The sequence below is a fragment of the Streptomyces sp. NPDC059897 genome, assembly GCF_042730865.1.
Lineage (GTDB): Bacteria > Actinomycetota > Actinomycetes > Streptomycetales > Streptomycetaceae > Streptomyces.
The window spans coordinates 1-55,763 of the sequence record NZ_JBHWKQ010000031.1 but is presented as its reverse complement, the minus strand read 5'-3'; the positions used below and the strand labels follow the sequence as shown (position 1 = coordinate 55,763).

Genomic DNA, 55,763 nt, shown 5'->3' with positions numbered 1-55,763 from the left:
ATTCATCGGTCGTCTCCCCGTGGGTGATGGTGCCGTGCTCGCCCCCATGGTCACGCCGGGCCCGCGGTCCCGTCATGAGTATCCGTACCTGGTTCGGGCCTGTTCCAGACGAGTACGCGCATGTCCTGCGTACCGGGTTCGAGCCCGCCCAGCAGGCGCGGCGACTCCAGGCGGTCGGCCATCTCCTCCAGGTAGTCCGTCACGGACTCGTAGCGGGGTCCGCGGTCGCCGTACTTCGACCAGAAGCAGACCCGGCCCGTCTCCAGGTCCACGTACAGCAGGGGATGGACCTCGTGGCGGTCGGCGGCGCAGAAGGGGACCCACGACGCCCGCCAGTACGGCACGGCGCCCTCGTCGATGCCGGGGCCGCGGGCCACGCTCATGTGGAACTCGTACACCTTGGCGACCCGGTCCAGGGGCAGCAGCGCCATCCCGTCGAGCATGAATGCCGCCCAGGGCAACTCCTCGTACGCGCCGGGGCGCAGCGACCAGAGGGCGGTCAGGCTCGGTGAGAGGCGGACGCCGATACGCCGGGCCAGGTCCTGGACCTCGTCGGCCCGCGGGCTCGGCCGCAGCGCCGCGAGGGAGCCGGGGGCGTGCTCGCCGAGCCAGGTCTCGACCCGGCCCCACGCGGCCTGCACCTGGCGCTGCTCCGCCGTGGTCCGCTGCACCTCCATCAGCTGGCGCATCGTCTCTTCGTCGATCGGTTCTCTGCCGTTGTCCACCGGGGGAAGCTACCGGCAAGAATTCTCGCCGGGGAGGCATAGCGGCCCCCGCCCGCGCTCGTCATCACGGGTGACAGCGGGCCGGCCGGGGGAGCCCCGGGGGGAAGAGAAGGTGGCGATGGATGCGGTCGGGAAAGAGCGCGGTGCGGGGGCGGAGAGGTTCAGGGAGTTCGTGGCCGAGCGGTCGTCCGTGCTGTTGAGGACGGCGGTGCTGCTCAGCGGCGGGGACCGGCACGCGGGCGAGGATCTGCTGCAGAGCGTGCTGATCAAGGTGGCCGGGCGGTGGGACCGGATCGAGGACCCGGAGGCGTATGTGCGCCAGGCCCTCTACCGGCAGCAGATCAGCCGGTGGCGGCTGAAGTGGCCGAAGCGGGAGGTCAGTTACGGGAGGGTACCGGACGGTGCCGCGACGGGGGACGGGACGGCGGACGCGGAACTGCGCGTCGTGCTGCGTGCCGCGCTCGCCCGGCTCACCGCGCGGCAGCGCACCGTCCTCGTACTGCGGTACTTCGAGGATCTGACGGAGGGGGACGTCGCCAGGGAGCTCGGCGTCTCCGTTGGCACCGTGCGCTCCACCACCCACCGCGCGCTCGCCAAGCTGCGCGGGCTCGCTCCCGAACTCGTACAGGACGGCGACGAACGGCCGCCGTCCTCCCGTGACTACGCGCCGGCGGAGGTGCGCCCGTGAACGTCGACGCCATGCTGAAGGAGGCGCTGCGCGAGCAGGCCGACGCCGTCGGGCCCGCGCCCGCCGACCTCGCCGACCGGGTCCTGGCGGCGCGGCGCAGGCGGCGCGCCGGCACGGCCGTCGGCGCGTTCGTGGCCGGCGCGGCGGTGGTCGCCGCGGCCGTACTGGTGCCGCGGACCGACGACGGCGAGGACGCCCCGCCCGCGGAGGTGACCGGCTCCGCCGACGTCATCGCGCACCCGGACCAGTCGCCGCCCAAGGACGCCATCGCGGCGGGGCGCACGGTCCTCGCGGCCTTCGTCACGCACAAGCCGGTCAAGTACGCCGACGGGGACGGGAAGCTGACCCGGACGTACGGGGTGCTCGACCCGACGACCAAGACCTACCGGAAGACCACGGACTGGTCCTGGCTGACCGTCGCCCCGGGGGCGCGCACCGCCGCCGTCCTGGAGAAGAAGCTGCCCGCGAAGCGGGTCGGCATCCTCGACCTGGCCACGAACAAGGTGACGCGCTGGATCCCGGTGAAGCAGGGGGCGGCCGGGGTCGAGTACTCCGCGGACGGCCGCAAGCTCGTCGTGACGACGTACAAGACCGACCCGGACCACCTCTACAAGGACCGGCCCATGAGCGACGGCAGCGGTCCGGAGGAGCCGAGCCAGGGACATCCGTCCAGGACCGGGTTCTCCGTCGTCGACGTGGCGAGCGGGAAGGGGACGTGGGCGGCGGTGCCGCTCAAGGGCGGGGAGATGGAGCACAACGCCCGGGAGGACTTCCTGTTCGCGCCCGACGGCGACCACGTGGTCACGACGTCGATGACGGACGGCAGCCCCCAGACCTACGCCCTGGACGGGAGGCGGGTGCCGACGCCCGAGAAGCTGCGGCACTGGCTGATGTACGCCGAGGCGGGACTCTCGCCCGACGGGAAGCTCGCCGCCGGGGACTTCGCGGGTGGGAAGAACACGATCGCCGTCGCCGTGAACGACGCGCGGACCGGCGCACTCGTCGACAAGCTGCCCGCGCAGCAGCTGCTCGCCTGGGCCGACGACAAGCGGCTCATCGCCTGGGGCTGCGACCCCAAGAGGTGCGACGGCAAGGGCGAGTTCCGCAACCAGCTGCTGCTGGTGACGGTCGGCAGCGACAAGGTCGTCCAGCTCAGCGACTTCCGCAAGGCGTCCGCGGATTACCCGGGGCGCTGGTCGCCCCAGTTCACGACGCGCTGAGCAGCTTCTCCAGCGCCGCCCGCAGCCCGTCGGCCGCCTCCTGGCCGGCGGGCCGCAGCGGTGCGCGGACCGGGCCGCCGATGAGGGCCTTCGCGGTGACGGTGCCCGGCAGCCCCGCGTTCATCATCAACTGGGTGAGCGGGACGGTGAGTCGCTGGCGGCGGGCGGCCTCCGCCGTGTCGCCCGCGTCGTAGGCGTCGACGATGGCGCGGAAGGCGGCGGGCGCCACGTTCGCCACCGTCGAGACGTAGCCCGCGCCGCCCAGCGCGTACAGCGCCAGGACGTACTCGTCGCAGCCCGTGTAGTACGCCAAGTCCGTCTCGGCCATGACCCGTTGCGTGCCGAGGAGGTCGTACGCGCAGTCCTTCACGGCGACGATCCGGGGGTGGTCCGCGAGCCGGATCATCGTCTCCGGCTCGATGCGGGTGCCGGTGCGGCCCGGGATGTCGTAGAGCATCACGGGGAGGTCCGTGGCGTCGGCGACCGTCCGGAAGTGCGCCTCGATCGCGTCCTGCGGCGGGCGGCTGTAGTACGGGGTGACGACCAACAGGCCGTCTGCGCCCGCCTGTTGGGCCTGGCGGGCGAGGTCGACGGTGTGGCGGGTGTCGTACGTGCCGACGCCGGCGACGACCTTCGCGCGGCCGTCGACCGCCTCGCGCACCGCCCGTACGAGGTCCGCCTTCTCCGCGTCCGTCGTGGTCGGCGACTCCCCGGTCGTGCCGGACAGGACGAGGCCCTCGCAGCCCTCGGTGACGAGCCGGTCGGCCAGCTTCTGGGCGGAGGGCGCGTCGAGGGCCCCCGTCCGTGTGAAGGGCGTGACCATGGCGCACAGGGCGCGGTTGAAGGGGGAGGGGCGTGGGGTTGCGTCGGTCATGACGGGAGTGTCGGTCCGGGCGTGGCGTAGCTCCACTTAATTCTGCTACGAGGTGGTGCGAAGCACTGCTGAAGAGTCGAGGTCGAAGCGGAACGCGGGGCTTGATTTCTCCCCCGTATCATCCGATTTGGCCGAGATGGGCGCTTCAGGCGGCGCGGCGGAAACCCGATGAACCGCAGAGAAGATGCTGGTCCGTTCGCGAGGTGCGTGTGGTGCGAGACGTGGTGATGGCGCTTGCCGCGCCCGCGGTGATGTGTGCGAGTGGCCTCTACGCGGCGTGCGCCGTGTGGTGGCGGCGCCGGCACCCGGCACCCGAGCCCTGGTCGCAGGCCGGGCTGCGGCTCGCCGGGGAGCGCGCGGTGGCCGTGGCCGAGGCGCTGGTGGCCGACGAGCACGCCCTGCTCATGCAGGACGCCGAACGCACTGGTGCCAAATCGGGGCGGGTGCGCCACCATGAGAGGCCGGTGACCGGCAACCGGATCGCCGAAGGCCGTTCAGGGGAGGCACCATGAGGCTCGGCAAAGCACTCGCCACCGGAATCGCCGAAGAAGCTCCGCAGGACACCGAGCGGCCCGAAGTGGCCGAGCGGGAACCGGAGTCGACGCCCGAGGCCGTCGTGCGCGAGGCCGCGCCGGAACCCGCCGAGGTACCGGCCGCGCGATGAGGCCGCGGCTTCCTCAGGAGCGCCCGGCCCGGCCACCCACCGGTTACAAGATCGCCCACCCCGTGCTCGACGCGGACGGTGCGGGCGCCGGGTTCCTGGGCGTATCGCTCGGCGCCGCCGCGCCCTACAAGGTGCTCGACGAGGCCCGCTGCGTGTACGGGCGGCGGCACCGCGCCCCGCACCGGCGCTGCGACTGCGGATTCCACTGCGTGCACGAACGCCGGTGCGCGGAAGGGCTGTTGGTCGAGGCAGGACACCGCAGGGCGGTGCTGCTCGAGGTCTCCGTCCTCGGGCCCTACATCCGGTTCGAGCGCGGTTACCGCTACGGGCGCCAGCGGGTGCGCACCGCCACCGTCGGGCCGTGCCCGTGCGGCGCCGAGGCCGCCGTGCTCGCCGACGCCGGGTGGGGGCGGGCCGGCCGGCTGGCCCTGGAGGCGGCGTGTGCCGGGTGCGTGGGGGCGAGGCCGCGCTGGACCCTGGAGGCGTTCGCCCGCCTCGCGGGAGACGGCCTCAAGGTGTGCGCCGCACCGGCCGCGGGGCCGCGTGGGCCGGCCCCAGGAATGCCCGAACTGGCGGCGGAGGCGGCCCTCCTCCAGGCCCGACTCGACTGGTTCCAGGGGCAGTTGGCACGCCTGGGGCGGACGATGGGAGGGGAGAGGTAGCCGCGCGGGCGGCGAGCGGTTGACCTCAAGCTTGGTTGAGGGTGGAGCGTGGGGTGCGTCGACCAGCCCCGATGTGCCGCCGGAGGAACCCATGACCGTGCGCAGCTCCGTCCACCCCGACCCCGCCCGCCCCGACGCCGGGCTCGCCTTCCTGTCGACCTGGGACGTCGGCGGCCCCGACGGGCAGCGGGACGTGCTCGACGCCGTCGGGCGGGCCTGGGAGAGCCGGCCGTGGCCGCACCCCGGGCTGCTCGCGTACAGCGTGTACGCGGGCGACGACGGCGCCACGCTGCTGCACCACACGCAGTGGCGCGGCCTCGACGACTACGACGAGTTCTTCCGCGGCGCGGGCGACAGCGCGGGCAACGGGCGCGACGACCGCAACGCCGAGATCGACGCCGCCGTTCCCGGCATCCGGCGCCTCGGCCTGCACAAGACCCGGCGGCTGCGGGGCATCTGGGGGCCGGCACACGGCCGCGGGCCCGCCTTCGTGGCCGTACAGGTCAGCGCGGACGAGCCCGTTCCCACCCGCCCCTCCGGCCTGGTCTCCGCCCACCTGCACCGCACCCTCGACGGATCGGCGTACGTCACCTACGTCGAGTGGGAGAGCGAGCGCGACCACGAAGAGGCGGGTGGGGCGGGAGAGCGGTTCCGGTTCGCGTACCGGCTCGTACCGGGGGCGGGGGAGGGCGACTGAGGCCGTTCGTCTGGACGGGGAGCGGCTTCCGGGGGACCGTGGAGCCATGCGACGAAGCGGGCGGTCATGAGCGGGTCCCGTGACGGCGGAAAGCCGTTCGAGGTCCGGCGCGAGTTCGAGGTCGGCGCAGCCCCCCAGCGGGTGTGGGACGCCGTCACCCAAGGGTCCGGCGGCTGGCTGTGGCCCATGGAGTACGAGCCCAAGGAGGGCGGCGAGGGCCCCTTCCGCTCCGTGCTGACCGCGTGGGACCCGCCCCGCCGGCTCACCGTCCGCTCCGAGGACCCGGCCGCCCTGCCGCCCGGGCAGCCGCTGAATCAGGTCGACTGGGTCGTCGAGCCGCGCGACGGCGGCAGCCGCGCCCGCGTCCGGTACACCCACAGCGGCATCTTCAGCGAGCACTGGGACGAGCAGTACGACGCCTGCGACCAGCACACCGACTTCTACCTGCACACACTGCGCCAGTACGTGACGTACTTCGCGGGCCGCCCGGTCGCCTTCGCCACGCTAGACGGGCCTCCCGCCTCCGCGAACCGCGAGGCGCTCACCGCCGTGGCTCGCGCGCTCGACCTGCCCGCCGACGCGACGGAGGGCGCCCGGTTCCGCGTCCAGGGCCCGGCGGGACAGACCCTGGACGCCGTGCTCGACTACCGCGACGCCCGGTTCCTCGGCCTGCGCACCGAGGACGCCCTGTACCGCTTCTTCGGGCGCGGTCACTGGGGCGCCCCCGTGGGCGTCAGCGTCCATGACTTCGCGCCGGACGCCGACGCCGTGCAGAACGAGGTCGAGTGGGGCGACTGGCTGGCGCGGATCTTCGACTAGCCCCCCTGTGCGTGCGGTAGCCCGCCGTCAGGGGCGGAAGCGCAGCACCTGCGGGTCGTGATCGCTGATCTGGTCGTGGAACTCGCTGTTGATGTGCACGCTGTCGTACGCGAACGCGTCCTTCGCCCTGATCGACGGGCTGATCAGGATCTGGTCCAGGACCTGGCTGTTGCCCTGGTAGTCATACGTGTAACGCTCCTGCTTCGGCAGCGACTTGATCGCCGACCAGAGCGCACCGCCGTCCTCCAGGCGCTGCGTCGTGCCGGAGAACTCGAAGTCGTTGATGTCGCCGAGCGTGATCACGTCCGCGTCCGGCTGCGCCTTCAGGATGTCCTTCGTGAAGGCGTTCACCGCCGTCGCCTGCGCGTGCCGCTGCGTCTCCGAGGAGCGGGCCGGCGGCTGGTACTGGGAGGTCAGGCCCTGGTCGCCGCCCTTGGACGCGAAGTGGTTGGCGATCACGAAGACCGGCTTGCCGCGGAACGTGAACTCGCCGGCCAGCGGCTTGCGGCTGTTCGCCCAGGCGGCGTCGGCGGGCGCCACGCGGCCGGGGGAGGCGGTGAGCGCGGCCCTGCCGTTCTCGCGGGTCACGCCCACCGGAGTGGTGGCGTCGCCGCCGGGGCGGTCGGTGAAGGAGACACGGTCCGGGTTGAACAGGAAGACCTGGCGGATGTTACCGCCCGGCTCGCCGCCGTCCTTGTTGTTCTGGGGGTCGATCGAACGCCAGTCGTAGCGCGGGCCGCCCGCGGCGGCTATCGCGTCGATCAGCTTGCCCATCGTCGCGTCGGCGGCGACCGTGCCGTCGTTCTTCGCGCCGTTGTTGTCCTGGATCTCCTCCAGGGACACGATGTCGGGCGAGCGCAGATTGCCGACGATCGCGGCCGCGTGCGCGTCGAAGGTGGCGTCGGACGGGTCGAGGTTCTCGACGTTGTACGTCGCCACGGCCAGCTCGCCCGACTTCTGCGCGCGCGTCGTCTCGCGCTCCGGGCCGGACTGCTTCAGGTCCCCCAACTCCCTTGCCACCAGCGTGTATCCGCCGTACTGGTTGAAGTCGAGCGGGCCCTCTGTGGCGCCGGTCAGGGCGTCGCCGACGTCGGCCGCGGGGAAGTCCGCGAGTGCGCCGAGCGACTGGATCTGGAGCCGGCCGCTGTTCTGGTCCTCGTACGAGGCGTAACGGGTGCCGCCGCGCTTGGTGCGGTTCTCGTGCGGCTTCACCGTCACCCACAGCTCGCCGTACTCGTCGGACGCCGTGACGACCCGCGAGGAGCCGACGCGCACGTTCTGGCCCTCCAGGGACTCGTAGTAGTCGAGGGCGTACGCGCGCGGGCGCAGCGGCAGCTTGTTGACGGAGCCGTTCGCCGCCGGGTCGCCCTGCGGCGTGTACGCGGAGGGGACCGACTTGTCGCTGATGGTGGTGACCGGCACCGGGTTGCCCGACGAGTTCACGGTCACGGTCGGCTTCGTCAGCTCGGTGAGCGACTGGTTGCCGGACGAGGCGCCGCCGGGGACGTACTCGGTGACCGTGCCGGAGACGGTGACGGCGTCGCCGGTCTTCACGGTGGGCGTGGAACTCGTGAAGACGAAGACGCCCTCACTGGTGGCCGGGTCGGCGTCGGGCCGGGTGTCCTGGAACCAGAAGCCGCGGGACGAGCCGTACGTTCTGACGCCCGTCACCACCCCCGTCACGCCGGTGACCTGCTGTCCGGCGAGCGGAGACGTGCGGGTGGCGCCCTGGATGTCGTGGATGGCGACGTCGGCGGCGACCGCGTCGGACGGGATCGTGGCGAGGGTGCCGGACACCGCCGCGCAGGCGACGGCCAGCGCGGCGAGGCGCGACCGGGACAGCACGTTCTTGCTCGGCTTCATGTTCGACTCCTTGTCGGGAGAGGCGCGCGGCTTGCCGGGAGGGGCGCGCGGCGCCTTCTACGCGCGTCAATTTCCGTCCTGCGCCCGCGAGTTGTCAAGGTTCCGGGGATGTCGGGGACATGAGGGGGAGCCGACCGGTACGTGAACCCGGCAGCATGGGTGTAAATCCGTCAGAGCCTGCCCGGCGGATCAGGCTGGATGCGGGTGGCCGCGCCCGGGCGGTGCAGGCGAGCGGGGTTTGGTGCGTGCGCCTGCAAGGCGGAGGATTGAGGTATCGCGGAGCGATGGTGATTGACGACAACGCCGCAGGGGTGCGTGCCAGACCCCGCGACTCCAGCAGGATCCGCCGGGCAGGCTCTAGGCTGGGCGGTCGCAACGTAGGCCTGATGCACGTCCCTAGGAGAACCAGCCGATGTCAGACAGCTCCCCCCTGCCGCCGGTGCGGCTGCCCGCCGAAGCGGAGCTGGCGCGGGACGCCCTTGCCACCCCCCTCCTGTCCCGCGCGGTGAAGCTCGCCCGCTGGGCCGGCCCCGAGACCCGGGTCGGCGCGGGCGGTGAGCTCGTCGAGGAGCAGCTGCCCGCCGCGGCGGCCGAGCTCGGGCTCACCGGCGCCGTCGACGAGGCCGACGCCGCCGCGTACGCGAGCGAGGCCTGGCGCATCGCCGTCGACACGGGCCTCGTGGAGGTCGTGGACGAGGAGGAGGGCACCGTCACGGTCGGTGAGGAGCTGGGCACGCTCACCTCCGGCGGCCCCGCCGACGTGCTCACGGTGTGGCTGGGCGCGCTCGACACGGTGCTCGCCGACGCGAGCGTGCCCGACCTCGACGACCTGGTCGGTGCCATGGAGGAGGGCGGCGAGATCGACTTCTCGCAGCTCGACTGGGACCCCGAGGCGGAGTCCGAGTTCCTGGAGGGCGTGCTCGGCAACCTGTATCTGCTGACCGTCAGCGACGGCGGCGCCGGCGAGGAGGCCGTGCCGCTGCCCGCGCTCGCCGCGTCGATGATCGTCCCCGACGACATGGGCGAGCCGACCGACGACGTCCTGGAGCAGGTCTCGGACGCGATGATGCGGCTCGACGACCAGTTCCGGCTGCTCGACCCGATCGGCCTGGTGGAGTTCCAGCCGGTCGACGAGGCGCTGATGGCCGACGCCGAGGAGTCCGTCGCCGAGCCCGTCGACGACTCCGACGTGTCCCGCTACGGGATGGTGCGGCTCACGCCGCTGGGCCTGTACGGCGTGCGGGCGCGGATGCTCGACGCGGGCCTGGACGCCCCGGCCGTCGGCGACCTCGCCGACAAGGGCGCCGACGCGCTGCTCGACGGCACGGCCACGTTCCCGCAGGCCGCCGCGCAGGTCGAGATCGAGCAGTGGCTCGCGCGGCGCGAACCGCTCGCCGCGGCACGGGAGTTGCTGGGCGCGGCGCGCGGCGCCGACGAGTGGGCGCCGCTGCGGCGGCTGCGGTGCCAGCAGGCGCTGTCGCTGGTCGGCGCGGAGGCCGAGCCGGCGCTTCGCGAGGTGCTCGACGACGCGGAGCTGGGCGGGCTCGCCCGGGTGTGGCTGGCCGAGCACGGGTTCGGGGACGTACCGGCGCCCTCGCAGGACCTGGTGTTCTGGCTGACCGTCGACACGATCGCCGCGCAGCTGTCCATCGAGGGGAACTCGGAGGAGCTGCAGGCGCTGGTCGAGGGGCTCGCCGCGCAGCACAGTGGGTTCTTCTCGGCGGCGTGGCGGGTGGAGCATCCGGCTACCGCCGATGTGCTGGAGGCGATGGGGCGGTTGCATCCCGACAAGAAGGTGGCCAAGGAGGCGCGCAAGGCGGCGTTCAAGGCGCGGTCCGCCAACGGGAGTTGATGTTGCGCGGCGCCGTGGTTGCGGTCTCGGGGCTCTGCCCCGGACCCCGCTGCTCAAACGCCGCAGGGGCTTGATTTGCTCAATCGCCGCCGAGGGCCCTTGATGGCGCGAGCCCAGGCTTGATGGTGCGCCCGCGTGTTCAGCACGCGGGCGCACCGGTGTGCTGTCAGCAGAGATACCGCGTCGTGTGCTTGAAGGACGACGATGCCCCGTCGAAGCCGTACGTGCCCCGGTACGACGGCGGGTTCTGGAATTCGCCGACCACCGTGATCGTGGAGGCGCACGAACCCTGGCCCGCCCGCTTCGCGTCCAGGCGGATGGTGTCACCGATGAAGCCGCCCGTGATGTCCCACGGGGCGCCGCAGATGCCCGACGTGATCTGGCCGCCGGTCACCACGAAGGGATGCGTGTTCGGGTTGATCTTCGCGGTGATCGCGAAGGTGACCGAGCCGTTGTTCAGCTCCAGCTTGCAGTCGACCGTGAGCGCCTCGGCGGACACCTCGCGCTGCGCGGCGAACGCCTCGTCGCGGGTCTTGACCTCCGCGCCCTGCGGATTGTGGAAGCGGTGTTCCGAGCGGGTCTGGCCCTTGCCCTTGCGTGCCTGAGTGGTCATGGCGTCTCCGTCACCTCCTCCTATGCCAACTGCTCGGAGACCTCGACGCGCAGCAGCGCGCGTACGTTCTCGATGTGGTTCTCGACCGTGACCGTCGAGGAGCCGGCGAACAGCAGGCCGACCGCGACGTTGTCGTAGGACGTCACGAGCGAGCCGGAGTCGCCGCCCGCGGACATGTTCGTGGTGAGGATCTGGTCCTTGAAGCGGGCCGTGCCCGCCGTGCCGTAGTTGACGTCGATCGTGGCGTCGACCGAGACGATCCGGCCGAAGGACACGTTCGTCGTACGGCCCGTCTTCTTCACCAGGTCGCCGACCGCGACGTTCGCCTTGCGGCGCCAGGCGCGCGGCGCCCCGCTGAAGTACTGCTCGCGCGTGGCGTCCTGGAACTGGACCTCGGCGAGCGCGGCGTCGACCACGTTGTTCTGCCGCTCCAGCGGCGTCTGCGGGGCGAACTGGATGGTGATGAAGCGGGACAGCGTGGCGATGCGGTCCGCGGGGTCCGTGCCGCCGTCGAACCGGCCGGGCTGCACGATGGCGCTGCCCAGCTGGGCCCGGTTGGAGTCGGCGAGGACGTGGTTGTTGGAGAGGATGTAGAACTTCGCCGGGGTGCCGAGCCCTGGCCCCGGCGGGTCCACCGTGGCGCCCGGCAGGAAGTCGTAGACGACGCTGCCGAGGGTGCCCGCGGTGATGGACACGTTGCCCACGGAGAAGCCGGAGGGGCACGGCCGCATCCGGCGTACGAGCTGCTGCGGCTCGAACGCGCCGAGCCCGCCGAGCTCCTCGAGGAGCGGCTGGCCGACGCCGGACAGCTGCTGGGAGATGCCGCCGTCGGGGCCGTACGTGACCTCTTCGGAGCGGGCCCCCGAGGGGCGGCTCTGCCGGCGCTGGGCGGAGATGTGGCCGACGGCCACGATGTCGGTCGGGGTGCCGTCGTCCATCTGACGCGGAATCACATCCCGTTCGGGGAGCAGTGATTCGGGCACCTTCTGGGTCACGAAGACGAGGACGGCCTCCTCGCCCGTCGGCTCGCCGTTCGACCATTTCACGCCGTGGCCGAAGCCGACCACATTGGCGAGGGGCGCCTCGCGCCGCAGGAAGTCGCTGGTCGCTTGCTGCCGGGAGCTGTCGCTGAGCTGCCCGCCGGCCGGTCCGCGCATCAATTCGGGCTGGCGCACGCCAGACCACCTCTATTCCCCTGACTTGCCGCTGAAGTGCGGGGGACCCCTCACGACTCGTCGTTCTGGGCGTGCACGTCGCCGATCGCGAGCACACGCACCGGTACCCCGTCGAGCGTTTCGGGGACGACGTCCTCCGCACGGAGCCGGTCGCGGGGCACTTTGCGGGTCACGAAGACGACGATGACGTCCTCGCCCGAGTGCTCGTCCTTCCCGGTCCCGACTCCGGTGACATTGGCCAGCCTCATCAGCCGGCTCTCATGGAGGCCGCGTGCCTGGCGTACGTCCATCGGCTCGCCACCCTCCGACCTTCGAACGGTCTGCTGCCGTCTGTCTATTGCGGCACGGCAGGCCGGTCAAGGAGCTCCGCGCGAAATCATGGGTTTGGGGGTGAGGTGTGCCTGTTGACCTTCTTTACGAAGATTGCGCCGGGCCCGCCGAAGGGACGCGGGCCCGCGCCGCCTCACGTGCGCAGGTACGAGGCGCCGTTCAGGTCGAGGACCGTGCCGGAGGACCACTGCGCGGCCGGCGAGGCGAGCCACAGGACGGCCCCGGCGATCTCCTCGGCCGATGCCACCCGGCCGAACGGGCTCTGTGCGCGCACCTCGTCGGTCAGCCGGTGCGCCACCCGCTCCGTCTCGATGAAGCCGGGCGCGACCGAGGCCACCCCGATCCCGTGCGGCGCGAGCGCCACCGCGAGGGACTGGCCGAGCGCGTGCACGGCCGCCTTCGTCGCCCCGTACGCCGGGTGGTCCGGCTCGCCCTTGAAGGCGCCGCGCGAGCCGATGTTGACGATCCGGCCCGCCGTGCCCTGCCCGATCATCCGGTGGGCGGCGAGGTGGCTGAGGTGCGCGGTGCCGAGCAGGTTCACGCTGACGTGGCTCTGCCACTGCCGCACCCACTCCTCGTACGGGGTGCCGGCAGGGGGATGCGGGGTGTTCACGGCCGCGTTGTTGACCAGCACGTCGAGGCCGCCGAGGCCGTCGGCGGCGCGCTCGACGACGTCCGCGGCGCCGTCGGGCGTGGAGATGTCGCCGCCGACGAGGACGTGTCCCGCACCGTCGAGCGAGTCGAGCGTGGCCCGCGCCTCGTCCTCCCGCGAGCCGTAGTGCACGGCCACCCGGTCGCCGTTCGCCGCGAAGGCGCGGGCCAGCGCCCGGCCGAGGCCGCGCGAGGCCCCGGAGACGAGGACGCGGCGGTCGGACGGTTCCAGGTTCACGGAAGTCATGTAAGCGGGCCCCTCGGCGTTGGACGGTGTTCAACCGCCGTTTATACGCGAGCGAGAACGTATGGCCGAAAACAGGGCCCGTTCACTCTCATCGATCATCACGGGAGACAGCCAGCATGTCGCTCACTCGCAGGGACTTCACCAGACGATCCGCGGCCACCGGCGCCGGCATCGCACTCGCCGGGTCCGTCGGCTCCCTGGCCACCGCGCCGAACGCCCTCGCGGCCACCGACGACGCCTCCGTCGACGTCCTCAAGGGCAAGGACAAGGGCATCGGCTACGGCCCGCTGGTCGACGACCCCGACGGAATCCTCGCGCTGCCCGAGGGCTTCTCGTACGCGATCATCACCTACTGCGGGAAGACCAAGCTGGAGTCCGGCGAGTTCACGCCCTCCAACCACGACGGCACCGCCACCTTCGCGGGCCCGCGCGGCGCCACGCTGCTCGTCAACAACCACGAGCTGGCGGGCGCCCGCGCCGACTGGCCGCACCCGGTGCCGCTGACCGAGGGCCTCGTCTACGACCCGATGGCGGCCGGCGGCTGCACCGTCGTCGAGGTGCGCCGCGGCGGCGAGGTCGCCGAGTGGGTCGGCATCGCCGGTACCGCCACCAACTGCGCGGGTGGCCACACCCCGTGGAACACGTGGCTGACCTGCGAGGAGACCGAGGACAAGGCCGGCAAGAACGGCTTCACCAAGGACCACGGCTACGTCTTCGAGGTCGACCCCGCCGACCGCCGCGCCAACCGTTCGCCGAAGCCGATCAAGGCGTTCGGCCGGTACGCGCACGAGGCCGTCGTCATCGACCCCAAGCGCGGCCACGCCTACCTCACCGAGGACGCCTCCGGCCCCAACGGCCTGTTCTACCGCTGGGTTCCGCCGAAGGGCTTCGAGCACGGCCGCGGCAAGCTGCGCACCCTCGCCGACGACGCGGGCGAGCTCCAGGCCGCCAAGTGCTTCGACTCCGGCGGCCGGTTCGTCGACGACCTGGCGCGCGCCACGAAGATCGGCACGACGTACGGCGTCGACTGGGCGGACGTCCCGGACCGCGACGCCAAGTCGGTGTCCACGCGCAAGCAGTTCAAGGACGGCGAGATCACCCGCGCCCGCAAGCTGGAGGGCATGTGGTGGGGCGACGGCGGCGCCTACCTCGTCTCCTCGTTCGCCCGTGAGGAGAGCCCCTCCGCGCACGACGGCCAGGTCTGGTTCTACGACCCCAAGCGCCGCACCCTCACCCTGAAGGTGCTGCTCGGCGTGAACCCGGACCCGTCGAAGGACGGTGCCCTCGACGGCCCGGACAACATCACCGTCTCCCCGTACGGCGGTCTGGTCATCTCCGAGGACGGCGAGGGCATCCAGCACCTGTTCGGGGCGACCGAGAACGGCCGTACGTACCCGATCGCGCGCAACGACCTCAACATCGGCACCGAGGCGGAGCCGGAGTACAGCGAGATGACGGGCGTGACCTTCTCGCCCGACGGCTCGACCCTCTACGCCAACATCCAGAACCCCGGCATCCTGCTGGCCATCAAGGGCCCCTGGAAGCGCCAGCGCTGAGCGGTGGTCACTGGAGCGGGTCCACCGGCGGCGCCTCGCGCTCCGCGGCGATCCGGTGGACCCGCCCCCGCACCGCGTACCAGCCGATCGTCAGGCACACGGCGATCGGGATCAGCATCAGCACCGTGTTGCGGCCCGCACCGTCCTTGTCGAACCACATCATCACGACCACGGCGAGCAGGAACGCGATCGTCGTCAGCTCGATCCACGGCGAGGCCCACAGCCGGAACGCGGGCCGGTGCACGACGCCCTCCCGCGCGCGCCGCACGAACACCAGATGACAGAGCATGATCATCACCCAGGTGGAGATGACGCCGAGCGAGGAGACGTTCGTGACGATGGCGAACGCGTCCTCCGGCAGCCAGGCGTTGAGCGCGACCCCGAACAGCGCCACCGTCGCCGTCAGCATGATCCCGCCGTACGGGACGTGGCTGCCGCTCATCCGGGCCGTGAACGACGGGGCCGAACCTGCCATCGACATCGAGCGCAGGATGCGGCCCGTGGTGTAGAGCCCGGAGTTGAGCGAGGACATCGCGGCGGTCAGCACCACCAGGTTCATGATGCCGCCGGCCGCCGGCACCCCGATCTTCGACAGGACCGTCACGAAGGGGCTCTCGCCCTCCGAGTACGCCGTCCACGGCAGCAGCAGCGTCAGCATCACGACCGAGCCGACGTAGAAGATGCCGACACGCCACATGATCGAGTTCACGGCCTTCGGCACGACCTTCTCCGGCTCCGCGGTCTCGCCCGCCGTCACACCGACCATCTCGACCGCCGCGTAGGCGAAGACCACGGTCTGCGTGATGAGGACGACGGGCAGCACGCCGAGCGGGAAGAAGCCGCCGTTGTCGCTGATGAGCGAGATGCCCGGGTCGTAATTCCCGTCGACGGGCTTGCCCGTCACCAGGAAGAAGATCCCGATCAGCAGGAACAGCACCAGGGCCGCGACCTTCACGATGGCGAACCAGAACTCCATCTCACCGAAGCTCTTCACGGAGATGAGGTTGATGGTCAGCACGATCGCGAGGGCGACCGCGGCGAGCACCCACTGCGGGATCGTCGTGAACATCGACCAGTAGTGCACGTACAGGGCGACGGCGGTGATGTCGGCCATCCCGGCGGACGACCAGTTCAGTACGTACATCCAGCCGGCCACGAACGCGCCCCGCTCGCCGAGGAACTCGCGCGCGTAGCTCACGAAGGAGCCGGAGGACGGCCGGTGCACGACCAGTTCGCCCAGGGCCCGCACCACGAAGAAGGCGAACACGCCGCAGATCGCGTACGCGAACGCGAGGGCGGGGCCCGCCTTGGCGAGGTTGCCGCCGGCGCCGAGGAACAGCCCCGTGCCGATCGCCCCGCCGATCGCGATCATGCTGATGTGGCGTGGCTGGAGACTCTTGGCGTACCCGAGGTCACCGGCGTCGGTGACCCCCTCGGCGGTGATCGGGTCGTCCAGGTGGGGGTCTTCCCCGGCCGGTCCGGTTTGGTGCCCTTTGTGCATGTTCACGACGGGCACTCTCGCAAATTAAATGCCTGGCGTCGCAGCTACGCGCCGCAGGCGTGCGGGGCGAGAAAAGTCCTCTGCAAAAGTGCCGGGTAAGGGAACGGTAAAGCGGAGTCGCTCGTTACCCCAGGCATGACCGCAATGACTCCCGGCTCGAACATCCCGCTCACCGCGCAGCGCGTGGCGGTGGACGTCACGGCGCCCGTGCGGCTCGACGTATCGGGCCTGCTGCTCACCGCCGACGGCAAGGTGCGCTCGGACGACGACTTCATCTTCTACAACCAGCCCTCGGGGCCCGGCGTGACGTACACGTCGGGCGGCGGCACCTCGCCGGACTCCATCACGGTGGACACGGCCGCAGTGCCGCCGGGCATCGAGAAGATCGTCGTCACCGCGAGTCCGGACGCCGAGGGCCAGTCGTTCCAGGGCGTCGAGCCGACGGCCACGATCCGCAGCGCGGACGACGGCTCGGTGCTCGCCACGTTCACGCCGCCGCAGCTCGGCGCGGAGACGGCGCTGGTGGTCATGGAGGTGTACCTGAGGAACGGCGCGTGGAAGGCCCGCGCGGTGGGCCAGGGGTATGCGAACGGGCTTGCGGGTATCGCCACGGACTTCGGGGTGTCGGTGGAGGAGCCGGCGGCCCCGGCCGCGGCGCCCGCCCCCGCCCCGCAGGCCCCGCCGGCCTCGATGCCCGCTCCGACGACGCCTCCGGTCGACCCGCGGACGGCCCCGCCCGCGCCGACCGCTGCCGCACCCGCCGCCGCCGCACCCGCCCCGGCGCCCGGCTCCGGCAAGATCAACCTCGACAAGGGGCGCGTCTCCCTCCAGAAGAACCAGACGGTGTCCCTGGTCAAGGGCGGCAAGCCGCTGCTCTCGCAGGTCAAGATGGGCCTCGGCTGGGAGCCCGCCTACCGCGGCAAGGACATCGACCTCGACGCGTCGGTCATCGCGTACGGGCCGCAGCGCAACCACGTCGACAGCTGCTACTTCGGCAAGCTCTCGATCGTGGGTGGCGCGATCAAGCACTCCGGCGACAACCTCACGGGCGAGGGCGGCGGTGACGACGAGGTGATCGTCGTGGACCTGGGCCGCATCCCGCAGGAGGTCACGGGCCTGGTCTTCACCGTGAACTCGTTCACGGGCCAGAAGTTCACCGAGGTCGCCAAGGCGTACTGCCGGCTCATCGACGCGGCGACGGGCGAGGAACTGGTCCGCTTCGACCTCACGAACGCGGAGGCGCAGACGGGCGTGATGATGGCCAAGCTCATCAAGCAGTTCTCCGGCGAGTGGGAGATGACGGCGATGGGCGAGTTCGTGAAGTCACGGACGGTGCGCGGAATGGTGAAGCCGGCGGCCAAGGCGCTGTAGGGGCGCGCGGGCAGTTGTAGCCGTCAACCGTTCACCCGGATGGCGGCAATCGGGGTATCCGGCAGAGTCGGGCTCCGCGGCCCTCCATGGAGCCGCGGAGCCCCTCCCACCAGGCATGTCGGCTACGCCCAGTGAAGTTCCTTGTTGCGAACTCCCCGGGACCGGCGCGCGATGGACCCGAGGCACATGGCCCAAGCGGCGGCCACCAGCCGCCTCCATGTCCCGAAGGGAGTGATCACGCATGACGCAGAGCGGGATCAACAACCCCGATGCCCTTGTGGGGCTCACCGCCTATGACCGCACTGGGGAAAAGATCGGCAGCGTCGAGCGGGTCTACCTCGATGACAGGACCGGCAACGCCGACTGGGTGACCGTCAAGACGGGCCTCTTCGGCATGAAGGAGACCTTCGTGCCGCTGGCGGGGGCCACGCACGACAGTGACCGGCTCACCGTGCGGTACACGAAGGAAGCGGTCAAGGACGCGCCGCGGGTCGACGCCGACCAGCACCTCGACGAGTCCGAGAAGAACGAGCTGTACACCCACTACGGCATGACCCGCCCCACGGCGGGCGCCGCCGGCAACCAGCCCCAGCGACCGGGCCAGGCCGACACCGGCCGGATGGGCACGGCGGGCACCGCGGGCACGGCGGGCGCGGCCGGCACAGTGGGCGCCGCGGGTGCCGCCGGTGCCATGGGCGCCGGCGCCAGGGGCGGCGACGCACGGTCGGACGCCGGGCGGCACGCGGGTGCCGGCGCACGCGAACCTGCCATGCGCTCCGGAGCCGGCGCCGACGGCGACCGCAAGGCCGACGAGATGATCCGCTCCGAGGAGCGCCTGCGGGTGGGCGTCGAGGAGCAGGAGGTCGGCCACGCGCACCTGCGCAAGACCGTGGAGACGGAGAACGTCACCACGTCGGTGCCCATCTCCCACGAGGAGGTTCGCGTCGTGCGCGAACCGATCCGCGAGGGCGACGGCGGGAAGGCCACGATCAGCGAGGGCGAGACCGAGGTGACGCTGCACGCGGAGCGTGCGGTCGTCCGCAAGGAGACGGTTCCGGTCGAGCGGGTCCGCCTCGAGACCGAGAAGGTCACGGAGACGCAGGAGGTCTCCGACACCGTCCGCAAGGAGAAGATCGAGTTCGACAACCCGAAGGACGACGGCGGCATGCCCGGCGAGGGCAAGCACGGCCGTCGCGGTCCGCGCCACTGACGCGAGCGGTATCGCGCACCAGGCGTCGTGCGGGCCCGGCTCCCGGCCGGGCCCGCACTGCCGTCTGTCAGGGCACCACGACGATCTTCCGGCCCACGCCGGACGCGAACTGGTCGAGAGCCTGCGGGTAGCTGTCGAGCGGCAGCCGGTCGCTGATGAAGACGGACGGGTCGAGGACGCCGCCCGCGAAGAGCTCCGCCGCCCGCTCGTAGCTGTGCAGGACCGCCATCGAGCCGGTGATGGTGATCTCCTGGTTGTAGATGCGGTACGGGTCGATCTCCACGCGTGTCGCGTAGTCCGCGACGCCGAACTGGAGGAACGTGCCCGCCTTCGCGACGCGGCCGAGGCCGTCCTGGATCGCCGCCGCGTTGCCGGTCGCGTCGATGACGACGTCCCAGCCCGTCGGGCGGTCCAGCTCGTCCGGGTTCGCCGCGGACGCCGAGACGCCGAGGCGCTGGGCGGTCGCAAGGCGGTCCGGGTTGAGGTCGACGACATCGACCGAGGCGGCGCCGGTCTTCTTGGCCAGCTCCAGCATCATCAGGCCCATGGTCCCCGAGCCGTAGATCAGCACGTGCGAGCCGAGCCGTGACTGGAGGACGTCGTAGCCGCGCACCGCGCAGGACAGCGGCTCGATGAGCGCCGCGTCCTGGGTCTGTACGTGGTCGGGCAGCGGCACGCAGTTGGCGACCGGCGCGACGGCGTACTGGGCGGCGCCGCCCGCCGTCGACACCCCGATCGCCGCCCACCGCTCGCACAGATTGCCCCGCCCGACTCGGCAGTAGCGGCACTCGTGACAGTGCAGGGAGGGGTCCACCGCCACGCGGTCACCGACCCGCAACTCCGTGACCTGCGAGCCGACTTCGGCGATCGTGCCCGCGAACTCGTGGCCCGGCACCACCGGCAGGGTGGGGGCGAACTCGCCCTGCAGGATGTGCAGATCGGTGCCGCAGAGCCCGCAGGCGGCGACCTCGACGATCACGTCGCGGGGGCCCGGTGTCGGGTCCGGCACCTCGCCGACGACGACCTTGCCCACCGATTCGACGATCGCGGCCTTCATGGACAACCTCCAAAGCACGTACGGGAGTTGTGGCAGCTGCTCGCTTCGTTCACTTCACCGCGCCGAGGGACAGGCCCTGGACGAGCTTGTCCTGGGCGGCGAACCCTGCCGCGAGCACCGGCAGGGAGATCACGAGGGACGCGGCGCACACCTTCGCCAGGAACAGGCCCTGGCTCGTGATGAAGCCGGTCAGGAAGACGGGTGCGGTCTGGGCGACGACGCCGGTCAGCACCCGTGCGAAGAGGAGTTCGTTCCAGCTGAAGATGAAGCAGATGAGGGCGGTCGCGGCGATCCCCGGCAGGGCGATCGGGGCCACCACCCGGGTCAGGACCGTCGGAAGGCGTGCCCCGTCGATCTGCGCCGCCTCGATCACCGCGACCGGCACCTCGGCCAGGAACGACTGCATCATCCACACCGCGATCGGCAGGTTCATCGACGTGTAGAGGATGACGAGCAGCCAGATGTTGTCGAGGAAGCCGGTGTTCTTCGCGAAGAGGTAGATCGGCAGCAGGCCCGCCACCACCGGCAGCATCTTCGTGGACAGGAAGAAGAACAGGACGTCCGTCCACTTGCGGACCCGGCGGATCGACAGCGCGTACGCCGCCGGGAGCGCGAGCACAAGCACGAACAGCGTCGCGACGAGCGAGGCCACCGTCGAGTTGATGAGCGCGGGCCAGGGGCTCGCGCCGCCGTCCGCGCCGAAGAAGTCGCGGTAGCCGTCGAGGGTGAGCGAGGCGGCGAAGGACGGCGGGTTGGTGGCCGCGTCCGCCTCCGAGTGGAAGGAGGTCAGCGCCATCCAGGCGATGGGCAGGAAGAAGACGATGCCGGCCAGCCACGCGAGCAGCCCGAGTCCCTTGCTGCGCAGGAACGTTGAGAACGTCATCAGCGTGACACCTCCTCGCGGAACAGGGACGACACGACGCGCAGGGCGAAGGTCGCGATGATGATCGAGCCGATGACGACCAGGACACCGGCCGCCGAGGCGAGACCGTTCTCGTGGGCCTGGTAGAAGGACTGGTAGACGGTGTACGGCAGATTCGCGGTGCCGAGGCCGCCGGACGTGATGGTGAAGACGGCGTCGAAGTTCTGCACGATGTAGATCGAGCCGAGCAGCGCGCCCAGCTCCAGATACCTGCGCAGGTGCGGCAGCGTGAGATGGCGGAAGATCTGCCAGGCGCCCGCGCCGTCCACGCGGGCGGCCTCGATCTGTTCGGCGGAGCGCGACTGCAGGCCCGCGAGCAGGATCAGCATCATGAACGGGGTCCACTGCCAGACGAGCGAGAGCTCCACCGCGAGCAGCGGAGTGTTCGAGATCCAGTCGGGCTGGGGCCCGCCCACGTAGTGCAACAGGCCGTTGAACAGCCCGTATTCGGGGTTGTAGAGGACGTGCTTCCACAGCAGTGCCGCGGCGACCGGGACGACGAGGAACGGCGCGATCAGCAGCGTACGGACCAGGCCGCGGCCCTTGAAGCGGCGGTCGAGCAGCAGCGCGAGGGCGAGGCCGAGAACCAGGCTGGCCACGACCACCGACACCGTCAGGACGATCGTGGTCAGGACGGACTTGCTCAGGTCCGGGTCGGTGAGGACCTCGGAGTAGTTGCCGAGCCCGGTGAAGTGCCGGGCGTCCGGGTACAGCGCGTTCCAGTCGAAGAACGAGATGACGAGGGTGGCCACGAACGGGAGCTGGGTGACCACGATCATGAAGACCAGGGCGGGAAGCAGCGGCGCGCGGGTCGCCCAGGCGCGCAGCCTGCTCGGGGTGTTCGGGGCGACCGGCGCGCGGGAGGCAGGGGGCGCCGGAGCGGTCGTCGTGGTCATCGGCCCTCGTACTCCTTCGCGATCTCGGCGGCGAGCTTCTGCGACTTGGCGAGCGCCGTGTCGACTGACTGGCGTCCGGCGACGGCCGCGCTGATCTCCCGCGAGACCTTGGTGCCGAGGTCGGTGAACTCGGGGATGCCGACGAACTGGATGCCGGGCGCGGGCCGCGGCTGCACGCCCGGATCGCCCGGCCGCGCGTTCTCGATGGCGGCCTGCGTCTGCGCCTGGAACGGCGCGGCCTCCTCGCGGTACTGCGGGATGTCGTACGTGGAGGCGCGCTTGCCGGCCGGCACGTTGGCCCAGCCGAACTTCTCGCCGACGAGCTTCTCGTACTCCTTGCCGGACGCCCAGGAGATGAACTTCCAGGCCTTGTCCGGGTTCGGGGAGGCCTTCTGCAGGCCCCACGCCCAGGTGTAGAGCCAGCCGCTCGACTTCGTCCTCTCGACGGGTGCCGATACGTAGCCGATCTTGCCCTTGACGGGGGACTTCGACGCTTCGAGGGAGCCCGCCGCGGAGGTCGCGTCGTACCACATGGCCGTCTTGCCCTGGGTGAGGTTGTTGAGGCACTCGGCGAAGCCGGACTGGGCGGCGCCGGACTGACCGTGCTTGCGGACCAGATCGACGTAGAACTTGGTCGCTTCCTTGAAGCCCGTGTCGTCGAGGCGGGCCTTCCAGTCCTTGTCGAACCAGGTGCCGCCGAAGGTGTTCACGACCGTCGTCAGCGGCGCCATCGACTCGCCCCAGCCGGGCAGGCCGCGCAGGCAGATGCCCTTCATGCCCTGCTCCGCGCCGTCGACCTTCGCCGACAGGTCCGCGACCTGCCGCCAGGTCGGGTGCTCGGGCATCTTCAGGCCCTTCTTGGCGAAGACGTCCTTGCGGTACATCAGGAAGGACGACTCGCCGTAGAACGGTTCGCCGTAGAGCTTGCCGTCGTCGCCGGTCAAGGACTCGCGCATGGGGGCGAGGATGTCCTTCTGGTCGAAGGCCTCGTCCTTGCTGACGTACGGGCCGAGCGAGCGGAGCCAGCCGTTGCGGGCGTAGATCGGGATCTCGTAGTTGGAGAGCGTCGCGACGTCGTACTGGCCCGCCTGGTTGGCGAAGTCCTGGCTGATCTTGTCGCGGACGTCGTTCTCCGGCAGCACCGTGAAGTTCACCTTGATGCCGGTCTCCCGCGTGAAGTGCTTCGCGGTGAGCTTCTGCAGCTCGACCATCTGCGGGTTGTTGACCATCAGGACGTTGAGGGAGTCACCGCCGCTGCCGAGCCCGCCGGCGCCGGCCCAGCAGCCGGACAGGAGGGGGGTGAGCAGCGTCCCTGCGGCGGCCATCACGAGCAGGGGGCCCGGTGGCCTGCGTCGGCTCTGGGTTCGCATCGATGCTCCTGGACGTAAGGGGTGAAAGGGATTTACCTGGATGAAGCGGTACGGCGACGGGTGTGCGGAACCCGCCTCCGTGCCAGGGGAGTGGTGCGTGGGTGGATCAGACGCGGATGACCTGCGGCCCCATCAGCGAGTAGCGGTGGGCCTCGGACGCGGGCAGCTGGGTGCTCGTGACGATCGCCTCCAGGGCGCCCACCGGGGCGAAGCGGCAGAAGCTGACCGCGCCGAACTTGGTGTGCACGCCCGCGAAGACGGTGCGCCGCGACGCCCGGATGGCCTGCGACTTCACCTCGCTGACGGCCGGGTCGGGGGTGGTCAGGCCGTGCTCGCGGGAGATGCCGTTGGCGCCGATGTAGGCGAGGTCGACGACGAAGCCGGCGAGCATCTTCGACGTCCAGTGGTCGACGGTCGCGAGGGTGCCCGCGCGGACCCGGCCGCCGAGCAGGATCACCGTCGTGTCGTCGTTCTCCGCGAGCGCGCCCGCGGTGGCGAGCGACGCGGTGACGACGGTCAACGGCCGATCGCGTGGCAGCGCCTCGGCGATCAGCTGCGGCGTGAACCCCTCGTCGACGAAGACCGTCTCGGCGTCGCCGAGCAGCTCGGCGGCGGCCGAGGCGATCCGCCGCTTCTCCGGTACGTGCATCGTCGTGCGGAACGCCAGTGTCGTCTCGAACCCGGCGCTCTCCACCGGATACGCCCCGCCGTGCGTGCGCCGCACCAGGCCGTGGTCCTCAAGGGCCCGCAGGTCACGGCGCACGGTCTCCTTCGCGACACCGAGCGCGTGCGCGAGCTCGGTGACGTCGACGGACCCGGAGTGCCGCGCCGCCCGCACGATCTCCCGCTGTCGTTCCTCCGCGCTCATGCCCGCCGACCTCCTTCGTACCCGTCCCTGCCCGTTCGGGCCCGGAAGGGCCCGCACCGGAAGTTGTACCGGGGGTACGCCGAGGTGAACAGGCCTGGAGCGGGCCCGATGCCGCCCGTTCCTGTCCGTTTCGCGGGGCGGGCGGTCCGGCGCGGACCTGCGGGGGAGCGTGGGATCATGTGGGTTCGGGCGGGGCGGATGCCCGAACAAGGCGACGGGCGGGCCCGTTCGGTGCCCGCCCGCCTGGAAGTGCCGCCCTCAGTGGGGCCTCGGCAGTGCTCAGTGGGGCCAGATCGGCGGGTCGTTGACGAAGCGGCCGCCCATGTACTGGTGCGCCGGGTTGTCGTCGCTGAGCGGGCCGTGCTCGGCCAGCAGCTTCTCCGCGTACACCTCCGAGTCGTCCTGCGGCTCGTAGCCGAGGGCGCGGGCGCTGGAGAGGTCCCACCAGACGCGGGTGTTGGCGGAGGAGCCGTAGACGACGGTGTGGCCGACCTTCTCGGCGGACAGCGCCGCGTGGAAGAGGCGGGCGCCGTCCGCGGGGCTCATCCACACCGACATCATGCGGACGTCCGTGGGCTCCTTGAAGCACGAGCCGATGCGCACGGAGACGGTCTCGATGCCGTGCTTGTCCCAGGCGAACTGGGCGAGGTCCTCGCCGAACGACTTCGACAGGCCGTAGTGCGTGTCGGGGCGGCGCGGCGTCTCCACCGGGACCAGCGGATCGCCGTCCGCCACGCGCGGGCGCGGCGTGTAGCCGATCGCGTGGTTGGAGGAGGCGAAGACGACGCGGGGCGCGCTGCCGTCCGCGCGGCACGCGGCCTCCTCGCGCACGGCCTCGTACAGGTGGTACGTGCCCCTGATGTTGGAGTCGAGGATCTTGTCGAAGGTCGACTCCAGGGAGATCCCGGCGAGGTGCAGCACGCCGTCGACGCCGCGCACGGCCTCGCGCAGGGCGCCCGTGTCATTGAGGTCGGCGACGATGGCGTCGGGCGCGTCCTCGATCGGGCGCACGTCGAGCAGGCGGAGCTCGTAGCCGTACTGGGGCAGCAGCTCCCGCATCAGGGTGCCGAGTCCGCCGGCCGCGCCGGTGAGCAGGATGGTGCGGGAACGGGAGGGGACTGGCATGCGTGTGATCTCCGGTTGCGTGAGCGGCATTCACATTCATGGACACGCTATGAAGCGCTCCCACGGCCAGTCAAGGGGCGTGCGTGCACAGTGAGTTCGCGTGTTTTGGGTGCTTGACCGGCCACTGAAGGCCGTCCTACCGTGGCATTGTTCAGAAATGTAAACGCGAATCACAAACGTGCACACCGTGCGGTGTGCACGTCCAGGGAGAGCTCGTGACCTCAGTCCCTCTCGCCGCTCGCCTCAGCATTCCCAGCGGGCCGCTGTTCTTCCCCGTCACCGCCTACGGATCCGACGGGACCGTGGACCTCGACACCTACCGCACCCATGTGGCGCGCGGCGTCGAGGCCGGGGCCGCCGCCGTGTTCGCCTGCTGCGGCACCGGGGAGTTCCATGCCCTCACGCCCGAGGAGTTCGAGGACTGCGTCGCCGCCGCGGTCGAGGCGACGGCGGGCCGGGTGCCCGTCGTCGCGGGCGCCGGATACGGCACCGCGCTCGCCGTCCGGTACGCGCGCGCGGCCGAACGGGCGGGCGCGGACGGCCTGTTGGCGATGCCGCCCTACCTCGTCGTCGCGGGGCAGGAGGGGCTGCTCCGGCACTACACGGAGCTGGCCGACGCGACCTCCCTCGACACCGTCGTCTACCAGCGCGACAACGCGGTCTTCACCCCGGAGACCGTCGTCGCGCTCTCCCGGCACCCCAAGGTGATCGGGCTCAAGGACGGGCTCGGCGACCTGGACCTGATGCAGCGGATCGTCAGCGCTGTGCGGACCGAGGGCGCGGCGGACTTCCTCTACTTCAACGGGCTGCCCACCGCCGAACTCACCGGCCTCGCCTACCGCGGCATCGGCATCACCCTCTACTCCTCCGCCGCCTTCGCCTTCGCCCCCGAACTCGCGCAGGCCTTCCACAAGGCGCTGAACGCGGGCGACGACACCACGGTGAACCGGCTCATCGACGGCTTCTACCGGCCCCTCGTCGAACTCCGCAACCAGGGGCGGGGATACGCCGTCTCGCTCGTGAAGGCGGGGGTGCGGCTCGGCGGGCTCGACGTCGGCGGGGTGCGGCCACCACTGCACGAACCGCGCGCGGAACACATCGAGCGCCTCGTCGAACTCATCGAGCGGGGCACCAAGTTGCTGGAAGGAGCCGACGCGTGAGGACCTCGGCCTTCGTATACCCCTGGGACGTCAACGGCGACCCGGACGCCGCCCGCCGCATCGCCGACCTCGGCGTCCAACAGGTCACCCTCGCCGCCGCGTACCACTCCACGCGCGCGCTGACGCCCCGCCATCCGCGCCACCGCATCGTGACGGCCGAGCACGCGGCCGTCCTCTACCCACCCGATCAACAGCGCTGGCAGGGTCGGGAGTTGGTGCCGTACGAGGCCGGGGACTGGGCCCCCGGCGACGCCTTCGGGGAAGCGGCCGAGGCTCTCGCGGGCGCCGGGCTCGACGTCCACACCTGGGTCGTGCTCGCCCACAACTCCCGGATGGGCGCCGAACACCCGGACACCTCCGTCGTCAACGCCTACGGCGACCGCTACCCCTGGGCGCCGTGCATCGCGCAGCCCGCCACGCGCGCGTACCTCGTCGACCTGGCGGCGGAGGCCGCCACACGGCCGGGCGCCCGCGGCACCGAACTGGAATCGCTCGGCTGGTACGGCCTCGCCCACCTGCACGCCCACGACAAGACCGGCGGCGTCGGACTCGGCGAGGCCGGGCAGTACCTGATGTCGCTTTGCTTCTGCCCCTCGTGCCGCGACGGGTACGCCGAACACGGTCTGGATCCTGTCGAGTTGGCGGTTGCCGTCCGCTCGGCCCTGGATCCCGTGTGGCGGGGAAGCGGAACGGACGACGGCTGGGCGACGGTCGAGAAGCTGCTCGGCGCCGGGGCCGCGGCCGCCACGCGCGCGTACCGCGACGCCACGGCCCGCACCCTCCAGGAGGCGGCCGTCGCGGCGGTACGGGCCGCGGCCCCCGCCGGCTTCCAGGTGCTGCTGCACGCCGACCCCGTCCCGTACCACTGCGGCGCCAACGCCGGTGTCGACCCGGAGCACATCCTCTCCGTCGCCGACGGAGTCGTCGTGCCCTGCACGGGCGGGGCGGGCCAGGTGCGGCCGTTCGCGGAGCGGGGGAGGGGTGTCGTCGCCGCGAACCTCACCGTCGTACGCGGCATGGGCGGCAGCCCGGACACCCTCGGGGAGGACGTGCGCGCGGCGCGCGACCTGGGCGCCACGCAGCTGCGGCTGTACCACGCGGGGCTGGCCTCGGACGGGGACCTCGCGGCGGTGGCAGGGGCGCTCGCGGGGCTCTGACCGGCGGCGGGGCTCCGGCCGGCGGTGGCGGCGAGGCCTTGCGGATGATCAACTTCCGGAAGATTCATGGAAGTTGTGTGAACTTCTTTTGCCGGAAGCGTTGACGAAACAAGGCCCCGCTTCTAGCTTCAACGCGTCGTACTTCGTACGTCATATATGAGACGCGATACGCCATACGAGAGGCCCGCATGACCTCTGTGCCCACGCCGATCCCCTCCCGCACCCAGTACGTCCTGGAGGAGATCAAGCACCGCATCCTGACCGGGCAGCTGCGGCCCGGTCAGGCCCTGGTGGAGACCGACGTCGCCGCCCAGTTCGGGGTCTCCAAGACCCCGGTGCGCGAGGCCCTCAAGACCCTCGCCGGGACCGGACTCGTCGTGATGAGCCAGTACAAGGGCGTCACGGTGCGCATGGTGGACGCCGACATGGCCCGCGAGGTCTACGACGTGCGGCTGCTGCTCGAACCGGAGGCGCTGCGCCGCACGGTGCGCCGCCGCGCCTCCCTCGACGCCGCCCGCGACGCCCTGCACAGCGCCGCCACCGCGAGCGACACCGCCCAGCGTTCGCTGGCCAACCGGGAGTTCCATCGCGCCCTCTACCTCCCCTGCGGCAACCCGCTGCTCGGCAGGATGCTCGACGAGGTCCGCGACCAGGCCGCCCTGGTGTCCGCGGTGGCGTGGGCGGCCGACCCCTCGTGGGACCGGGAGGCCGCCGAGCACCGGGAGATCCTGGAGCTCGCCCTCGCCGGTGACGCCCAGGGGGCCTCGCGCGCCCTGCGGAACCACATCGCGTCGTTCGTCGAGCGGGCCTTCCCCGAAACGCGGGAGGACCGGGAAGAGAAGGGTGAGCACCACTCATGACTGCCACATCGGTCACGCCGGCCGCGTTCGAGACCCAGCGCGCCGCGCTCGCGGACGTGGTCGCGATCCCGGTGACCCCGTTCGCCGAGGACGGATCCGTCGACGAGGGCCAGTACCGGGCCCTGCTGCGGCGGCTGCTCGACAGCGGGGTGCGCACCCTCACGCCGAACGGGAACACCGGAGAGTTCTACGCCCTCACCCCCGAGGAGCGCCGCCTCGTCACGGAACTGACCCTCGAAGAGGTGGGGGAGCGGGGCATCGTCCTCGTCGGCGTCGGCCATGACGTGCCGACCGCGATCGAGGCCGCCCGGCACGCCCGCGAGCACGGCGCCCACATGGTGATGGTCCACCAGCCCGTTCACCCCTACGTCTCCGAGGTCGGCTGGGTCGACTACCACCGGGCCATCGCGCGGGCCGTCCCCGAGCTCGGCGTCGTCCCCTACCTCAGGAACGCGGCGCTGCCCGGCGCCCGGCTCGCCGAGCTCGGCGCCGCCTGTCCGAACGTGATCGGCGTGAAGTACGCCGTCCCGGACGCCGCGCGGTTCGCCGGCTTCGCCCGGGACGCGGGCCTCGACCGGTTCGTCTGGGTGGCCGGGCTCGCCGAGCCGTACGCGCCCTCCTACTTCTCCGCGGGCGCCACCGGCTTCACCTCGGGCCTCGTGAACGTCGCGCCGAGCGTCTCCCTGTCCATGATCGAAGCGCTTCGATCCGGCGATCACGCCGCCGCCATGAAGGTGTGGGAGCAGATCCGCCGCTTCGAGGAACTGCGCGGCGCCGACGCCTCCGCCAACAACGTCACCGTCGTCAAGGAGGCCCTGGCATCCCTCGGCCTGTGCCGCCGCGACGTCCGCCCGCCGAGCAAGGAACTCCCCGAGGCGGCCCGCGCCGAGGTCGCCGAGATCGCCGCGGGGTGGTCCATATGACCGACGCGCCCAGAGCCCGTCTGGCCCCCGAGCAGCTCCGCTCCCACCAGTGGTACGGCACCGAGGGGCAGCTGCGCACCTGGTCGCACAACGCCCGGATGCGCCAACTCGGCTACGAGGCCGAGGAGTACCAGGGCCGCCCCGTCGTCGCCGTCCTCAACACCTGGTCCGACATCAACCCCTGCCACGTGCACCTGCGCGAGCGCGCGGAGGCCGTGAAGCGGGGCGTGTGGCAGGCGGGCGGCTTCCCGCTCGAATTTCCCGTCTCCACGCTCTCGGAGACGTACCAGAAGCCGACCCCGATGCTCTACCGCAACCTCCTTGCGATGGAGACCGAGGAGCTGCTGCGCTCCTACCCGGTCGACGCGGCGGTGCTGCTCGGCGGCTGCGACAAGTCGACCCCGGCCCTGCTCATGGGCGCGGCCTCCGCCGACGTACCGGCGCTCTTCGTGCCGGCCGGGCCGATGCTGCCCGGCCACTGGCGCGGCGAGACCCTCGGCTCCGGCACCGACATGTGGAAGTACTGGGACGAGCACCGCGCGGGCAACCTCACCGACTGCGAACTCCGGGAACTCCAGGGCGGGTTGGCGCGATCTCCCGGTCACTGCATGACCATGGGGACCGCGTCCACCATGACCGCGGCGGCCGAGACCCTCGGCATGACCCTGCCCGGCGCCTCGTCCATCCCGGCCGTCGACTCCGCGCACGAGCGGATGGCCGCCGCCTCCGGGCGCCGCGCCGTCGACCTCGCCTGGACCGGGCTCAAGCCCTCCGAGATCCTCACCCCCGAGGCCTTCGAGGACGCCGTCACCACGGTGCTCGGACTCGGCGGCTCCACCAACGCCGTCATCCACCTCATCGCCATGGCCGGGCGGGCCGGAGTGCCGCTCACGCTCGACGACTTCGACCGGATCGCACGCACCGTTCCCGTGCTCGCGAACGTACGGCCGGGCGGGCAGACGTATCTGATGGAGGACTTCCACTTCGCGGGCGGCCTGCCCGCGTTCCACTCCCGGATCGCCGACCTGCTGCACCTCGAACGGCCCACGGTCAACGGCCGGTTCGGCGAGCGGATCGAGGACGCCGAGGTCCACGACGACGACGTGATCCGCACCCGTACGAACCCGGTCGCGGCCGAGGGCGGCGTCGCCGTCCTGCGCGGCAACCTCTGCCCCGACGGCGCCGTCATCAAGCACATCGCCGCCGACCCGCGACTGCTCAAGCACACCGGCACGGCCGTGGTCTTCGACGACTACAAGACCATGCAACGCACCATCGACGACCCGGAGTTGGGCATCACCGCCGACAGCGTCCTGGTGCTGCGCGGCTCGGGCCCCAAGGGCGGCCCCGGCATGCCCGAGTACGGAATGCTGCCCATCCCCGACCACCTGCTCAAGCAGGGCGTGCGCGACATGGTGCGGCTCTCCGACGCCCGGATGAGCGGCACCAGTTACGGGGCGTGCGTCCTGCACATCGCCCCCGAGTCGCACGTCGGAGGCCCGCTCGCGCTCATCCGCAGCGGCGACACCGTCACCCTCGACGTCGCCGCCCGCTCCCTCCAACTCAACGTCCGTGACGAGGAGTTGGAGCGGCGCAGGGCCGAGTGGACGCCGCCCGCCGAGCGTCACCAGCGCGGCTACGGCGTGCTCTACGACGAGCAGATCACCCAGGCCGACACCGGCTGCGACTTCGCCTTCCTGGCACGGTCCGGCACGGTCCAGGACCCGTACGCGAGCTGAACCACCCCGCACCACCGCCGGCCTTCATGGCCGACACCCCGAACACCGTCTGCGAAGCGTTTCGATACGTGCCTCGTGCAAGCGCTTTCTACGGACCCGTGAAGAGCAAGAAGCACCGACCTGAGCCACCGAGAACGGAGTTCCCGTCATGGCCCAAGCCGCAGCCGTGGCCAAAGCACCGCCGGGCGCGTCGCCGCCCCGGCGCCGCAAGTCAGCCACCCCGCGCAGGCTCCCGTATCTGCTGATCGCGCCCGCCGGGCTGCTGATGCTGGGCTTCATCGCGTATCCCGTCATCAGCGTCTTCTACTACAGCGTGCAGCACTTCAACCCGACCAAGCCGTGGCGCAACGGGTTCGCGGGGCTCGACAACTTCGTCACCGCGTTCACCAACGACCCGGACTTCTGGCGGACCTTGGGCTTCAGCCTCCAATGGGTCGTCGTCCAGGTGGTGCTGCAGCTGCTGCTCGGCCTCGGACTCGCGCTCGTCGTCAACCAGACCTTCGTCGGCCGCGGCATGGCCCGCGCCCTCGTCTTCTCGCCGTGGGCCGTCTCCGGCGTGCTGACTTCGGCCGTCTGGATGCTGCTCTACAACTCGCAGACCGGCATCACGCGCTACCTCGCCGAGATCGGGATCGGCTCGTACGGCACGTCCTGGCTCTCCGACACCGCGACCGTCTTCCCCGCCGTCGTCACCGCCGAACTCTGGCGCGGCGTCCCCTTCTTCGCGATCCTCATCCTCGCCGACCTGCAGTCCGTGTCGAAGGACCTGTACGAGGCCGCCGAGGTCGACGGGGCGAGCCGGATCCGGCAGTTCTTCCACATCACGCTGCCGCACCTCAAGGACGCCATCATCCTGTCCACGCTGCTGCGCGCGGTCTGGGAGTTCAACAACGTCGACCTGCTCTACACCCTCACCGGCGGCGGACCCGCGGGTGAGACGACCACTCTGCCGCTGCGCATCGCCTCCATCGCCGTCGACAGCCACGACTTCGGCTACGCGTCCGCGCTGACGTCCATCGCCTTCGTGATCCTCCTGTTCTGCTCGATGATCTATCTCCGCCTGAGCAAGTTCGGGGGCGAGGACAAGTGACCGTCAAGGAAGCCGAATTGACCGCCACCACGACCGCGCCCGCCCCCACGACCCGCGGCGGCAAGCACCGCGCCGCCCTCCGGCCCTCCAAGAAGGGGAGCGACGGCCCGTCCTGGGAGCACGTGCCGCGCTGGCAGATCTACCTCCCGCTCGGCGTCTACCTCCTCTTCACGCTCGTCCCCTTCTACTGGATGCTGCTCTTCGCGTTCCGGCCCGCCGGGTCGACCTCCCTCGTGCCGTGGCCGCTCACCTTCGAGCACTTCGACAAGGTGTGGAACGAGCGGTCCTTCGCGGTCTTCTTTCAGAACAGCCTGCTCGTCGGCCTCGCCTCGATGCTGATGACGACGGTCGTGGCGCTGGCCGGCGGCTACGCGCTCGCCCGCTTCAACTTCCGGATCAAGCGGGGCTTCATGCTCGCCCTGCTGTGCTCGCAGTTCATTCCGGGCGCCCTGATGCTGGTCCCGCTGTTCCAGATCTTCGCGAACCTGCGGATGATCAACTCGCTCGGCAGCGTCATCATCGCCGAGACCGTCTTCCAGCTGCCGCTCACGATGATCCTCATCAGCGGCTTCATCAAGAACGTCCCGTACTCGCTCGAAGAGGCCGCCTGGGTCGACGGCTGCGGACGCTTCCGAGCCTTCTGTGCCGTCGTGCTTCCCCTTCTGCGGCCGGGGCTTATCGCGGTCGGCTCCTTCGCCTTCGTGCACAGCTGGAACCACTTCCTGTTCGCCCTGATGTTCCTCTCCAACCAGGACAAGCAGACGATCCCGGTCGGGCTCGCCACCCTCATGGGCGCGGACTCCGTCGACCTGGGCGCGCTCGCCGCCGGTGGCGTCGTGGCCGCGCTGCCCGTGGTGATCGTCTTCGCCTTCATTCAGAAATGGCTCGTCACGGGGTTCAGCGCGGGGGCGGTGAAGGGATGACAAGCACCATGAAGATCAAGTCGATCATGCGGACAGGCAACAGCGGCCCGATGCACGAACCCGTTCCCGTCGTCCTCGCGGGCGCACGCGGACACGGCCGCTGGCACCTCAACAATCTGCGGGGCCTCGCGCAGGCGGGCCGGGTGCGGCTCGTCGGAGTGTGCGAGCTGCGGCCGCTGGACGGGGCGGAACTCGACGGGTTCGACGCCGGAGACCTCGTGCAGAGCGCCGACTTCGGGGAGCTGCTCGACCGCACCGGCGCCCGGATCGCGATCATCTGCACGCCGATCCCCACGCACACGGACCTGGCCCTGGTCGCCGCCGAGCGGGGCGTGCACCTGCTCCTGGAAAAGCCGCCCGCGCCGTCATATACGGAGTACGAGCGGATGGCGGCCGGGGTCGCCGCGGCGGGGATCGCCTGCCAGGTCGGCTTCCAGTCGCTCGGCTCGCATGCGATGTCTCATATACGAGATCTCGTGCGCGACGGCGCCATCGGCGAGCCCCTCGGCATCGGCGCCGCCGGAGCCTGGGCCCGCGACGAGGCCTACTACCGGCGCGCCCCCTGGGCCGGGCGCCGTCGCCTCCCCGCCACCGACGACACCGGCTCCGGCTCCGGCACCGGCACCGGCTCCGGCTCCGGCCGGACGGTCGACGTCGTCGACGGCGTGCTCACCAACCCGCTCGCCCACGCCGTCGCCACCTCCCTCGCCCTCGACGGCGCGACCGGCGGCGCCGACCTCGCCACCATCCGCACCGAGCTGTACCGCGCCAACGACATCGAGGCCGACGACACCTCGTACGTCGAGCTGACCACCCGCACCGGATCGCGCGTCACCGTCGCCGCGACGTTGTGCGCCGAGCGGCCCGACGAGCCGTACGTCGTCGTGCACGGGAGCCGCGGCCGGATCACGTTCTGGTACAAGCAGGACCGCGTCCTCGTGCAGCGCGCGGGCCACGGCCCCGAGGAGTCGGTGCACGGGCGCACCGACCTCCTGGCCAACCTCGTCGACCACCTCGCGACCGACGGGGAGACGCCGCTGCTCGTGCCGCCTGCCGCCACCGGCGCGTTTATGCGCGTGGTCGAGGCGATCCGGGTGGCCCCCGATCCGCTGGCGCTGCCCGCCGACGCGTGGAGCGAGGTGCCCGCCGACCGGCCGGGCACCGTACGGCGGGTGGTGCACGGCGCCGACGGGCTCGTCGCCGCGAGCGCCGACGGCCTCACGGGCTTCGCCGGACTCGGCGCGTCCTGGGCCCGCCCCGGAACGGAGGCTTCGTCATGACCCGGACCCTGCACGGGCTGGCCACCGCCCCGCTGACGCTGAGCTGCGCGGGCCGCCCCGTCGCCCGCTACGAGATCCGCCCCGACGTCGGGCGCCGCCTCTCGCCGCGCCCCTTCCTGCACCCGGTGACCACGCTCGCCGGCACCCCCGTCACCGAGTTCGCGCCCGCCGACCACCCGCACCACCTCGGGGTGGGCGTCGCCGTGCCGGACGTCGCGGGGCGCAACTTCTGGGGTGGGCGCACCTACGTCGAGGGCCGGGGGCCGACCGAGCTCGACAATCACGGCGAGCAGCGGCACCGCGCGTTCAAGCTGTGCGACCCGGACGGGTTCGTGGAGGACCTGGACTGGATCGCGGACGGCTGCGTGCCGCTCCTGCGCGAGCGCCGCACCGTCGCCGTCACCCAACTGTGCGACGACGCCTGGGCGTTGGACTTCACGTTCTCGCTCACCAACCCGTCGGACGCCGCTCTGAGCATCGGCAGCCCCGCGACCAATGGCCGCCCGGGCGCCGCGTATGGAGGCTTCTTCTGGCGGGCGCCGAAGGAGGCCGCGGCCCCGGCGGTGTTCACCGCGGACGGCGAGGGCGAATCGGCTGTCCACGCCCGCCCCGCCGACTGGCTGGCCATGGCGGGCGACGGCTGGACCCTCGTCTTCGCCGGCGCCACCGCGGAGACCCGCCGCGACCCGTGGTTCGTCCGCACCGACGAGTACCCGGGCGTCGGCTCCTCGCTCGCCGCCACCGCCCGGCTGCCCATCGGCCCCGGTGACACCGCCGTACGCCGCGTGGTCACGGTCGTCGCCGACGGGGCGCTCGACCGGAAACGGGCCGCGACGCTCGTCCGGAAGGCGGTGGCCGCATGAGCCGCGCGCCGCGCAGAACCGGTGACCTGGGCGACGGCACGTACCGCAACCCGGTGCTCGCCGCCGACTGGTCCGACCCCGACGTGGTCCGCGTCGGCGACGACTTCTACCTGACGGCGTCCAGCTTCGGCCGCGTCCCGGGCCTGCCGCTGCTGCACTCCCGCGACCTCGTCAACTGGACGCTTCTCGGGCACGCCCTCGACCGCCTCGAACCCGCCGAGGCGTTCACCACTCCACGTCACGACTGCGGCGTGTGGGCCCCGTCGATCCGCCACCACGACGGCCGCTTCTGGATCTTCTGGGGCGACCCGGACCACGGCGTGTACCAGGTCAACTCGCCGTCCATCGAGGGGTCTTGGACGGCCCCGCACCTGATCAAGGCGGGCAAGGGTTTCATCGACGCCTGCCCGCTGTGGGACGAGGAGACCGGCGAGGCGTACCTCGTGCACGCCTACGCGAAGTCCCGCGCCGGCATCAAGAACCGCCTCACCGGCCACCGCATGGCACCCGACGGCAGCGAACTCCTCGACGAGGGACGGGTGTTGATCGACGGGGACCGCATCCCCGGCTGGTTCACCCTCGAGGGCCCCAAGGCCTACCGGCGCGACGGCTGGTACTGGATCCTCGCCCCCGCGGGCAGCGTCGAGACCGGCTGGCAGGGTGCCTTCCGCTCCCGCTCGTTCTTCGGGCCCTACGAGGAACGGGTCGTGCTCGAACAGGGCGACACCGACGTCAACGGCCCCCACCAGGGCGGCTGGGTGCGCACCACGGCGGGCGAGGACTGGTTCCTGCACTTCCAGCAGCGCGGCCCCTACGGGCGGGTGGTGCACTTGCAGCCGATGCGCTGGGACGCCTCCGGGTGGCCCGTGATCGGCGACGACGGCGCCCCCGTCGACGTACACGAGAAGCCGAAGCTGCCGCCGCGGCCAGTGACGGCGCCCGCGACGGACGACGACTTCCCCGGCGGCCGCTTCGGTCCGCAGTGGCAGTGGACGGCCAACTCCGAGGCGGACTGGACGAGTTCGCACGACGGAGACGGGCTGCTGCTGACCTGCGTGCGCTCCGCCGACGGGGTGCGCGACCTGCGCCGCGTACCGCATCTGCTGACCCAGCGGCTGCCACTCCTGCCGAGCCAGGTGGAGGTCGACCTCCACCTCGACGCCACAACTCCCGGCGCCCGCGCCGGACTTGCCGTGCTCGGCGACGCGTACACGTGGATCGGCCTCGAACGCGGGGCGGACGGCACGGTCCACGTCGTGCACCGGTTCGCCGAGACCACCGCCGACGCGGAGCGGGACGCCGCGCATCCCCGCGCGGCGCCCGACGCGACGGCGCGGCTGCGCGTCGACATCGCCGACGGGGCCCGCTGCCGCTTCTTTGTCGACACCGGGGACGGCTTCCGGCGCTCCGGCCAGGTTTTCGCCGCGCAGCCCTGGCGCTGGGTCGGCGCCCTGCTCGGCCTGTTCGCGGCGGCGCCGCCCGGTGGTCAGGCCGCCGGCGCCGCACGGTTCACGCACTTTTGCAGCACCACCCTCCAGTTGGATCCAGAAGAAGAGAGCCGACCATGACCATCAGTGCACGCAGAGGAACCCGCAGCGGCATCCGCAGATCCGCGCTGCGCACCGGCACCGCCGTCGCCATCAGCACCGTCCTCGCCCTGACCGCCACGGCCTGCGGCGACGACGGCAGCGGCGCGGGCGGCGACAAGGGCAACGAGGGTTCGGGCAAGGGCGAGATCACCTTCTGGGACAACAACACGGCCGTGCGCCGCGACGTCTGGATGGTGATCATCAAGGACTTCGAGAAGAAGTACCCGAACATCAAGGTCAAGTACGTCGGCATCCCCGCCGAGAACGTGCAGTCCAAGTACGACACCGCCATCCAGGGCGGCGGACTGCCCGACGTCGGCGGCGTGGGCACCGCGATGCTCGCCGGGATCGCCGCTCAGGGTGCCCTCGAACCGCTCGACGAGCGGATAGCGACCAGCTCGCTCAACGGGAAGCTCAACGACGCCTTCATGGAGTCCGTGAAGGCCGCGGGCGCGGGCGACAAGCTGTACGAGCTGCCGACCTCCGCCAACAACGGCGTCCTCTACTACCGCACCGACCTGTTCAAGAAGGCGGGCCTGGGTGCGCCGACGACCTGGGACAAGTTCTTCGAGGCGGCGGCCGAACTCACCGACACGGGCAAGAACGAGTTCGGTTACACCATCCGCGGCGGCGAGGGCTCCATCGCACAGGCCCTCGACGCGACGTACGGGCAGAGCGGCATCACGTCGTTCTGGGACGCGGACAACGAGAAGACGACGGTCAACGACCCGAAGAACGTGGCCGCGCTCCAGAAGTACGCCGACCTCTACAAGAAGGCGACGCCGGCCGCCGACGTCAACAACGACTTCACGAAGATGGTCGCGCAGTACGACAGCGGCAAGATCGGCATGCTGAGCCACAACCTCGGCTCGTACGGCGACCACGTGAAGGCCTTCGGCACCAAGTTCCGCGGCATCCCCAACCCGACGAGCCCCGACGGCACCCGCGTCCAGGTCTCCAACCCGGTCGACGGGCTCGGCCTGTTCAAGGCGAGCAAGAACAAGAAGGCCGCCTGGAAGTTCATGGAGTTCGCCGCCTCGCACGCGGAGAACAGCAAGTGGAACGAGTCGGCCAAGCAGATCCCGGCCAACACCGACGCCGCCAAGGACGACTGGGTGCAGAAGTCCGAGCCGACGAAGCTCGCCGCCGAGGCGCTGCAATCCGGCAGCACCAAGATCGTGCAGCTGCCGTACTACCTGCCCGACTGGAACACCATCTCCAAGGCCGACAACGAGGACGACTTCCAGAAGGTCATGCTCGGCAAGACCACGGCGAAGACCTTCCTGGACCACCTCGCCGAGCAGCTCAACAAGGCGCAGGCCGAATGGAAGCAGCAGGCCAACTAGCGGTCACCGCTTGCCTGTTCACCTCTGACCGGGCCGGCGGCGGGACGCCTCGTGCCCCGCTGCTCCCGCCGCCGGCCCCACCACACCCCGGTCCCGAAAGGACGGCACCTCGACGTGTCGACCACCCGAAGAACCGCCCTGGCCGCCTTCGCCGCCCTGCCGCTCGCCGCGGCCCTCGCCCCTCCCGTGTCGGCCGCCACCGCCCGCCGCGGCGACCGGCGGACCCTCTTCATCGCCGGTGACTCCACCGCCGCCCAGAAGTACCTCGACGCCAAGCCCGAGACCGGCTGGGGCACGGCCCTCCCGATCTTCCTCTCCGACCGCGTCCGGGTCGCCAACCACGCCGTCAACGGCCGCAGTTCGAAGAGCTTCGCCGACGAGGGCCGCCTCGACACGGTCCTCGCCGCGATCCGCCCCGGCGACCTCCTCCTGATCCAGTTCGCGCACAACGACGAGAAGAGCGCCGACCCCACCCGCTACACCGAGCCCTGGTCGACGTACCAGGAGCACCTGAAGCTGTACGTCGACGGGGCGCGGGCCAGGGGTGCCCGCCCGGTGCTCGCCACCGCCGTCGAGCGCAGAAAGTTCGACGCGGGCGGCAACCCCCTGCCCACCCACGGCGACTACCCGGCGGCGATGCGCGCCCTCGCCGAACGGGAGGGCGTCGCGCTCCTCGACCTCCAGGCGCTGTCTCTGGCCCTGTGGCGGAAGCTCGGTGTCGAGGCCACGAAGACGTACTTCAACTGGACCGCGACCGAGCAGGACAACACGCACTTCAACCCCGCGGGGGCGATCGCGGTCGCCCGCCTGGCCGCCACCGAACTGCTCGGCCGCAAGGTGCTGCCCGCCCGCGACGTGCGCCGCACCGGCGACGGGCCCGACACCGTCGACGAACTGGACCCGGCCTGGCAGTCCCGTCTGACCTGGCTCGCCGGAACCACCCCCGCCTGACATCCGCCGCCCGACAACTCCCGCCCGCCATCCCCCGACCCCGTCCTCCAGGAGCCGCACAGTGAGCGCACACAGGAAGAGCAAGCAGAGATACGCGGTCGTCGCCGCCGGCTGCACCGCCGTCGTCCTCGCCGTCACCGGCACGGTCACCGCCGCGGGCGCGGCGGAACCGGGCGCCCGCGACCTCGCCCGCCAGACCCTCACCAAGGGCGACGGCTGGGGCTCGGCCACCACCGGCACCACGGGCGGCGCCACCGCCGACGCCGCACACGTCTACACCGTCACCACGTGGGCCGAACTGAAGGCCGCCTTCGCCGCAGGCGGCACCGCACCCAAGATCGTCAAGGTCAGGGGAACGCTCGACGCGGACGGCGCCACCTGCGCGGACTTCGCCGCCGACGGCTACGACTTCGACCAGTACCTCGCCGATTACGACCCGAAGGTCTGGGGCTACGACAAGGAGGTGACCGGCGAGCAGGAGGACCTGCGCGCCGCGTCGGCCGCCGCCCAGGCCAAGGCCATCAAGGCGACCGTCCCCGCCAACACCACGCTCATCGGCGTCGGCAGGAACCCCGGCATCGTCGGCGGCAGCCTCCAGATCAACGGCGTCGACAACGTCATCGTGCGCGGCCTCACCCTGGAGTCCCCGCTCGACTGCTTCCCGCAGTGGGACCCGACGGACGGCGACACCGGCAACTGGAACTCCGAGTACGACGCGGCCGTCGTCTACAACTCCACGCACGTCTGGCTCGACCACAACGAGTTCACCGACGGCGCCCACCCCGACTCCACGCTGCCGACCTACTTCGGCCGCCTCTACCAGCAGCACGACGGCCAGCTCGACATCGTGCGCGGCGCCGACTACGTGACCGCCTCCTGGAACGTCTTCGCCGACCACGACAAGACCCTGATGATCGGCAACAGCGACGGCGCGGCCGCCACCGACCGCGGCAAACTGCGCGTGACGCTGCACCACAACCTCTTCAAGAACCTCGTCGAACGGGCCCCGCGCGTCCGCTTCGGGCAGGTCGACGCCTACAACAACTCGTATGTGGGCAACGCCGATTACTCCTACTCCTTCGGCATCGGCTTCGAGTCACAGCTCTACGCGGAGAAGAACGCGTTCACGCTGCCCAAGGGAACCTCGGCCGGTGCCGTCCTGCACCGCTGGAACGACTATCCCCTGACGGCCACCGGCAACCAGGTCAACGGCAGGCCGACCGACCTCGTGGCGGCCTACAACGCGGACCACGCGGACGCTCCGCTCCGCGAGGGGGTGGGCTGGAAGCCGACCCTGCGGGGGCACGTGGACCCGGCGAAGTCGGTGCCGCGGGTGGTCGCGAAGGGCGCAGGTCCCAATTGAGCCCCGCCGGCGATTGAGGCGCGGGGCCCGGGGCAGAGCCCCGCGACGTGCGCCCCGATCGCCGGCCACATTCCCAGGAGCCGCACCATGCCCACCCGTATCCCCAGACGGAGCGTCATCGTTGGCGCGGCGCTCGCCTTGAGCGCCGCCGCCACCACACCGTCACACGCCACACCACTCCGCAGAAACCCCTTCGGCCGCTACGGCTCACCCAGATCCCGCCTCACCCCGACCACCCTCTACGTCGACCCCCGCGGCGCCGGCGACCACCTCACCGTCCAAGCCGCCGCATCCGCCGCGACCACCCCCGGCCACACCCTCGTCCTCGCCCCCGGCACCTACCGGGAAACGGTGACCGTCCCGGCCACGGCCACCGGCACGACCTGGATCGGCGCCACCGGCGACCCCCGCGACACGGTCGTCGTGTACGACAACGCCGCCGGCACCCCGAAGCCCGACGGCTCCGGCACGTACGGCACCACCGGCAGCGCCACCGTCACCCTGCGCCCCGACGGCTTCACGGCGCACCACGTCACCTTCGCCAACGACTGGCTGCGCGCGGACCACCCGGGGATCACCGGAACGCAGGCCGTCGCGGTCAAGGTGACGGGCGACCGCTCGGCGTTCCACCGGTGCCGCTTCCTCGGCCACCAGGACACGCTGTACGCCGACTCGCCCGCGCTCACCGCCTTCTCCCGCCAGTACTTCCGCGACTGCTACGTCGAGGGCGACGTCGACTTCGTCTTCGGGCGCGGCACCGCGGTCTTCGAACGCTGCGACTTCCGCACGCTCGACCGCACCGACCTGGCCTCCGCCCCGTACGGCTTCGTGTTCGCGCCGTCCACGGCGGGCGCCAACCCGCTCGGCTTCCTGGTCACCCGCGGCCGGATCGGCTCGACGGCCCCGGACGCGTACTACAAGCTGGCCCGCCCCTGGGTGCCCAGCTCCGACACGACCGCGAGGCCCGCCCTCGTCGTCCGTGAGTCGCGGCTCGGCCGGGGCATCGACGCGGGCGAGCCCTACGCCAATATGTCGGCGAGCTTCCCGTGGCAGGACCAGCGGTTCGCCGAGTACCGGAACACCGGCCCCGGCGCCGCGTCGCCGGTCCCCGGGAACCGCCCGCAGCTCACCGGAGAGCAGGCGGCGGGGCACACCCGGGAGGCGTATCTGGGGGAGTGGCGGCCGTGGGTGTGAGCGGCGCCGGCCGTCAGCCCAGGTGCCACAGGGCGCAGGTGACGAACAGCAGCACCAGGCCCGCGAGGGTCAGAGCCGCGCCCAGGACGCGGAGGTAGCCGACGGGCGCCAGGCCGCGGAGGTCGAACGCCCAGCTCAGGCCGGCCGATATGGCGACGACCCCGCCCACGGCGAAGAAGCCGAGGAGGACCGGCGAGGTGGCGCGGTCGCCGGCGGCGAGGGGGAGAAGACTCGTCGGGGTCACGGTCACGGTGGGGCCCTGCATTCTGTGGGTCGAAGCGCTTCCTCCGACCCTAGAAGGGGCCCCTTCAAGGCTCGGTCAACAAGGTGCCATGCCGGAGCAATGGTGCGGCCATATCGGCGTCGGGTATCGATCGGGTAAAGCCGGTCGCGGGACTCATGTGATGCGCGTAGACATGCATTCACCTGCACGAATCCCCCCGTCCCCGACGGCTCTCGCAGCCGTCACGGCCAGAATTGGATCTACGTCACCGATGCGCAAGCGCCATCTCGCCGCCGCCACAGCGACGGTCGCTTCCCTCGTACTCGCCGGCGTCGTCACCGCCGGGTCCGCCGACGCGGGCTCCACCGGCGACAAGGCCACGGCCGAGCCGCACAACATCGGCCTCCTCACCAAGGAGATCGACTCCTACTACGGCGCGAAGCAGGACGCCGACGGCGTCTGGCAGGCCTCGCCCGACAGCCCCTACGCCGATGACCTCGGCCGGATACAGAAGGGCGCGAAGCGGCAGATCGCCGCGGCGGCCCGGCAGCAGCACGACAAGGGCGACAAGCCCGCGATCGTCTTCGACATCGACGACACGCTGCTGCTCAGCCTCGACTACGAGAAGAAGACCAACTACGTCTACAACGACGCCAGTTGGAAGGAGTACGTGGGCAGGGCGAACCGCCCCGCCGTCTTCGGCACGCCCGCGCTCATCCAGTACGCCGAGTCCAAGGGCGTCGAGGTCTTCTACAACTCCGGGCTCGGCGAGACGCAGCGCGCCGCCGCCGTGGAGAACCTGAAGAAGGTCGGCATCGACGTCAACCTCGACGCGGACCACGTCTACCTCAAGGACAAGGCGAACCCGCCCGCATACCTGGCCGACTGCGCCACGGCCGCCGCCTGGAACTGCACGACGGTGCAGTACAAGTCGGCGACGCGCAAGCACATCGAGGCCCAGGGCTACGACATCGTCGGCAACTTCGGCGACCAGTACTCGGACCTGGAGGGCGGGTACGCGAACAAGACGTACAAGTTCCCGAACCCGACGTACTACGTGGGCTGATACCGATGGGCCCGTGGGGTGCGGCCGCCCGGCGGCGGCCGCACCCCACGGCCGCCGGGGCTCAGTCGTACGTCAGGTCGGACGCCGTGTACCGGCAGTACGTGCCGTCGGGGCCGCTGCCCAGTTCCTTGGGCTCGGCGCCGGTGTTGTTGCCCTCGAACCGGACGCACGGCTTGATCTTCTTGCTGCTGTCGCCGTGGATGCGGACGTTGCGCAGGGCCGCCGTGTCCCCGTAGTTCGAGTTGATGCCGACGATCGACTTGCCGGGCGCCGTCACGTCGACGTCGTTGATGGTGATGCTGCGGTTCTTGTACTGCGTCGAGCAGTTGCCGCAGGAGCGGACCAGCTTGCCGAAGTCGGAGACCTGGAACTTGGTGACGACGAGCTTGCCCGCGCCGTTGAACTGGAACACCTTGTCGTCGGCCTTCTTCGCGCCGCCGCCGTACACCGTGTAGACGGACGACGTCGACTTGCCCTTGAAGGTGGCCGCGTCCTCGCCGACGTCCTCCCACCACACGTTCTGCAGCGTGCAACTGCCCGCGCAGTGCACGCCGTCGGCGGCCGGCGAGCCGATGATCACGTTCTTGAGGATGGCGCCGTCCTTCAGGTTGAAGACCGGGTCCTGCCCCTCCTCCTGCCCGTCGCCGCCGAGCTCCCCGGAGCCGTAGTGGCGCTTGAGCCCGCCGTCGTACGTGCCCGAGACGGAGATCGTGCTGCTGACGGCCTTGGTGCCGGTGGGCGAGGGCCAGGCGGCCGCGGCCCCCGCCGTACCGAGCATGCCGCTCGCCATGAGCGCGCCCCCGGTGAGCGTCAGCGCCCCGAGGCCCCCGAGGAGCGCTCTGCGGCGGGTGGTGCGGCGGCGATGAGTGTGTCGTGGTGTGTTGGTCATGCCCTTCAGTGGTCACCGACGGAGGAAGGGTTGCCGCCTTCGTCAGGCGAAGTCGCCGTCCACGTACACGTGTTGGCCCGAGCCGGTCCGGCCGCTGACGGAGTACCTGTCCGCGCCCGCGTCCCGGCCGCCCTCCGCGTGGTTGTACTGCCCGGCGAACACATGCTGACCCACCGGCACCGTGCGCCCCGGCCTCAGCACCCACCGGTACACGAGGAACCCGTCCCGCTCGGTGACGGACTCCTTGAAGTCGGTGGCGGGCAGCGAGCGCCAGTCGCCGGTGCTGTTGACCTTCCCGGTCTGCGCCACCCGCAACTCGACGGTCAGCGCGGCCAGTTCGGCCTTTGTCTTGAACGTGACGTTGGACTGCGCCCAGTACGCGTTGGACCCCGGGTCCACCGAACCGTCGGCCCACAGCGGGTCCGCCGCGGGCGACACCGCGACCTGCCGCTGCTGCGGCCCCGGATCGGTGCGCAGCGCCGAACCGACCGCGAAGCCGCCCACCGCGAGCGCCCCCGCGGCACCCGCCGTGAGCGCGGCGATCCGCACCCAGCCCACCGCGGGCCGCCGCTCCGGTTCGTGCCGCTCCGGCTCGCGCATCCCGCGCTCGATACGGGCGAGCATCCGCGCACGGTCGGGACGGTGGGCGTCGGCAGCCGCGCGCAGCCGCTGCCGCACGTCCTCCTCGCTCATCGACGGCCTCCTTCCGTGGCGTCCAGCGGAGCGCCCACCGACCGGACGCGCCCGGACGCCGGCTCGCCGGACCCGAGCCGCCGTTCCAGCTCGGCCATGCCCTTCGATGTCTGGCTCTTCACCGTACCGACGGACACGCCGAGCGTGAGCGCGGTGTCCTTCTCCGACAGGTCGAAGGCGTGCCGCAGCACCACGCAGGCCCGCTTGCGGAACGGGAGTTCACGCAGCGCGCCCTGCACATCGACGACCGCCGGAACGTCCGGCCCGTCCGTACGGTCCTGCCGTCCGGACCAGAAGAGGGCCACGCGCCGCCGCTCGCGCACCGCGCTGCGGATCCGGGTGCGCGCGAGGTTGGCGACGACGCCGCGCGCGTACGCCACCGGATGCTCGGCGTCCCGCACCCGGTCCCAGCGGTGCCAGAGCGCGAGCAGGGCGTCCGCCGCGAGATCGTCCGCGGCGTCCGCCTCGCCCGTCAACAGGTGCGCGAGGCGGGCGAGTTCGCGGTGGTGCCGTTCGAAGAAGGCATGGAACTCGGCAGAAGCGGAATCGTCCCCGGCGTCCACGACCGTGCTCACGCGACCCCTCCCTCACAGTGGCGGCCCGATGGGGGAGGCGTGAGCGTACCAGCGTTGTGTACGACGCACCGAAGGGTGTCCGTGATACCGGACACCCTTCGGTGGAACTGGGATTGAGGAGGCGTCAGTTCTTGAGCGCCGCCTGCATCATCGCCTTGGCGACAGGGCCCGCGAGGCCGCTGCCGCTGACCTCGGAGCGGGCCGCGTCCGACTGCTCGACGAGCACCGCCACGGCGACCTTCTTGCCGGTCGAGTCGTCCTTCGCGTACGAGGTGAACCAGGCGTACGGGGTCTCGCTGTTGTTCTCGCCGTGCTGCGCCGTTCCGGTCTTGCCGCCGACCGTCTTGCCGTCCATCTGCGCGACCGTACCGGTGCCCTTGGAGACCACGGTCTGCATCGCGGACTGCAACTGCGTGGCGGTCCCCTCGCTGATCACCCGGGTGCTGTCGTCGTCCGCGAACTCCTTGACCGCGTCGCCGTCGGCGTCCGTCACCTGGGACACCATGTGCGGGGACGCCTGCTCGCCGCCGTTCGCGATCGTCGCGGAGACCATCGCGATCTGCAGCGGCGTGGCCGTCACGTCGAACTGGCCGATGCCGGACAGGGCCGTCTGCGCGTCGTCCATCTTCGACGGGTAGTTGCTCTTGGCGGCCCGCACCGGAACGTCGGTCTTCTCGTCGTTGAAGCCGAACTTCTCGGCCATCGCCCGGACCTTGTCCCCGCCCAGTTCGGCGGCGAGCTTTCCGAAGACGGTGTTGCAGGAGTACTGCAGCGCCGTGCGGACCGAGGCGTTCTCGCAGGGCATCGAGGTCGTCTCGTTCTTCAGGTACGTGCTCGTACCCGGCAGCCTGTACGGGTTCGGCGTGTCCGTCTTGTCGTCGATCGACGACACCAGACCGTCCTCCAGGGCCGCGGCGGCGACCACCAGTTTGAACGTCGAACCGGGCGGCAGCGCCTGCTTGAGCGCCCGGTTCACGGTCGGCGACTCCTCGTCCTTGGAGAGCTTCTTCCAGGCGGCCGCGTCCTCGGAACCGGAACCGCTGATCTTCGACGGGTCGAAGGACGGCGTCGACACCATGCCGAGGATCCTGCCGGTGTCCGGGTCGATCGCGACGGCCGCGCCCTTCTTGTCGCCGAGCGCGCCGTACGCGGCCTTCTGCACGGCCGGGTCGATCGTCGTGATCACGTCACCCGGGCTGCCGCTCTTGCCGGTGAGCGTGTCCATGGGGCTCTTCAGTTGCGTGTCGGTTCCGTCGAGCACGCCCTGGTAGATCCCCTCCAGCTGGGTGGCGCCGTACACCTGCGAGGTGAAGCCGGTCACCGCCGAGTACAGCGAACCGTCCGTGTACGTCCGCTTGTACTTCAGGTCGCTGGAATCGCCCGTCTTCGTCGAGCCGGTCACCGCCTTTCCGCCCACGATGATGTCGCCGAGCGGGTTCGCGTACTGCGAGATGGTCTTCCGCCGGTTGTCGTCGCTGTTGGCGAGGGCCTGGCCGTCGTAGAACTGCACCCACGTCGCCCTGACCAGCAGGGCGAACACGAGGAGCAGCGTAAAGACGGAGGCGCGCCTGATCGTCTTGTTCATCGCGTACGGAAGACGAGCGGGGCGGCGCGATTCGTTCCTGGTGGTGCGATTTCTCACCGTACGTTCATGTGGGCCGGGGCGGAGCCCCGCGACCGCGTCAGAGCCTGCGCGTCGCCAGGATCAGACGGTCGCGGGCGTCGAACAGCGCGTCCTTGACCATCTGCTCGTGCGCGGGTGTGAGCCGGGCCACCGGGACCGAGCAGGAGATCGCGTCGCGGGCCGGGGTGCGGTACGGGATCGCCACGCCGAAGCAGCGCAGGCCCAGCGTGTTCTCCTCGCGGTCCACCGCGAAGCCCTGCTCGCGGATCTGGTGCAGCTCCTCGATGAGCTTCTCGCGGTCCGTGGTCGTGTGCTCGGTCAGCGAGGGCAGCGTCTCCGGGAGCAGCTTGCGCACCTGCTCGTCGGTGTGGGTGGCGAGCAGCGCCTTGCCGAGCGACGTGGAGTGCGCGGGCAGCCGGCGGCCGACGCGGGTGAAGGGGCGCAGATAGTGCTGCGACTGGCGGGTGGCGAGGTAGACGACGTTCGTGCCGTCGAGCCGGGCCAGGTGGATGGTCTCCGTCGTGTCGTCGGAGAGCCGGTCGAGCGTGGGGCGGGCCGCCGCCACGACCTCGTCCCCGTCGATGTACGAGGTGCCGACGAGGAGGGCGCGCACCCCGATGCCGTACCGCGTGCCCGTCGCGTCCGTCTCCACCCAGCCGAGGTCGACGAGCGTGCGCAGCAGCATGTACAGGCTGGACTTCGGGTACCCGACGGCCTCCTGCACCGCGGCCAGGGAGTGCATCCCGGGGCGGCCCGCGAAGTACTCGAGCAACTCCACGGTCCGCACCGCGGACTTCACCTGCCCGCCGCCTGCCGCGGCCCCCGTCTCGTCTGCCGACATCGCCCTTGACCCCTTCGTTCGACGAGAAATAGTCTCGGTGAGTAGTTCATCATCAGAGACAGCGTTCAGTATATCGAACGATCCTCGTCGCTCACCCTGGTGCGCGGCGAGAAAAGCTGGAGGAATGTGCCGTGGCAGCAACACCAGTCTGGAGTGTCGACCCCCGAACCGGGAAGCAGCGGGAGCAGGTCGCGGACGAGGCCACGGCGCAGGAAGTGGACGAGGCGGTCCGCGCCGCGCAGGACGCCCGCGCCGCCCTCGCCGACCGCACCGTCCGCGCCGCGTTCCTGCGCACCGCGGCCGACCGCCTCGAAGAGGCCAAGGACCACCTCGTCGAGGCGGCGGACGCGGAGACCGCGCTCGGCCCCGTCCGGCTCACCGGTGAACTCGCCCGCAGCTGCTTCCAGTTGAGGAAGTTCGCCGACATCGTCGACGAGGGCGCCTTCCTCGGCGTCGTCATCGACCACCCCGACAACACGGCGACGCCGCCCATCCCGGACCTGCGCCGCTACAAGATCCCGCTGGGCGTCGTCGCCGTCTACGCGGCCTCGAACTTCCCGTTCGCCTTCTCCGTGCCCGGCGGCGACACGGCGAGCGCGCTCGCCGCCGGCTGCCCGGTCGTCGTCAAGGCGCACCCCGACCACCCGGCCACCTCCGAGCTGGTCGCCGCCACCATCCGGCGGGCCGCCGCCGAGCACAGCGTCCCCGAGGGCGTGCTCGGGCTCGTGCACGGCTTCGACGCGGGCGTCGAGCTGGTCAAGCACCCGCTGGTGTCCGCGGCCGGCTTCACCGGTTCCGTACGCGGCGGGCGTGCGCTCTTCGACGCCGCGGCCGCGCGTCCCGTGCCGATCCCGTTCCACGGCGAGCTGGGATCCCTGAACCCGGTCGTGATCACCGAGGCCGCCGCCGCCGAGCGCGCCGACCAGATCGGCACCGGGCTCGCCGGTTCCATGACGCTGGGCGTCGGCCAGTTCTGCGTGAAGCCCGGCCTCGTCTTCGCGCCGAAGGGCGAGGCGGGCGACACGCTCGTCAAGTCCCTGACGGCCGCCGTCAGCGACACCGCCTCCGGCGTGCTGCTCGACCACCGCATGCGCGACAACTTCGTCGCCGGTGTCGCCGCGCGGGCCGAGCTTCCCGACGTGGAGGCGCCCGTGACGCCCGGCGCGGGCAGCGAGCACACGGTGGCGCCCGGCTTCCTCACGGTCCCGGCCGGCCGGCTCGCGACCGAGGGCGGCGCGCACGACCTGCTCCTGGAGGAGTGCTTCGGCCCCGTGACGGTCGTCGCCCGCTACGAGACGGCCGACGAGATCACGGCGGTCCTCAACCGCCTCCCCGGCAACCTCACGGCGACGGTCCAGCTGTCCTCGGGCGAGGCCGCCGGAGAGGGCCGCGGCGCCGAGATCCTCGCCGAGCTGACGCCCATCGCGGGCCGCGTCCTCGTCAACGGCTGGCCGACCGGTGTCGCGGTCGCGCCCGCGCAGCACCACGGCGGCCCGTACCCGGCGACGACGTCGACGTCCACGTCCGTGGGCGGCACCGCGATCGAGCGCTGGCTGCGCCCGGTCTCGTACCAGACGACGCCCGAGGCGCTCCTCCCGCAGGAGCTGCGCGACGACAACCCGCTGGGGCTGCCGCGCCGCTTCAACGGCCGCCTGGAGAACTGACCGGACGGGGCCCGCGGAGCTGCGGGCCCCTGCGAGACTGGCGGCATGGATCTCGAAATACCGCCCCTGCCCTTCCCGTTGCGCACGTACGGACCCGACGGCCACTGGTCGTACGAGGACGGGGTGCTCACCGGGTGGGCGGGGCCGCGCCAGGACCGGTTCGTGCCGCCGACCGGTTCCTCGCTGGAACCGGCGTCGGACGCGCCGCGTCTCCTCGGCGCGCCCGAGGGCGACTTCCAGCTGATCGCCCGCGTGACGGTCGGCTTCGAGGCCGCCTTCGACGCGGGAGTCCTCTACGTTCATGTGGGCGACTGGGAGTGGGCCAAGCTCTGCTTCGAGCGGTCCCCGGACGAGCCCACGATCTGTACGGTCGTCACCCGCGGTCACTCCGACGACGCGAACGCCTTCGTGGTGCCGGGCTCCTCGGTGTGGCTCCGCGTCAGCCGCACGGGTTCGGCCTTCGCCTTCCACGCCTCGACCGACGGTTCGCGCTGGACCTTCATCCGCATCTTCTCCCTCGGCGACGAGAAGTCCGCGTCCTCGGCCCTGGTCGGCTTCCTGGCCCAGTCCCCGGTGGGCGAGGGCTGCGTCGTCACCTACGACCACATCGAACACCGGCCGACGTGGCCGAAGGGTCTACGGGACGGTTCGTAACGGGCGGCTCCGCCGGGGGCGGGGTGGCTCCGCCGGGATACGGGTGGCGGGGGCTCGCGACCCCGCCCACTCGGCCTGCGCCATGGCCCGGCGCCCGGCGCTCGGTGCTCGACCTCCGAGCCTCGCCCACCTCCCACCCTCCCGCCCCCTCCGGGGGCTTCGGCCCGGATTGGTTTCGGTCCCGGTGAGATCGGTCCCGTCCGGAGTTGGGCGCGGCCTCCGACCCCCAAGGGGACTGTCTACCCGTCCCGTTCGTCCGCCTGCGACTCGGTCCAGTTGCCGTTCTTGGCTTGCTTCCCGCCGTGGGCTTGGGCCCGGACCGGCCCGGTGCCTGTTCCCCGCCCACTTCCCACCCTCCCGCCCCCTCCGGGGGCTTGGGTCCGGGGTGCTTCGGTCCCGGTGAGATCGGTCCGGCCCGGAGTCGGGCGCAGCCTCCGTCCGTCAAGAGGACTGCCCACCCGCCCCGTCCGTCCGCCAGCGGTTCGGCTCGGCCCGGTCCCCGTTCCTGGCTTGCCTCCCGCTCCTGCCGCCCGCCGGGGTCTTGGGCCGGGATCGGCTCGGTCGGGGTGAGAGGCATGGCCCGCGTTCCAGGTCGGCGAGGCCCCCGGGAACTGTTCCGGCTGCCGCTCGGTGGCGGACGGCCGGGCTTCACGGGCCCGGCCGCTGGGGCCATCCGGACCCACCTCACCCGTTCACCGGCCTGCGGCGCGGCTCCTGCCTGCCAGGGGACCGACCCCGGTTCGCCCGCCCGCGGCGGGGTCCGGTTCCCGTACCTGGTTCCCCTCCGGGGCCCGGGTTGGTTCGGCGCAGGCGAGATGGTCCGGCCGGGCGGCCGGGCCGCGCTCGCCTCCCGCCTCCTCTGGGGCTTCGGCCCGGACGTCCCGGTCGGCGCGGGGTGTGGCTGTCTGCTTGATGTGGCCGAGGTTCCGGCCTGTTGAAGCCGGCGTCAGGTGTGGCCGCGGGTGCCCGGCCAGGTCGCTCAGAGCCGGGGCGGGCCACCCCACCCGTCCCCCTGTCTCGCGGCCGGCCAGCCCTCTCTGCTCGCGCCGCTCGTGCCCGCGAGGTGCCCGCTCCCGGTCGTCGACGGCCCCGGCCGTCGGTGCCCGTGGGGCAGGGGACGGTCCGGGGACCGTTCGGGTTTCGGCCGGGACGGCCGGGCTCGGGGGCTCCGACCGGAGCCCCCGGAGGGGGCGGGTGGGTGGGAGGTGGGCGGGGAACGGCCCGGAGGGCGGGACGGCGTGCACGACCGTCTCGGCGGCTCGTACGGTGCCATGGGGCAGCCGCAACGGTAGACGCCGCATGCCGACCGTTGCGGCCGGCCAGACCTCGCCGGGGCGGTCGGCCGCCTCGGGCGCAGGGCCGGCCCTGCCCCAACCCCGCCGCAGCAATCAGCCCCCTCCGACGTACGGCTGCCGCCCCCGGTCCAACCCCCGTCGCAGCAATCAGCCCCCCGACGTACGGCCGCCGCCCCGGTCCAACCCCGCCGCAGCGACCAGCCACCTCCGGGGTGCGCCCACCCCGCCCCCCCCGGCGACACCCCCGTCACCCCACCTCCCCGCCCCCACCACCACACCCACCCGCACACATCACGCCGCCCGACCACCCACCCCGAAACCCCGAGGGCGTCGAACCGCGTCCTGAGGGGCATGATCCGTACCGCCGTTCCCGCCGACGCCCCCGTCCTCGCCGCCCTGCACCGCAGGGCGCGTGCCACGTACTACCGGGAGGGGCTCCCGGACGACGGGGACCCGGGCGCGTGGGTCGAGCGGTGGGAGGTGGCCATAGCCCGGCCGCACGGGCACGTACTCGTCTGTGTCAGGGACGGCGCCGTCGTCGGCCTCGCCTCCTTCCGGCGGCCCGACGAGGCCCCGGCCGACGCCTCCGTGCTGTACCAGTTCCAGGTCGACCCCGATCACTGGAACCGCGGCATCGGCACGGAACTGCACACCGCCTGCGTCGAGCAGTGGCGGGTCGACGGCGTCGCCGAGGTCCACCTCATCGTGCACGGGGACAACACCCGCGCCCAGGCCTTCTACGCCCGCCACGGCTGGGTCGACGAGGGCCAGGAGGGCCGCGGCGGCTCGCACCGCCGGATGCGGTTCACACCGGGCGGGGAATGACCGGAGGCCCCGTCCGGTTGTAGCGGAGCGCAGGGCACCACCCCGCCCTGCGCGGCCGCACACCCCGCGACCGCCCACACCCTCCCCGTACACGTATACGGATACGTGCACGCTCCGCATCCCCGGAACGAGAGACCGAGAGAACCCCATGCGCGTCGAGATCTGGACCGACATCAACTGCCCGTTCTGCTACATCGGCAAGGCCCGCTTCGAGGAGGCGCTCGACGGGTTCGCGCACAAGGACGACGTAGAGGTCGTGCACCGGTCCTTCGAGCTCGACCCGAACGCCAAGCCGGGGGAGACCGGCCTCGTCGTGCCGTACATCGCCAAGAAGTACGGCATCAGCGAGGCCCAGGCCGCCGCCAACGAGCAGGGCCTCGGCCAGCAGGCCGCCACCCTCGGCCTGCCGTACCTCACCGAGGGCCGCGACTTCGGCAACAGCTTCGACCTGCACCGGCTGCTCCACCTCGCCCTGGACAAGGGTGTGCAGGACCAGATGATCGACGCCCTGTACCGGGGCAACTTCGCCGAGCAGGACTCCGTCTTCGGCGACACCGAGAACGTCGTGCGGCTCGCCGTCGAGGCCGGTCTCGACGAGGCGGAGGTCCGGGCGATGCTCGCCGACCCCGAGGCGTACGCGGACGCGGTGCGCGCCGACGAGCGCGAGGCCGCCGAGCTCGGCGCGAACGGCGTGCCGTTCTTCGTCCTCGACCGCAAGTTCGGCGTCTCCGGCGCCCAGCCCGCCGAGGTGTTCACCCAGGCGCTGACCCAGGCGTGGGCCGACCGCTCCCCGCTCACCGTCATCGACAGCGCGGACGGCGGCGACGCCTGCGGCCCCGACGGCTGCGCCGTCCCGCAGGCCTGACTTCGCTCCTGAGTCCGCTCCTGACTCCACTCCCGGCCTCGCCACCCGCCTGACCTGCACGCAGAAGGGTTGCTTAGATGTACCCGGCAAATATTCGCAATGGACGGGTAGTTGGTGGCGCGGCACAGTGGTGCCATGGAGACTTCCGGTGAGCACCGGGCCCGGGCCACGGCCGCCCAGGTCCTCGACGCGGAGCTGGTCCGCGCGCAGTACGCCCCCGCCACCACCTACCTGAACACCGCGAGTTCCGGGCTGCTCCCGGCACGGGCCGCGGCCGCGATGCGGTCCGCGATCGACGACATGGCCGCGGGCCGTTCCCCCGACTCGCTCTTCGCCGACGTCGAGGAGGCCCGCGCGGCCTTCGCCCGGATCGCCGGCGTCCCGGTGGGCCGGGTCGCGACCGGCGGGTCCGTTGCCGTCTACAGCGGTCTCATCGCCGCGTCCCTGCCCGCGGGGGCCGAAGTCCTCACGGCGGAAAGCGACTTCAGCTCGACCGTCAACCCCTTCCACGTACGCGGTGACCTCAAGGTCCGTGCCGTACCGCTCGACGCGCTCCCCGACGCCGTACGCCCCGGCACCGCGCTCGTCGCGGTGAGCGCGGCCCAGTCGGCCGACGGCCGGATCGCCGACGTGCCCGCACTGCGCGCCGCCACGCGTGCGCACGGCGCCCGGCTCTACGTCGACGTCTCGCAGGGGGCCGGCTGGTACCCGCTCGCGGCGCACGCGGCCGACGCCGACTATCTGGCCTCCGTCGCCTTCAAGTGGCTGACCTGCCCGCGCGGCGCCGTCTTCTTCGTCGGCCCGGCCGACACCGAGGGCTTCGACGCGCTCACGCCCGTCTTCGGCGGCTGGGTCTCGGGGGAGAACCCCTGGGACAGCTGCTACGGGCCCGTCACCGAACCCGCCCGCTCCGCCCGCCGCTTCGACGAGACCCAGAGCCTCGTCGCGTACACCGGGGCCCGCCAATCCCTCGCCGTCATCGAGGAGTTGGGGCCGGAAGCGATCCACGCCCACGACCTGGCGCTCGCGGACCGGTTCCGTACGGGCCTCGCACGGATCGGGCACGAACCGGTGCCCTCGCCAGGCTCGCCGATCGTGTCCGTACCCGAACTCGGTGTGCGGCAGGGCGAGTTGCAGCGTGCGGGTATCGAAGTCTCCAACCGGGCAGGGAACTTGCGGGCCTCCTTCCATCTGTACAACACGCCCGCCGACGTCGACCGCCTCCTCGACGCGCTCTCCGCCTGAAGTCCTGCCGCCCTCTGGCGTCCCGCTCCCCAGAACGCTAGGAAGGCAGTACGAGGTGGTGGTGCCGGTGGCCCGTACGGAGCGTTGCGACCCCAAGGACCGGGCCGCGGCCGACGCCGAACTGCACCGACGTCTCGTCTACGGCGACGAGGCCGCGCTCTCCGAGGCGTACGACGCGTACAGCGGGCTCGTCCGTGGTGTCGCCGTGCGCGTGACCCGCTCGGTGGGGGCGGCGGACGACGTCGCGCAGGAGGTCTTCGCGCAGCTGTGGGCGCGGCCCTACGCCTTCGACGCACGGCGCGGCTCGCTGCGTACCTGGCTCACCATGCTGGCGCACCGCCGCGCCGTCGACTGGGTGCGCAGCGAGGCCCGCCACCGCAAGGCCCGTGTCGCGGACGACGCGGCGCTGCACGCCATCCCGGCCTCCGAACCGGGTCCCGACGAACGGGTCGTCGACCGCGAGCGCTCGCTGCTCCTGCACTCGGCCGTGGCCCAACTGCCGCTGCCGCAGCGGCAAGTGGTGCATCTGGCGTACTTCGCCGGCCGGACGTACCGTCAGGCGGCGGCGGAACTCGGCATCCCGGAAGGGACCGCCAAGACCCGCCTGCGCACCGCACTGCACCGCCTGGCGGAAACGCTGGCGGACCCGGCGGAGCCGGACTACGAGGCCCACGAAAGGGGTGCCTGATGGCCACGGACGCGCGCGACCACGCGACAGTGAGCGAACTCCTGGGCGCCTGGGCCCTGCGGGCCCTGCCCACCGACGAACAGCGCGCCGTCCCCGCGCACCTGGCGGACTGCGAGGAGTGCGCGGCCGAGGCGGAACGGCTGACAGCGACGATACGGGCCCTGGACGGGCCGAACGGGAACGCGAACGGGGACGGGAACGGGAACGGGAACGGGAACGGGCATGGCGCGGCCGGCGTGCCGCCCGACGACGCGGCCGGCCGCCCGTTCCGCACCACCGGCACGGGCCCCCTCGCCGCGGCTTTGGCACGCCGCCCGCCCGTACCCCGGGCCTCGTCCGCCGCCCCGCACGCCCAGCCCTACGCGGCGACCGTCGCCGCCCTCCAGGCGCTGCTCGCCGAGGCCGACGAGGCGTGGTCCACGGAGGTGGTGCACGGCTGGACGGTGCGGGACACGGTCGCGCACCTCATCGCCGCCGACGAGCCGCTGGCCGTCCACCTCGGTCTGCCGGGCCACGAACCGCCCGCCGACGTGCCGCTCGACGGCGACTGGCGCACGGAGTGGGAGGCCCGCACCCGTACCGTCATCGCCCACGAACGCGCGCGTGACCCGCATGACACCGTGGCCGTCTGGCGGGACCGCGCCGCTGAACTGCTCGCGGCCCCGGCCGCCCGTGACACCGAACTCGCCGCGCAGGCCGCGACGTTGATGGGCGCGCGGCTGCCCGTCGCCGAGCACTTCCTGGTCCGTGCCTTCGAGACGTGGATCCACAGCCACGACATCGGCCGCGCCCTGGGCCGCCCCGTGCCCCCGCCGCCCGCGGGCCACCTGTGGCGCCTGGTCCGCCTCGCCGTGCGCATCCTCGGCCAGGCGCTCGGCCCGCGGGCCACGCCCGTGGCCCTGACCGTGGCGGACGCGAGCCGCTCCACGGAGTGGGTGCTCGGCTCGGAGGACGAACCGGTCCGCGCCGAACTGGCCCTCGACCCGGTCGACTTCTGCCTCCTCGTCGGCGGCCGCGCGGCCCCCGACACCCTCCCGCCGGGCACCGGCGACCCAAGGGCGGCCCGCACCCTCCTGGACCGGGCGGCCCGACTGGCCTGGCTGTGAGCGGAGGCGGGCTTTAGGGGCCTAGTGTCCTGGTCTTGAGTTCTGCGGTCTGATGGTGGTGTGCCTGGACCGCGGTTGGACCCGCTCGTTTTGTCCGAGGACGAGCGGAAGACGCT

The 55,763-nt window shown here is 71.6% G+C and carries 54 protein-coding genes (1 of these 54 running past the window's edge); 33 read left to right on the top strand and 21 right to left on the bottom strand.

Annotated elements, in window-relative coordinates:
* Both ACFV9W_RS28355 and ACFV9W_RS28350 read right to left on the bottom strand, forming a co-directional pair.
* Nucleotides 1-6, bottom strand: partial view of an SCO4225 family membrane protein gene (locus tag ACFV9W_RS28355; RefSeq protein ID WP_385766102.1) — the 5' portion only. The gene continues 318 nt to the left of window position 1, outside the view; 6 of the gene's 324 nt are visible here — the first part of the coding sequence; the start codon lies at nt 4-6; its stop codon lies off the left edge, out of view.
* Nucleotides 7-50: 44 nt separating this feature from the next.
* On the bottom strand, nt 51-725 hold the full coding sequence (locus tag ACFV9W_RS28350) for an SMI1/KNR4 family protein (RefSeq protein ID WP_385766099.1): 675 nt from the start codon (nt 723-725) through the stop codon (nt 51-53).
* Nucleotides 726-843: 118 nt separating this feature from the next.
* On the opposite strand from ACFV9W_RS28350, the gene ACFV9W_RS28345 reads away from it, so the two are divergent.
* Together ACFV9W_RS28345 and ACFV9W_RS28340 are read left to right on the top strand one after the other, a co-directional pair.
* Nucleotides 844-1,413 carry a SigE family RNA polymerase sigma factor gene (locus ACFV9W_RS28345; RefSeq protein WP_385766097.1) on the top strand — a complete coding sequence of 190 codons (570 nt, stop codon included), beginning with the start codon at nt 844-846 and terminating at the stop codon, nt 1,411-1,413.
* Nucleotides 1,410-2,633, top strand: a complete 1,224-nt coding sequence (locus ACFV9W_RS28340) for a WD40 repeat domain-containing protein (protein WP_385766094.1) — start codon at nt 1,410-1,412, stop codon at nt 2,631-2,633. The genes ACFV9W_RS28345 and ACFV9W_RS28340 overlap by 4 nt, the downstream gene beginning before the upstream one ends.
* On the opposite strand, the gene dapA is transcribed toward ACFV9W_RS28340, so the two are convergent.
* Nucleotides 2,620-3,507 (bottom strand): 4-hydroxy-tetrahydrodipicolinate synthase, encoded by an 888-nt coding sequence (dapA, locus tag ACFV9W_RS28335; protein ID WP_385766091.1) that lies wholly within the window; start codon nt 3,505-3,507, stop codon nt 2,620-2,622. The genes ACFV9W_RS28340 and dapA overlap by 14 nt on opposite strands.
* A gap of 212 nt (nt 3,508-3,719) precedes the next feature.
* Between dapA and ACFV9W_RS28330 the strand changes: the two genes are divergently transcribed.
* From ACFV9W_RS28330 to ACFV9W_RS28310, 5 genes are all read left to right on the top strand, one after another.
* A complete protein-coding gene (locus tag ACFV9W_RS28330) occupies nt 3,720-4,019 on the top strand; it encodes a hypothetical protein (protein WP_385766088.1) in 300 nt (99 codons plus the stop codon).
* Entirely contained in the window at nt 4,016-4,171 is a 156-nt protein-coding gene (locus ACFV9W_RS28325; RefSeq protein WP_385766085.1) for a hypothetical protein, read from the top strand. The genes ACFV9W_RS28330 and ACFV9W_RS28325 overlap by 4 nt, the downstream gene beginning before the upstream one ends.
* Nucleotides 4,168-4,833 (top strand): hypothetical protein, encoded by a 666-nt coding sequence (locus ACFV9W_RS28320; RefSeq protein ID WP_385766083.1) that lies wholly within the window; start codon nt 4,168-4,170, stop codon nt 4,831-4,833. Before ACFV9W_RS28325 ends, ACFV9W_RS28320 begins: the two co-directional genes overlap by 4 nt.
* A 91-nt stretch (nt 4,834-4,924) precedes the next feature.
* Nucleotides 4,925-5,530: an antibiotic biosynthesis monooxygenase gene (locus tag ACFV9W_RS28315; RefSeq protein WP_385766080.1), complete on the top strand. Its 606-nt coding sequence runs from the start codon at nt 4,925-4,927 to the stop codon at nt 5,528-5,530.
* Between the two features lie 66 nt (nt 5,531-5,596).
* Nucleotides 5,597-6,349, top strand: coding sequence for an SRPBCC domain-containing protein (locus ACFV9W_RS28310; RefSeq protein WP_385766077.1), 753 nt, complete (start codon nt 5,597-5,599; stop codon nt 6,347-6,349).
* Between the two features lie 27 nt (nt 6,350-6,376).
* Here ACFV9W_RS28310 and ACFV9W_RS28305 read toward each other — a convergent pair whose 3' ends face one another.
* Nucleotides 6,377-8,212 carry an endonuclease/exonuclease/phosphatase family protein gene (locus tag ACFV9W_RS28305; RefSeq protein ID WP_385766074.1) on the bottom strand — a complete coding sequence of 612 codons (1,836 nt, stop codon included), beginning with the start codon at nt 8,210-8,212 and terminating at the stop codon, nt 6,377-6,379.
* A gap of 412 nt (nt 8,213-8,624) precedes the next feature.
* Between ACFV9W_RS28305 and ACFV9W_RS28300 the strand changes: the two genes are divergently transcribed.
* Nucleotides 8,625-10,064: a hypothetical protein gene (locus ACFV9W_RS28300; RefSeq protein ID WP_385766071.1), complete on the top strand. Its 1,440-nt coding sequence runs from the start codon at nt 8,625-8,627 to the stop codon at nt 10,062-10,064.
* 166 nt (nt 10,065-10,230) lie between these two features.
* Here the strand turns inward: ACFV9W_RS28300 and ACFV9W_RS28295 are convergent, their stop codons facing one another.
* The 4 genes from ACFV9W_RS28295 to ACFV9W_RS28280 all read right to left on the bottom strand — a co-directional run bounded on the left by ACFV9W_RS28295 (nt 10,231) and on the right by ACFV9W_RS28280 (nt 13,080).
* On the bottom strand, nt 10,231-10,677 hold the full coding sequence (locus tag ACFV9W_RS28295; RefSeq protein WP_385766068.1) for a hypothetical protein: 447 nt from the start codon (nt 10,675-10,677) through the stop codon (nt 10,231-10,233).
* A 20-nt stretch (nt 10,678-10,697) separates the two neighbouring features.
* Nucleotides 10,698-11,852 carry a hypothetical protein gene (locus tag ACFV9W_RS28290; RefSeq protein WP_385766066.1) on the bottom strand — a complete coding sequence of 385 codons (1,155 nt, stop codon included), beginning with the start codon at nt 11,850-11,852 and terminating at the stop codon, nt 10,698-10,700.
* A 50-nt stretch (nt 11,853-11,902) separates the two neighbouring features.
* Complete coding sequence (locus ACFV9W_RS28285) at nt 11,903-12,142, bottom strand: hypothetical protein (protein ID WP_385766064.1); 240 nt, start codon at nt 12,140-12,142, stop codon at nt 11,903-11,905.
* A gap of 173 nt (nt 12,143-12,315) precedes the next feature.
* On the bottom strand, nt 12,316-13,080 hold the full coding sequence (locus ACFV9W_RS28280) for an SDR family NAD(P)-dependent oxidoreductase (protein ID WP_385766061.1): 765 nt from the start codon (nt 13,078-13,080) through the stop codon (nt 12,316-12,318).
* A 116-nt stretch (nt 13,081-13,196) separates the two neighbouring features.
* Here ACFV9W_RS28280 and ACFV9W_RS28275 point away from each other — a divergent pair, with 116 nt between their 5' ends.
* Nucleotides 13,197-14,636, top strand: a complete 1,440-nt coding sequence (locus ACFV9W_RS28275; protein ID WP_385766058.1) for an alkaline phosphatase PhoX — start codon at nt 13,197-13,199, stop codon at nt 14,634-14,636.
* Between the two features lie 7 nt (nt 14,637-14,643).
* On the opposite strand, the gene ACFV9W_RS28270 is transcribed toward ACFV9W_RS28275, so the two are convergent.
* A complete protein-coding gene (locus tag ACFV9W_RS28270; protein WP_385766185.1) occupies nt 14,644-16,137 on the bottom strand; it encodes an amino acid permease in 1,494 nt (497 codons plus the stop codon).
* A 144-nt stretch (nt 16,138-16,281) separates the two neighbouring features.
* Between ACFV9W_RS28270 and ACFV9W_RS28265 the strand changes: the two genes are divergently transcribed.
* Both ACFV9W_RS28265 and ACFV9W_RS28260 read left to right on the top strand, forming a co-directional pair.
* Nucleotides 16,282-17,508 (top strand): TerD family protein, encoded by a 1,227-nt coding sequence (locus ACFV9W_RS28265; protein WP_385766182.1) that lies wholly within the window; start codon nt 16,282-16,284, stop codon nt 17,506-17,508.
* Nucleotides 17,509-17,749: 241 nt separating this feature from the next.
* Entirely contained in the window at nt 17,750-18,718 is a 969-nt protein-coding gene (locus ACFV9W_RS28260) for a PRC and DUF2382 domain-containing protein (protein WP_385766055.1), read from the top strand.
* Between the two features lie 67 nt (nt 18,719-18,785).
* On the opposite strand, the gene ACFV9W_RS28255 is transcribed toward ACFV9W_RS28260, so the two are convergent.
* The 6 genes from ACFV9W_RS28255 to ACFV9W_RS28230 all read right to left on the bottom strand — a co-directional run bounded on the left by ACFV9W_RS28255 (nt 18,786) and on the right by ACFV9W_RS28230 (nt 24,956).
* Nucleotides 18,786-19,775, bottom strand: a complete 990-nt coding sequence (locus tag ACFV9W_RS28255; RefSeq protein ID WP_385766052.1) for a zinc-dependent alcohol dehydrogenase family protein — start codon at nt 19,773-19,775, stop codon at nt 18,786-18,788.
* Between the two features lie 49 nt (nt 19,776-19,824).
* Complete coding sequence (locus ACFV9W_RS28250; protein ID WP_385766049.1) at nt 19,825-20,658, bottom strand: carbohydrate ABC transporter permease; 834 nt, start codon at nt 20,656-20,658, stop codon at nt 19,825-19,827.
* Nucleotides 20,658-21,593: a carbohydrate ABC transporter permease gene (locus ACFV9W_RS28245; RefSeq protein WP_385766047.1), complete on the bottom strand. Its 936-nt coding sequence runs from the start codon at nt 21,591-21,593 to the stop codon at nt 20,658-20,660. The genes ACFV9W_RS28250 and ACFV9W_RS28245 overlap by 1 nt, the downstream gene beginning before the upstream one ends.
* Nucleotides 21,590-22,963, bottom strand: coding sequence for an ABC transporter substrate-binding protein (locus ACFV9W_RS28240; RefSeq protein WP_385766044.1), 1,374 nt, complete (start codon nt 22,961-22,963; stop codon nt 21,590-21,592). The genes ACFV9W_RS28245 and ACFV9W_RS28240 overlap by 4 nt, the downstream gene beginning before the upstream one ends.
* Nucleotides 22,964-23,069: 106 nt before the next feature.
* The gene (locus ACFV9W_RS28235) at nt 23,070-23,831 is read right to left on the bottom strand and encodes a DeoR/GlpR family DNA-binding transcription regulator (protein ID WP_385766041.1); all 762 of its coding nucleotides are present in this window, start codon (nt 23,829-23,831) and stop codon (nt 23,070-23,072) included.
* A gap of 279 nt (nt 23,832-24,110) precedes the next feature.
* A complete protein-coding gene (locus ACFV9W_RS28230) occupies nt 24,111-24,956 on the bottom strand; it encodes an NAD-dependent epimerase/dehydratase family protein (protein WP_385766038.1) in 846 nt (281 codons plus the stop codon).
* A 215-nt stretch (nt 24,957-25,171) separates the two neighbouring features.
* Between ACFV9W_RS28230 and ACFV9W_RS28225 the strand changes: the two genes are divergently transcribed.
* From ACFV9W_RS28225 to ACFV9W_RS28160, 14 genes are all read left to right on the top strand, one after another.
* Nucleotides 25,172-26,116 (top strand): 5-dehydro-4-deoxyglucarate dehydratase, encoded by a 945-nt coding sequence (locus tag ACFV9W_RS28225; RefSeq protein ID WP_385766036.1) that lies wholly within the window; start codon nt 25,172-25,174, stop codon nt 26,114-26,116.
* Nucleotides 26,113-27,273 carry a hypothetical protein gene (locus ACFV9W_RS28220; RefSeq protein ID WP_385766033.1) on the top strand — a complete coding sequence of 387 codons (1,161 nt, stop codon included), beginning with the start codon at nt 26,113-26,115 and terminating at the stop codon, nt 27,271-27,273. Before ACFV9W_RS28225 ends, ACFV9W_RS28220 begins: the two co-directional genes overlap by 4 nt.
* A 188-nt stretch (nt 27,274-27,461) precedes the next feature.
* On the top strand, nt 27,462-28,133 hold the full coding sequence (locus tag ACFV9W_RS28215; protein WP_385766031.1) for a GntR family transcriptional regulator: 672 nt from the start codon (nt 27,462-27,464) through the stop codon (nt 28,131-28,133).
* Nucleotides 28,130-29,056, top strand: coding sequence for a dihydrodipicolinate synthase family protein (locus ACFV9W_RS28210; protein WP_385766028.1), 927 nt, complete (start codon nt 28,130-28,132; stop codon nt 29,054-29,056). Before ACFV9W_RS28215 ends, ACFV9W_RS28210 begins: the two co-directional genes overlap by 4 nt.
* Nucleotides 29,053-30,795 (top strand): L-arabinonate dehydratase, encoded by a 1,743-nt coding sequence (gene araD, locus ACFV9W_RS28205; RefSeq protein ID WP_385766025.1) that lies wholly within the window; start codon nt 29,053-29,055, stop codon nt 30,793-30,795. Before ACFV9W_RS28210 ends, araD begins: the two co-directional genes overlap by 4 nt.
* Before the next feature lie 148 nt (nt 30,796-30,943).
* Nucleotides 30,944-31,885, top strand: a complete 942-nt coding sequence (locus ACFV9W_RS28200) for a carbohydrate ABC transporter permease (protein ID WP_385766022.1) — start codon at nt 30,944-30,946, stop codon at nt 31,883-31,885.
* A 17-nt stretch (nt 31,886-31,902) separates the two neighbouring features.
* Entirely contained in the window at nt 31,903-32,808 is a 906-nt protein-coding gene (locus tag ACFV9W_RS28195; RefSeq protein ID WP_385766019.1) for a carbohydrate ABC transporter permease, read from the top strand.
* Between the two features lie 8 nt (nt 32,809-32,816).
* The gene (locus ACFV9W_RS28190) at nt 32,817-34,088 is read left to right on the top strand and encodes a Gfo/Idh/MocA family protein (RefSeq protein ID WP_385766180.1); all 1,272 of its coding nucleotides are present in this window, start codon (nt 32,817-32,819) and stop codon (nt 34,086-34,088) included.
* On the top strand, nt 34,085-34,951 hold the full coding sequence (locus ACFV9W_RS28185; RefSeq protein ID WP_385766016.1) for a PmoA family protein: 867 nt from the start codon (nt 34,085-34,087) through the stop codon (nt 34,949-34,951). The genes ACFV9W_RS28190 and ACFV9W_RS28185 overlap by 4 nt, the downstream gene beginning before the upstream one ends.
* Nucleotides 34,948-36,519: a family 43 glycosylhydrolase gene (locus tag ACFV9W_RS28180; protein ID WP_385766013.1), complete on the top strand. Its 1,572-nt coding sequence runs from the start codon at nt 34,948-34,950 to the stop codon at nt 36,517-36,519. Before ACFV9W_RS28185 ends, ACFV9W_RS28180 begins: the two co-directional genes overlap by 4 nt.
* Nucleotides 36,516-37,886 carry an ABC transporter substrate-binding protein gene (locus ACFV9W_RS28175; protein WP_385766011.1) on the top strand — a complete coding sequence of 457 codons (1,371 nt, stop codon included), beginning with the start codon at nt 36,516-36,518 and terminating at the stop codon, nt 37,884-37,886. Before ACFV9W_RS28180 ends, ACFV9W_RS28175 begins: the two co-directional genes overlap by 4 nt.
* Before the next feature lie 114 nt (nt 37,887-38,000).
* A complete protein-coding gene (locus tag ACFV9W_RS28170) occupies nt 38,001-38,837 on the top strand; it encodes a rhamnogalacturonan acetylesterase (RefSeq protein ID WP_385766008.1) in 837 nt (278 codons plus the stop codon).
* 61 nt (nt 38,838-38,898) lie between these two features.
* The gene (locus ACFV9W_RS28165) at nt 38,899-40,200 is read left to right on the top strand and encodes a polysaccharide lyase family 1 protein (RefSeq protein WP_385766006.1); all 1,302 of its coding nucleotides are present in this window, start codon (nt 38,899-38,901) and stop codon (nt 40,198-40,200) included.
* 87 nt (nt 40,201-40,287) lie between these two features.
* Nucleotides 40,288-41,394, top strand: a complete 1,107-nt coding sequence (locus tag ACFV9W_RS28160) for a pectinesterase family protein (protein WP_385766003.1) — start codon at nt 40,288-40,290, stop codon at nt 41,392-41,394.
* Nucleotides 41,395-41,407: 13 nt separating this feature from the next.
* Here ACFV9W_RS28160 and ACFV9W_RS28155 read toward each other — a convergent pair whose 3' ends face one another.
* Nucleotides 41,408-41,644 carry a hypothetical protein gene (locus ACFV9W_RS28155; RefSeq protein WP_385766000.1) on the bottom strand — a complete coding sequence of 79 codons (237 nt, stop codon included), beginning with the start codon at nt 41,642-41,644 and terminating at the stop codon, nt 41,408-41,410.
* A 244-nt stretch (nt 41,645-41,888) separates the two neighbouring features.
* Between ACFV9W_RS28155 and ACFV9W_RS28150 the strand changes: the two genes are divergently transcribed.
* Complete coding sequence (locus ACFV9W_RS28150) at nt 41,889-42,683, top strand: HAD family acid phosphatase (protein ID WP_385765997.1); 795 nt, start codon at nt 41,889-41,891, stop codon at nt 42,681-42,683.
* A gap of 61 nt (nt 42,684-42,744) precedes the next feature.
* On the opposite strand, the gene ACFV9W_RS28145 is transcribed toward ACFV9W_RS28150, so the two are convergent.
* From ACFV9W_RS28145 to ACFV9W_RS28125, 5 genes are all read right to left on the bottom strand, one after another.
* Nucleotides 42,745-43,572: a pectate lyase gene (locus tag ACFV9W_RS28145; RefSeq protein WP_385765995.1), complete on the bottom strand. Its 828-nt coding sequence runs from the start codon at nt 43,570-43,572 to the stop codon at nt 42,745-42,747.
* 42 nt (nt 43,573-43,614) lie between these two features.
* On the bottom strand, nt 43,615-44,265 hold the full coding sequence (locus tag ACFV9W_RS28140; protein ID WP_385765993.1) for a hypothetical protein: 651 nt from the start codon (nt 44,263-44,265) through the stop codon (nt 43,615-43,617).
* Nucleotides 44,262-44,840, bottom strand: coding sequence for a SigE family RNA polymerase sigma factor (locus tag ACFV9W_RS28135; protein ID WP_385765990.1), 579 nt, complete (start codon nt 44,838-44,840; stop codon nt 44,262-44,264). The genes ACFV9W_RS28140 and ACFV9W_RS28135 overlap by 4 nt, the downstream gene beginning before the upstream one ends.
* A gap of 124 nt (nt 44,841-44,964) precedes the next feature.
* Entirely contained in the window at nt 44,965-46,425 is a 1,461-nt protein-coding gene (locus ACFV9W_RS28130; protein ID WP_385765987.1) for a peptidoglycan D,D-transpeptidase FtsI family protein, read from the bottom strand.
* A 97-nt stretch (nt 46,426-46,522) separates the two neighbouring features.
* Entirely contained in the window at nt 46,523-47,305 is a 783-nt protein-coding gene (locus ACFV9W_RS28125) for an IclR family transcriptional regulator (RefSeq protein WP_385765984.1), read from the bottom strand.
* Between the two features lie 131 nt (nt 47,306-47,436).
* Here ACFV9W_RS28125 and ACFV9W_RS28120 point away from each other — a divergent pair, with 131 nt between their 5' ends.
* The 7 genes from ACFV9W_RS28120 (at nt 47,437) to ACFV9W_RS28090 (ending at nt 55,647) form a co-directional block, all read left to right on the top strand.
* Nucleotides 47,437-48,969 (top strand): aldehyde dehydrogenase (NADP(+)), encoded by a 1,533-nt coding sequence (locus ACFV9W_RS28120; protein WP_385765981.1) that lies wholly within the window; start codon nt 47,437-47,439, stop codon nt 48,967-48,969.
* Nucleotides 48,970-49,014: 45 nt separating this feature from the next.
* Nucleotides 49,015-49,623: a DUF1349 domain-containing protein gene (locus tag ACFV9W_RS28115; protein WP_385765978.1), complete on the top strand. Its 609-nt coding sequence runs from the start codon at nt 49,015-49,017 to the stop codon at nt 49,621-49,623.
* A 1,646-nt stretch (nt 49,624-51,269) separates the two neighbouring features.
* The gene (locus tag ACFV9W_RS28110; RefSeq protein WP_385765976.1) at nt 51,270-51,743 is read left to right on the top strand and encodes a GNAT family N-acetyltransferase; all 474 of its coding nucleotides are present in this window, start codon (nt 51,270-51,272) and stop codon (nt 51,741-51,743) included.
* A 148-nt stretch (nt 51,744-51,891) separates the two neighbouring features.
* Nucleotides 51,892-52,608, top strand: a complete 717-nt coding sequence (locus ACFV9W_RS28105; protein WP_385765974.1) for a DsbA family oxidoreductase — start codon at nt 51,892-51,894, stop codon at nt 52,606-52,608.
* Between the two features lie 135 nt (nt 52,609-52,743).
* The gene (locus ACFV9W_RS28100) at nt 52,744-53,853 is read left to right on the top strand and encodes an aminotransferase class V-fold PLP-dependent enzyme (protein ID WP_385765971.1); all 1,110 of its coding nucleotides are present in this window, start codon (nt 52,744-52,746) and stop codon (nt 53,851-53,853) included.
* A gap of 55 nt (nt 53,854-53,908) precedes the next feature.
* Nucleotides 53,909-54,541, top strand: coding sequence for a sigma-70 family RNA polymerase sigma factor (locus tag ACFV9W_RS28095; protein ID WP_385765968.1), 633 nt, complete (start codon nt 53,909-53,911; stop codon nt 54,539-54,541).
* Nucleotides 54,541-55,647: a maleylpyruvate isomerase family mycothiol-dependent enzyme gene (locus ACFV9W_RS28090; protein WP_385765965.1), complete on the top strand. Its 1,107-nt coding sequence runs from the start codon at nt 54,541-54,543 to the stop codon at nt 55,645-55,647. Before ACFV9W_RS28095 ends, ACFV9W_RS28090 begins: the two co-directional genes overlap by 1 nt.
* Nucleotides 55,648-55,763: the final 116 nt, after the last annotated feature.

Bases quoted from the DNA above. Each gene is read 5' to 3' on its own strand.
- ACFV9W_RS28345 (WP_385766097.1), top strand. From the start codon at position 844: ATGGATGCGGTCGGGAAAGAGCGCGGTGCGGGGGCGGAGAGGTTCAGG.
- dapA (WP_385766091.1), bottom strand. From the start codon at position 3,507: ATGACCGACGCAACCCCACGCCCCTCCCCCTTCAACCGCGCCCTGTGC.
- ACFV9W_RS28325 (WP_385766085.1), top strand. From the start codon at position 4,016: ATGAGGCTCGGCAAAGCACTCGCCACCGGAATCGCCGAAGAAGCTCCG.
- ACFV9W_RS28320 (WP_385766083.1), top strand. From the start codon at position 4,168: ATGAGGCCGCGGCTTCCTCAGGAGCGCCCGGCCCGGCCACCCACCGGT.
- ACFV9W_RS28315 (WP_385766080.1), top strand. From the start codon at position 4,925: ATGACCGTGCGCAGCTCCGTCCACCCCGACCCCGCCCGCCCCGACGCC.
- ACFV9W_RS28310 (WP_385766077.1), top strand. From the start codon at position 5,597: ATGAGCGGGTCCCGTGACGGCGGAAAGCCGTTCGAGGTCCGGCGCGAG.
- ACFV9W_RS28305 (WP_385766074.1), bottom strand. From the start codon at position 8,212: ATGAAGCCGAGCAAGAACGTGCTGTCCCGGTCGCGCCTCGCCGCGCTG.
- ACFV9W_RS28300 (WP_385766071.1), top strand. From the start codon at position 8,625: ATGTCAGACAGCTCCCCCCTGCCGCCGGTGCGGCTGCCCGCCGAAGCG.
- ACFV9W_RS28295 (WP_385766068.1), bottom strand. From the start codon at position 10,677: ATGACCACTCAGGCACGCAAGGGCAAGGGCCAGACCCGCTCGGAACAC.
- ACFV9W_RS28285 (WP_385766064.1), bottom strand. From the start codon at position 12,142: ATGGACGTACGCCAGGCACGCGGCCTCCATGAGAGCCGGCTGATGAGG.
- ACFV9W_RS28280 (WP_385766061.1), bottom strand. From the start codon at position 13,080: ATGACTTCCGTGAACCTGGAACCGTCCGACCGCCGCGTCCTCGTCTCC.
- ACFV9W_RS28275 (WP_385766058.1), top strand. From the start codon at position 13,197: ATGTCGCTCACTCGCAGGGACTTCACCAGACGATCCGCGGCCACCGGC.
- ACFV9W_RS28270 (WP_385766185.1), bottom strand. From the start codon at position 16,137: ATGCACAAAGGGCACCAAACCGGACCGGCCGGGGAAGACCCCCACCTG.
- ACFV9W_RS28265 (WP_385766182.1), top strand. From the start codon at position 16,282: ATGACTCCCGGCTCGAACATCCCGCTCACCGCGCAGCGCGTGGCGGTG.
- ACFV9W_RS28260 (WP_385766055.1), top strand. From the start codon at position 17,750: ATGACGCAGAGCGGGATCAACAACCCCGATGCCCTTGTGGGGCTCACC.
- ACFV9W_RS28255 (WP_385766052.1), bottom strand. From the start codon at position 19,775: ATGAAGGCCGCGATCGTCGAATCGGTGGGCAAGGTCGTCGTCGGCGAG.
- ACFV9W_RS28250 (WP_385766049.1), bottom strand. From the start codon at position 20,658: ATGACGTTCTCAACGTTCCTGCGCAGCAAGGGACTCGGGCTGCTCGCG.
- ACFV9W_RS28245 (WP_385766047.1), bottom strand. From the start codon at position 21,593: ATGACCACGACGACCGCTCCGGCGCCCCCTGCCTCCCGCGCGCCGGTC.
- ACFV9W_RS28240 (WP_385766044.1), bottom strand. From the start codon at position 22,963: ATGCGAACCCAGAGCCGACGCAGGCCACCGGGCCCCCTGCTCGTGATG.
- ACFV9W_RS28235 (WP_385766041.1), bottom strand. From the start codon at position 23,831: ATGAGCGCGGAGGAACGACAGCGGGAGATCGTGCGGGCGGCGCGGCAC.
- ACFV9W_RS28230 (WP_385766038.1), bottom strand. From the start codon at position 24,956: ATGCCAGTCCCCTCCCGTTCCCGCACCATCCTGCTCACCGGCGCGGCC.
- ACFV9W_RS28215 (WP_385766031.1), top strand. From the start codon at position 27,462: ATGACCTCTGTGCCCACGCCGATCCCCTCCCGCACCCAGTACGTCCTG.
- ACFV9W_RS28210 (WP_385766028.1), top strand. From the start codon at position 28,130: ATGACTGCCACATCGGTCACGCCGGCCGCGTTCGAGACCCAGCGCGCC.
- araD (WP_385766025.1), top strand. From the start codon at position 29,053: ATGACCGACGCGCCCAGAGCCCGTCTGGCCCCCGAGCAGCTCCGCTCC.
- ACFV9W_RS28200 (WP_385766022.1), top strand. From the start codon at position 30,944: ATGGCCCAAGCCGCAGCCGTGGCCAAAGCACCGCCGGGCGCGTCGCCG.
- ACFV9W_RS28190 (WP_385766180.1), top strand. From the start codon at position 32,817: ATGAAGATCAAGTCGATCATGCGGACAGGCAACAGCGGCCCGATGCAC.
- ACFV9W_RS28185 (WP_385766016.1), top strand. From the start codon at position 34,085: ATGACCCGGACCCTGCACGGGCTGGCCACCGCCCCGCTGACGCTGAGC.
- ACFV9W_RS28180 (WP_385766013.1), top strand. From the start codon at position 34,948: ATGAGCCGCGCGCCGCGCAGAACCGGTGACCTGGGCGACGGCACGTAC.
- ACFV9W_RS28175 (WP_385766011.1), top strand. From the start codon at position 36,516: ATGACCATCAGTGCACGCAGAGGAACCCGCAGCGGCATCCGCAGATCC.
- ACFV9W_RS28160 (WP_385766003.1), top strand. From the start codon at position 40,288: ATGCCCACCCGTATCCCCAGACGGAGCGTCATCGTTGGCGCGGCGCTC.
- ACFV9W_RS28150 (WP_385765997.1), top strand. From the start codon at position 41,889: ATGCGCAAGCGCCATCTCGCCGCCGCCACAGCGACGGTCGCTTCCCTC.
- ACFV9W_RS28145 (WP_385765995.1), bottom strand. From the start codon at position 43,572: ATGACCAACACACCACGACACACTCATCGCCGCCGCACCACCCGCCGC.
- ACFV9W_RS28140 (WP_385765993.1), bottom strand. From the start codon at position 44,265: ATGAGCGAGGAGGACGTGCGGCAGCGGCTGCGCGCGGCTGCCGACGCC.
- ACFV9W_RS28130 (WP_385765987.1), bottom strand. From the start codon at position 46,425: ATGAACAAGACGATCAGGCGCGCCTCCGTCTTTACGCTGCTCCTCGTG.
- ACFV9W_RS28125 (WP_385765984.1), bottom strand. From the start codon at position 47,305: ATGTCGGCAGACGAGACGGGGGCCGCGGCAGGCGGCGGGCAGGTGAAG.
- ACFV9W_RS28115 (WP_385765978.1), top strand. From the start codon at position 49,015: ATGGATCTCGAAATACCGCCCCTGCCCTTCCCGTTGCGCACGTACGGA.
- ACFV9W_RS28110 (WP_385765976.1), top strand. From the start codon at position 51,270: ATGATCCGTACCGCCGTTCCCGCCGACGCCCCCGTCCTCGCCGCCCTG.
- ACFV9W_RS28105 (WP_385765974.1), top strand. From the start codon at position 51,892: ATGCGCGTCGAGATCTGGACCGACATCAACTGCCCGTTCTGCTACATC.
- ACFV9W_RS28100 (WP_385765971.1), top strand. From the start codon at position 52,744: ATGGAGACTTCCGGTGAGCACCGGGCCCGGGCCACGGCCGCCCAGGTC.
- ACFV9W_RS28090 (WP_385765965.1), top strand. From the start codon at position 54,541: ATGGCCACGGACGCGCGCGACCACGCGACAGTGAGCGAACTCCTGGGC.